Source organism: Adlercreutzia sp. (assembly GCF_056795635.1).
In genome coordinates this window covers 56678-113307 of sequence record NZ_JBQIIT010000007.1, presented here as the reverse complement: position 1 = coordinate 113307, position 56630 = coordinate 56678, and the positions used below count along the sequence as shown (strand labels likewise).

The 56630-nt window shown below is 64.1% G+C and carries 50 protein-coding genes and 3 pseudogenes (2 of these 53 running past the window's edge); 36 read left to right on the top strand and 17 right to left on the bottom strand.

The features are described 5' to 3' along the window. Both ACTOXK_RS06415 and ACTOXK_RS06410 read left to right on the top strand, forming a co-directional pair. Window positions 1-877, top strand: partial view of a molybdopterin-dependent oxidoreductase gene (locus ACTOXK_RS06415; protein ID WP_482276845.1) — the final stretch only. Its footprint begins 2372 nt before the window's first position; the window shows 877 of its 3249 coding nt (coding positions 2373-3249); its start codon lies off the left edge, out of view; its stop codon occupies window positions 875-877. A 10-nt stretch (window positions 878-887) separates the two neighbouring features. Continuing rightward, complete coding sequence (locus ACTOXK_RS06410; protein WP_482276844.1) at window positions 888-2450, top strand: 4Fe-4S dicluster domain-containing protein; 1563 nt, start codon at window positions 888-890, stop codon at window positions 2448-2450. A gap of 4 nt (window positions 2451-2454) precedes the next feature. Here the strand turns inward: ACTOXK_RS06410 and ACTOXK_RS06405 are convergent, their stop codons facing one another. From ACTOXK_RS06405 to ACTOXK_RS06385, 5 genes are all read right to left on the bottom strand, one after another. Continuing rightward, window positions 2455-3228, bottom strand: a complete 774-nt coding sequence (locus ACTOXK_RS06405) for a zeta toxin family protein (RefSeq protein WP_482276843.1) — start codon at window positions 3226-3228, stop codon at window positions 2455-2457. Continuing rightward, window positions 3225-3794, bottom strand: coding sequence for a helix-turn-helix domain-containing protein (locus ACTOXK_RS06400; protein WP_482276842.1), 570 nt, complete (start codon window positions 3792-3794; stop codon window positions 3225-3227). Before ACTOXK_RS06400 ends, ACTOXK_RS06405 begins: the two co-directional genes overlap by 4 nt. Window positions 3795-4059: 265 nt before the next feature. Next, window positions 4060-5739 (bottom strand): energy-dependent translational throttle protein EttA, encoded by a 1680-nt coding sequence (gene ettA / locus ACTOXK_RS06395; RefSeq protein ID WP_482276841.1) that lies wholly within the window; start codon window positions 5737-5739, stop codon window positions 4060-4062. Window positions 5740-5971: 232 nt separating this feature from the next. Then, window positions 5972-6448, bottom strand: a complete 477-nt coding sequence (locus tag ACTOXK_RS06390; RefSeq protein ID WP_482276840.1) for a helix-turn-helix domain-containing protein — start codon at window positions 6446-6448, stop codon at window positions 5972-5974. Window positions 6449-6461: 13 nt separating this feature from the next. Beyond that, a complete protein-coding gene (locus ACTOXK_RS06385) occupies window positions 6462-6713 on the bottom strand; it encodes a DUF4160 domain-containing protein (RefSeq protein ID WP_482276839.1) in 252 nt (83 codons plus the stop codon). Between the two features lie 788 nt (window positions 6714-7501). Here ACTOXK_RS06385 and ACTOXK_RS06380 point away from each other — a divergent pair. The 22 genes and pseudogenes from ACTOXK_RS06380 (at window position 7502) to ACTOXK_RS06275 (ending at window position 26493) form a co-directional block, all read left to right on the top strand. Then, window positions 7502-8164 carry a double zinc ribbon domain-containing protein gene (locus ACTOXK_RS06380; protein WP_482276837.1) on the top strand — a complete coding sequence of 221 codons (663 nt, stop codon included), beginning with the start codon at window positions 7502-7504 and terminating at the stop codon, window positions 8162-8164. 236 nt (window positions 8165-8400) lie between these two features. Next, window positions 8401-8880 carry a hypothetical protein gene (locus ACTOXK_RS06375; RefSeq protein WP_482276836.1) on the top strand — a complete coding sequence of 160 codons (480 nt, stop codon included), beginning with the start codon at window positions 8401-8403 and terminating at the stop codon, window positions 8878-8880. A 34-nt stretch (window positions 8881-8914) separates the two neighbouring features. Continuing rightward, window positions 8915-8995: pseudogene (locus tag ACTOXK_RS06370) on the top strand (zinc-ribbon domain-containing protein); the annotation flags it as partial. A 51-nt stretch (window positions 8996-9046) separates the two neighbouring features. Further along, window positions 9047-11434: a hypothetical protein gene (locus ACTOXK_RS06365; protein ID WP_482279878.1), complete on the top strand. Its 2388-nt coding sequence runs from the start codon at window positions 9047-9049 to the stop codon at window positions 11432-11434. 11 nt (window positions 11435-11445) lie between these two features. After that, window positions 11446-12309, top strand: a complete 864-nt coding sequence (locus ACTOXK_RS06360) for a zinc ribbon domain-containing protein (protein ID WP_482276835.1) — start codon at window positions 11446-11448, stop codon at window positions 12307-12309. Window positions 12310-12358: 49 nt separating this feature from the next. Further along, a complete protein-coding gene (locus tag ACTOXK_RS06355) occupies window positions 12359-13018 on the top strand; it encodes a zinc ribbon domain-containing protein (protein WP_482279252.1) in 660 nt (219 codons plus the stop codon). A gap of 151 nt (window positions 13019-13169) precedes the next feature. Next, complete coding sequence (locus tag ACTOXK_RS06350) at window positions 13170-13889, top strand: N-acetylmuramoyl-L-alanine amidase (RefSeq protein WP_482276834.1); 720 nt, start codon at window positions 13170-13172, stop codon at window positions 13887-13889. Window positions 13890-13896: 7 nt separating this feature from the next. Beyond that, window positions 13897-13959, top strand: a pseudogene (locus ACTOXK_RS06345) (zinc-ribbon domain-containing protein); the annotation flags it as partial. 168 nt (window positions 13960-14127) lie between these two features. Next, window positions 14128-15492, top strand: coding sequence for a YARHG domain-containing protein (locus tag ACTOXK_RS06340; protein WP_482276881.1), 1365 nt, complete (start codon window positions 14128-14130; stop codon window positions 15490-15492). 14 nt (window positions 15493-15506) lie between these two features. After that, window positions 15507-15569: pseudogene (locus tag ACTOXK_RS06335) on the top strand (zinc-ribbon domain-containing protein); the annotation flags it as partial. A 45-nt stretch (window positions 15570-15614) separates the two neighbouring features. Next, window positions 15615-15869 carry a hypothetical protein gene (locus ACTOXK_RS06330; RefSeq protein WP_482276883.1) on the top strand — a complete coding sequence of 85 codons (255 nt, stop codon included), beginning with the start codon at window positions 15615-15617 and terminating at the stop codon, window positions 15867-15869. Between the two features lie 35 nt (window positions 15870-15904). Further along, window positions 15905-17194: a hypothetical protein gene (locus tag ACTOXK_RS06325; RefSeq protein WP_482279253.1), complete on the top strand. Its 1290-nt coding sequence runs from the start codon at window positions 15905-15907 to the stop codon at window positions 17192-17194. A gap of 43 nt (window positions 17195-17237) precedes the next feature. Next, window positions 17238-18068, top strand: coding sequence for a hypothetical protein (locus tag ACTOXK_RS06320; protein WP_482279254.1), 831 nt, complete (start codon window positions 17238-17240; stop codon window positions 18066-18068). A 66-nt stretch (window positions 18069-18134) separates the two neighbouring features. Beyond that, complete coding sequence (locus ACTOXK_RS06315; RefSeq protein ID WP_482276831.1) at window positions 18135-18476, top strand: zinc-ribbon domain-containing protein; 342 nt, start codon at window positions 18135-18137, stop codon at window positions 18474-18476. A 161-nt stretch (window positions 18477-18637) separates the two neighbouring features. After that, window positions 18638-19348 carry a LytR/AlgR family response regulator transcription factor gene (locus ACTOXK_RS06310; RefSeq protein WP_482276830.1) on the top strand — a complete coding sequence of 237 codons (711 nt, stop codon included), beginning with the start codon at window positions 18638-18640 and terminating at the stop codon, window positions 19346-19348. Beyond that, window positions 19348-20331 (top strand): hypothetical protein, encoded by a 984-nt coding sequence (locus ACTOXK_RS06305; protein WP_482279876.1) that lies wholly within the window; start codon window positions 19348-19350, stop codon window positions 20329-20331. Before ACTOXK_RS06310 ends, ACTOXK_RS06305 begins: the two co-directional genes overlap by 1 nt. Continuing rightward, window positions 20331-21257: a hypothetical protein gene (locus ACTOXK_RS06300; RefSeq protein ID WP_482276828.1), complete on the top strand. Its 927-nt coding sequence runs from the start codon at window positions 20331-20333 to the stop codon at window positions 21255-21257. The genes ACTOXK_RS06305 and ACTOXK_RS06300 overlap by 1 nt, the downstream gene beginning before the upstream one ends. A 498-nt stretch (window positions 21258-21755) precedes the next feature. Next, a complete protein-coding gene (locus tag ACTOXK_RS06295; protein ID WP_482276827.1) occupies window positions 21756-22223 on the top strand; it encodes a low molecular weight protein-tyrosine-phosphatase in 468 nt (155 codons plus the stop codon). Window positions 22224-22413: 190 nt separating this feature from the next. After that, window positions 22414-23343 carry a hypothetical protein gene (locus ACTOXK_RS06290; protein WP_482276826.1) on the top strand — a complete coding sequence of 310 codons (930 nt, stop codon included), beginning with the start codon at window positions 22414-22416 and terminating at the stop codon, window positions 23341-23343. 137 nt (window positions 23344-23480) lie between these two features. Further along, entirely contained in the window at window positions 23481-24404 is a 924-nt protein-coding gene (locus ACTOXK_RS06285; RefSeq protein ID WP_482276825.1) for a hypothetical protein, read from the top strand. Window positions 24405-24544: 140 nt separating this feature from the next. After that, window positions 24545-25582, top strand: a complete 1038-nt coding sequence (locus tag ACTOXK_RS06280; protein WP_482276824.1) for an ATP-binding protein — start codon at window positions 24545-24547, stop codon at window positions 25580-25582. Continuing rightward, complete coding sequence (locus tag ACTOXK_RS06275; protein WP_482276823.1) at window positions 25582-26493, top strand: hypothetical protein; 912 nt, start codon at window positions 25582-25584, stop codon at window positions 26491-26493. Before ACTOXK_RS06280 ends, ACTOXK_RS06275 begins: the two co-directional genes overlap by 1 nt. A 130-nt stretch (window positions 26494-26623) precedes the next feature. Here ACTOXK_RS06275 and ACTOXK_RS06270 read toward each other — a convergent pair whose 3' ends face one another. From ACTOXK_RS06270 to ACTOXK_RS06260, 3 genes are all read right to left on the bottom strand, one after another. Further along, window positions 26624-27829, bottom strand: a complete 1206-nt coding sequence (locus ACTOXK_RS06270; protein ID WP_482276822.1) for an RHS repeat domain-containing protein — start codon at window positions 27827-27829, stop codon at window positions 26624-26626. Between the two features lie 124 nt (window positions 27830-27953). After that, a complete protein-coding gene (locus ACTOXK_RS06265) occupies window positions 27954-30026 on the bottom strand; it encodes a hypothetical protein (RefSeq protein ID WP_482276821.1) in 2073 nt (690 codons plus the stop codon). A 589-nt stretch (window positions 30027-30615) separates the two neighbouring features. Further along, window positions 30616-32382, bottom strand: coding sequence for an ICP22 family protein (locus ACTOXK_RS06260; protein ID WP_482276820.1), 1767 nt, complete (start codon window positions 32380-32382; stop codon window positions 30616-30618). Between the two features lie 377 nt (window positions 32383-32759). Between ACTOXK_RS06260 and ACTOXK_RS06255 the strand changes: the two genes are divergently transcribed. Next, window positions 32760-33503 (top strand): LytR/AlgR family response regulator transcription factor, encoded by a 744-nt coding sequence (locus ACTOXK_RS06255; RefSeq protein ID WP_482276819.1) that lies wholly within the window; start codon window positions 32760-32762, stop codon window positions 33501-33503. 28 nt (window positions 33504-33531) lie between these two features. On the opposite strand, the gene ACTOXK_RS06250 is transcribed toward ACTOXK_RS06255, so the two are convergent. The 4 genes from ACTOXK_RS06250 to thrH form a co-directional block, all read right to left on the bottom strand. After that, window positions 33532-33885 carry a nitrous oxide-stimulated promoter family protein gene (locus ACTOXK_RS06250; protein WP_482276818.1) on the bottom strand — a complete coding sequence of 118 codons (354 nt, stop codon included), beginning with the start codon at window positions 33883-33885 and terminating at the stop codon, window positions 33532-33534. Between the two features lie 61 nt (window positions 33886-33946). Beyond that, window positions 33947-34729 (bottom strand): class I SAM-dependent methyltransferase, encoded by a 783-nt coding sequence (locus ACTOXK_RS06245; RefSeq protein WP_482276817.1) that lies wholly within the window; start codon window positions 34727-34729, stop codon window positions 33947-33949. After that, on the bottom strand, window positions 34726-36777 hold the full coding sequence (locus tag ACTOXK_RS06240; RefSeq protein WP_482276816.1) for an elongator complex protein 3: 2052 nt from the start codon (window positions 36775-36777) through the stop codon (window positions 34726-34728). The genes ACTOXK_RS06245 and ACTOXK_RS06240 overlap by 4 nt, the downstream gene beginning before the upstream one ends. Next, entirely contained in the window at window positions 36778-37377 is a 600-nt protein-coding gene (gene thrH / locus ACTOXK_RS06235; protein WP_482276815.1) for a bifunctional phosphoserine phosphatase/homoserine phosphotransferase ThrH, read from the bottom strand. Between the two features lie 223 nt (window positions 37378-37600). Here thrH and ACTOXK_RS06230 point away from each other — a divergent pair, with 223 nt between their 5' ends. Then, a complete protein-coding gene (locus ACTOXK_RS06230) occupies window positions 37601-38269 on the top strand; it encodes a dioxygenase (protein WP_482276814.1) in 669 nt (222 codons plus the stop codon). Here the strand turns inward: ACTOXK_RS06230 and ACTOXK_RS06225 are convergent. Continuing rightward, the gene (locus ACTOXK_RS06225) at window positions 38266-39201 is read right to left on the bottom strand and encodes a Ppx/GppA phosphatase family protein (protein ID WP_482276813.1); all 936 of its coding nucleotides are present in this window, start codon (window positions 39199-39201) and stop codon (window positions 38266-38268) included. The two genes, ACTOXK_RS06230 and ACTOXK_RS06225, sit on opposite strands and share 4 nt — an antisense overlap. Before the next feature lie 117 nt (window positions 39202-39318). Further along, window positions 39319-40134: a sortase domain-containing protein gene (locus tag ACTOXK_RS06220; protein WP_482276812.1), complete on the bottom strand. Its 816-nt coding sequence runs from the start codon at window positions 40132-40134 to the stop codon at window positions 39319-39321. Between the two features lie 503 nt (window positions 40135-40637). On the opposite strand from ACTOXK_RS06220, the gene ACTOXK_RS06215 reads away from it, so the two are divergent. Together ACTOXK_RS06215 and ACTOXK_RS06210 are read left to right on the top strand one after the other, a co-directional pair. Then, the gene (locus ACTOXK_RS06215) at window positions 40638-41531 is read left to right on the top strand and encodes a hypothetical protein (RefSeq protein ID WP_482276811.1); all 894 of its coding nucleotides are present in this window, start codon (window positions 40638-40640) and stop codon (window positions 41529-41531) included. Window positions 41532-41543: 12 nt separating this feature from the next. After that, window positions 41544-42779: a CapA family protein gene (locus ACTOXK_RS06210; RefSeq protein WP_482276810.1), complete on the top strand. Its 1236-nt coding sequence runs from the start codon at window positions 41544-41546 to the stop codon at window positions 42777-42779. Window positions 42780-42936: 157 nt separating this feature from the next. Here the strand turns inward: ACTOXK_RS06210 and ACTOXK_RS06205 are convergent, their stop codons facing one another. After that, on the bottom strand, window positions 42937-43989 hold the full coding sequence (locus ACTOXK_RS06205) for a 3-oxoacyl-ACP synthase III family protein (RefSeq protein WP_482276809.1): 1053 nt from the start codon (window positions 43987-43989) through the stop codon (window positions 42937-42939). A 199-nt stretch (window positions 43990-44188) separates the two neighbouring features. On the opposite strand from ACTOXK_RS06205, the gene ACTOXK_RS06200 reads away from it, so the two are divergent. The 8 genes from ACTOXK_RS06200 (at window position 44189) to ACTOXK_RS06165 (ending at window position 53690) form a co-directional block, all read left to right on the top strand. After that, window positions 44189-45154: a nitronate monooxygenase gene (locus ACTOXK_RS06200; RefSeq protein WP_482276808.1), complete on the top strand. Its 966-nt coding sequence runs from the start codon at window positions 44189-44191 to the stop codon at window positions 45152-45154. Window positions 45155-45163: 9 nt separating this feature from the next. Then, window positions 45164-46132 carry an ACP S-malonyltransferase gene (locus ACTOXK_RS06195; protein ID WP_482276807.1) on the top strand — a complete coding sequence of 323 codons (969 nt, stop codon included), beginning with the start codon at window positions 45164-45166 and terminating at the stop codon, window positions 46130-46132. Between the two features lie 6 nt (window positions 46133-46138). Next, window positions 46139-46897 (top strand): 3-oxoacyl-[acyl-carrier-protein] reductase, encoded by a 759-nt coding sequence (fabG, locus tag ACTOXK_RS06190; protein WP_482276806.1) that lies wholly within the window; start codon window positions 46139-46141, stop codon window positions 46895-46897. Continuing rightward, window positions 46894-48234: a beta-ketoacyl-ACP synthase II gene (gene fabF / locus ACTOXK_RS06185; RefSeq protein ID WP_482276805.1), complete on the top strand. Its 1341-nt coding sequence runs from the start codon at window positions 46894-46896 to the stop codon at window positions 48232-48234. The genes fabG and fabF overlap by 4 nt, the downstream gene beginning before the upstream one ends. 15 nt (window positions 48235-48249) lie before the next feature. Then, window positions 48250-48702, top strand: a complete 453-nt coding sequence (gene fabZ / locus ACTOXK_RS06180; protein WP_482276804.1) for a 3-hydroxyacyl-ACP dehydratase FabZ — start codon at window positions 48250-48252, stop codon at window positions 48700-48702. Window positions 48703-48736: 34 nt separating this feature from the next. Then, window positions 48737-51334 carry an acetyl-CoA carboxylase carboxyltransferase subunit alpha gene (locus ACTOXK_RS06175; RefSeq protein WP_482276803.1) on the top strand — a complete coding sequence of 866 codons (2598 nt, stop codon included), beginning with the start codon at window positions 48737-48739 and terminating at the stop codon, window positions 51332-51334. Between the two features lie 103 nt (window positions 51335-51437). Next, entirely contained in the window at window positions 51438-52292 is an 855-nt protein-coding gene (locus ACTOXK_RS06170) for an SDR family oxidoreductase (protein WP_482279875.1), read from the top strand. 12 nt (window positions 52293-52304) lie between these two features. After that, a complete protein-coding gene (locus ACTOXK_RS06165) occupies window positions 52305-53690 on the top strand; it encodes a dicarboxylate/amino acid:cation symporter (RefSeq protein ID WP_482276801.1) in 1386 nt (461 codons plus the stop codon). 318 nt (window positions 53691-54008) lie between these two features. Here the strand turns inward: ACTOXK_RS06165 and ACTOXK_RS06160 are convergent, their stop codons facing one another. Beyond that, window positions 54009-54998 carry a diaminopimelate dehydrogenase gene (locus ACTOXK_RS06160; RefSeq protein WP_482276800.1) on the bottom strand — a complete coding sequence of 330 codons (990 nt, stop codon included), beginning with the start codon at window positions 54996-54998 and terminating at the stop codon, window positions 54009-54011. Next, a protein-coding gene (locus ACTOXK_RS06155) for a sensor histidine kinase (protein WP_482276799.1) crosses the window boundary here: on the bottom strand, window positions 54995-56630 show its 3' portion. 569 nt of this gene lie beyond the right edge of the window; the window shows 1636 of its 2205 coding nt (coding positions 570-2205); the start codon falls outside the window, past its right edge; it ends in the stop codon at window positions 54995-54997. Before ACTOXK_RS06155 ends, ACTOXK_RS06160 begins: the two co-directional genes overlap by 4 nt.

Here is a 56630-nt window from a genome sequence, read left to right as displayed (position 1 = left end):
CTGGCCCGGCAACGTGCGGGTGCGCGGCAATCGGGCCAGTGCCAATCTGGCCGGCCAGCCTTGGAACGCGGCGGCTGACCTGCTCCATTGGGACGGCCAGAGCTGGATTCTCATCGATCAGCCCGACTTCGCCGCTCTGCGCGACGGACGCTGGCTCGCGCCGGATAACCGCGCCTTCCCGGGTCTGTGGGAAGAGACGGGGCTGCTCGCGTCCGACCGCTTGGGCGACGGGCCCCTGCCCGAGCACTACGAGCCGTTGGAATCGTCGCTGAACAACCGCCTGAACGGCTCCTACGCCTCGCCGGTCCTGATGGCTGCGGCCTCTCGGGCAGCCGGGGCGGCATCCGATGCCGGGGAAGGGGCAGAAGCGGACGCGGTCGAGGAGGGCGCCGAGGGCGTTGCGGCCGCCGGGGCGGTGGATGCCGCGGTGCAGGATGCCCTCGCACCGGATTACCGCGCCATCGAGGTAGACCGGACGGCCTACCCCATCGTGGCGGTGGTGAACAACGGCCGGGGTGAGACAGCGGCCCTGCGCGGTCTTTCCGCAGCGGCCCGGGCCTTCGAGCCCGGTTGCTTCGTTGAGGTGTCGCCGGCCCTGGCCCGCATTCGCGATCTGGCCACGGGGGACACCGTGCGGGTGTTCAACGAGCGCGGCTCCCTCGAGGCGCCGGTGCTCGTAACGGGGCGCGTGGCCCCCTTCCCCTGCGAGGACAGCGAGGCCCACGTTATCTGCCTGAACGGCATGGCTCCGCGCACGGCGGCCTCGGCCCCTGCGGAGGTTTCCGCCTGTCATTGGAACCGGCTCGTTCCCGGGGCCGCCGGAGCGGCTGCGGCGCGCGACGGCAAGGGATTCCTCGTGAACATCGAGAAGGCCTAAGGGAGGATCCATGGGAGAGAACGCCATTCTGTTCGACGGAAGCCGCTGCGTGGCCTGCCAGGCCTGCGCCATCGCCTGCAAGGAGCGGCGCTGGCTGCCCCTGGCCGCCGAGGCCGGCAACGAGCCCGTGGCCGACGCCTACGAGCGCCCGGCCGACCTAGACGGATCAACGCCGCTGGCCATCGCCCTGACCGAGCGCGAAGTGCCGGGGCGCGGCCTGGTGTGGGAGACGGCCCGCCGCGGGTGCGTTCGCTGCGCCGAGCCCCCCTGCGGTCAGGTGTGCCCCACCGGCGCCCTTGAGATCGTGGAAGGGACCGGGCTGCTGGGCCCGGTGGCGGATCGCTGCGTGAGTTGCGGCCTGTGTGCCATGGTGTGCCCCGTGGGCGCGCCCCACGGCTCGGGAGAGCATGGCCCGGTGCGTCTGTGCGACGGATGCGCCAACCTGGTGGCCAATGGGGAGTTGCCGGCCTGTGTGGCCGCGTGCCCTGTTGATGCCCTGACTTTCGGTCCGCGCGAGGAGGTGCTGGAGCGGGCCCAGGAGCGCGCCGCCGTGCTGCGGGAGCGCGGGTGGGACCGCGCCAATGTGCTGGGGGCTGTCGAGCAGGGCGGCCATGGGGTCGTGCAAGTGCTCAAGTACGGAACGGAGGGCCATCTGAACGAGGCCTTCGCCACCGCAGGGGAGATTCCCTGGATCGCCGCGGCCCGTATGGCGGGGCCCGTTTCTCTGGCCGTGTTGGCGGCGGGGGCCGCCGGTGCCACGGTGGCCCTGGCTCGCGAGGCGAACCGTCTGCGCCGCGAGCGCTCCGAGGCCGTGCGCACGCCGCTGGCCATGGCCGCCGAGGGAGCCTCCTGGTGGCCGGTGGCCGAGGAAGGGGCCGGCGCTTCCCCGGCGCCCGTGGCCGAGGGCGTTGCTGTCGAGGGGACGGATGGCGCCTCGACGGGAAGCGCCCTGGATGCCGCCCTCCGCAAGCGCGAGGCCCTGCGGGCCCGGGCCACGGCTGCCTCGCCGGCAGCTGCGGCCGCTGCCGCGGCAGCCGCAGCGGGGGAGGAGCCGCATCTTATCCCCGTCGCCTTTGAGAGTTGCCCGGCCGGCACCGAGAGCGGGAGCGCCTGGGGCGTACCGACGGGGGATGATGGTCTTGCTGAAGGCGTCAGTGCATCCGACGGCCTGGGCGAGAGCCCTGTTGCTGACGCGGACGCCGCCGGCGAGCTGCCCCCGATCGACGGCCTCAGCCCCACCGACGAGATACCCGTGGTCGACGAGTGCGGCACCACAGGCGAGATACCGGTGATCGACGAGCTGGGGGACACGGGGGAGATTCCCGTTATCACTCTCGCCGATGATGGGGCGGCCACCGCTGCCGGGTCGTCGACGGTCGAAGGCGTGCCCAGCGACGGAAGTGCTACAGGAGAGATTCCCGTGGTAGACGGCAAGAGCGACACGGGAGAGCTCTACAACGTGGAGGATTTCCGCCGTCTGCTCGCTGCCGACCTCGTTGCCCACCACCTGGCCCGCAAGGCCGCCTCTCCCGCGGAGGATGACGGTGACGAGGACGACGCTCCCCACACGTAGTAGATCAGCGTGTCTGCAGGTGGGCGAGTTTGGCTTGCAGGTGCTGGTAGTGGCGGCGCTCGGCGGTGGTCCAGGGGCCGAATAGTATGTTCCGCAGGGCATCGCTTGCGCTTTGGTCGGTGCCCTCGCGGGGGAACAGACACTCTTGGGCCCGGTTGTAGAGCGAGATACTCTCGAAGGCGCCGCTCTGTTCCAGGACGGCGAGATTGCTGACGATCTGGTCGATGATCTTGTTGTGGTGTGCCGGATCGGTGGCCCGCGGCGTGGTTCCCATGATGCGCATTTCCTCGTAGCGTATCTGGCAGCTTATCAGCGATATGTCCGGCTTGACGGCCATGAGGGCCAGGGATACCCCATAGCCGCGCCCGCGCAGCAGATCGGCTGTCTCGAGGGGCACCTCAGCCGTGCGCAGCGTTCCCTCGATAATGAGGTTGTAACCGATGCGTGAGAGGTGCTCTATGACCGCTTCTGTCATGTGGCCAGCCCAAGGAGCGGTGTAATCGACCGACTTGTCGCCGAAGGCACGCTGGAGCCTCGCAAAGCGCGGATGCGACGATCGGAACTCGTCTCCGTTGATCACGATGACATCGTTGGCCATTTTTTGCCGGAATACCTTGTGCAGCGTTGTTTTCCCGGCACCACTCTGGCCGCCCAAGAGAACGGCCTGCGGTGTCTTGCTCGGCCCCACTTCAACGGGAAAAGTTGCCTTTTGAATTTCTCGTGCGAGGCGCCGTCGAAATTCGGTAGCGGAGTATTCTCCGAGATGCTCGTCGCTCATGCTGCCCTCTTTTGAACGCGATTGCAAAGGGAGCGAATGCAATTCAGCTCTCCATCAATACTGTGAAGGCTGTGCCAGTTGGCCGTTTCCATGGTGGCGATAGTGGGTTTCAGGATCGCAAGTTGCGCAAAGAGGTCCTCGTAGACCATCTTCAGCAATTCATCATTCTCATCTTCGGCTTGCGCCAGTCCATTGATGATGTCGCCGATAATTTCGGCAGCTTTCTCATTCAGTACTTCCTGTTGCAGCGTGAGCTCGTAGATTTCGGTCATATCCATGATCTCTCCCTCCTCATCAAAGGTGATTTCCGCGTAGACGATCTTCTCGACCGACGCGCGTTGCTTGGGGGTGAGCGCGCCACCCTCCCGTTCGAGGCAGCCAGCCATGAACTCGGGGATCATGGCGGCGCGGATGAGATTGGCATTGGCCTTGGTAGGGGTGACCCCGTTCTCGTATCGCGTGATGCTCGCCTCGCCGATGCCGAGGAGACGGGCGAACGCCTGCTGCGAGAGGCCATAGCGCTTGCGAATTTCCTTGATTTGCCGGGACATATCGACTTCGCTCATGATAATCCAATCTATAGATTGATAAGATAAGGCAATTTTAGCACCATTTTGAGGCAAATGAAAGTGTTATTAGCTCAATAGATTATAAAGTAGAAGGCAAAATACCAATCAAAAGATAGAGAAAGAATTCGACATATTGCTTTCTGGTGTGTCTCGCGCCATCTAGGCCGCTTCCGTCTGAAAAGGAGAACGGCTGCATAACGAGAGAGCCCTCTCCGACCGGGGGTCGAAGAGGGCTCCGGGAAACAGTCGGCTTTTCCGACGGTTAGTCGCGGGTCAGCTTGCGGTGCAGGCGGTGGGGCTTGGCGGCCTCCTTGCCCAGGCGCGCCTCGCGGTCGGCCTGGTAGCTTTCGAAGTTGCCCTCGAAGAAATGCCAGCGGCCGGGGTTCTCGTCGTCGCCTTCCCAGGCCAGAATGTGGGTGGCGATGCGGTCGAGGAACATACGGTCGTGGCTGACGACCACCGAGCAGCCAGGGAAGTCGAGCAGCGCCGCCTCCAGGCTGGACAGCGTCTCCACGTCCAGGTCGTTGGTGGGCTCGTCCAGCAGCAGCAGGTTGCCGCCCTCCTTCAGGGTGAGGGCCAGGTTCAGGCGGTTGCGCTCGCCGCCGGACAGCACGCCCGCGGGCTTCTGCTGGTCGGCGCCCTTGAAGCCGAAGGCGGCCACGTAGGCGCGGGAGGGAATCTCGGTCTCGCCGACCATCATGTAGTCGGTGCCGCCCGACACCACTTCCCACAGCTTCGTGTCCGGGTCGATGCCGACGCGATTCTGATCCACATAGGAGATCTTCACGGTCTCGCCGAGCTCCAGCTCGCCGCCATCGAGGGACTCCAGGCCCACGATGGTCTTGAACAGGGTGGTCTTGCCCACGCCGTTGGGGCCGATCACGCCCACGATGCCGTTGCGGGGGAGTTCGAAGGACAAGTCGTCGATGAGCACGCGGCCGTCGAATTCCTTGTGCAGATTCTTCGCCACGAGCACCTTCGAGCCCAGGCGCGGGCCCACGGGAATCTGAATTTCGGCGAAGTCGAGCTTCTTGGCGCGGCCGGCCTCGGCCACCATGGCCTCGTAGTTCGCCAGACGGGCCTTCGACTTGGCCTGGCGCGCCTTGGGGGAGGAGCGCACCCACTCCAGCTCCTTCTCCATGCGCTTGGCCAGCTTCGCCTGGGCCTGGCCCTGGGCGGCGATGCGGGCGGCCTTGGTCTCCAGGTAGGTGGAGTAGTTGCCCTTGTAGGGGAACAGCTGCCCGCGATCCACCTCGCAGATCCACTCGGCCACGTGGTCGAGGAAGTAGCGGTCGTGGGTGACGGCCAGCACGGCGCCCGGGTAGTTCTTGAGGAATTGCTCGAGCCACAGCACCGATTCGGCGTCCAGGTGGTTGGTGGGCTCGTCCAGCAGCAGCAGGTCGGGGGCCTCCAGCAGCAGGCGGCACAGGGCCACGCGACGGCGCTCGCCGCCCGAGAGGATGGTCACGGGCGCGTCGGGGTCGGGGCATTGCAGGGCGTCCATGGCCTGGGAGAGCTGGGAGTCCAGGTCCCATCCGTTGGCGGCGTCAATCTCGTCCTGGAGCTTGCCCATCTCGTCCATGAGCGCGTCGAAGTCGGCATCGGGCGCGGCCATCTCCTCGCCGATCTGGTTGAAGCGGGCCACCTTGGCCAGCACGTCGGCGAAGGCCATCTGGATGTTCTCCAGGACGGTCTTGTCCTCATCCAGCGGCGGTTCCTGCTGCAGGATGCCCACGGTGTAGCCCGGAGAGAGCCGCGCGTCGCCGTTGGACACCTCTTCCAATCCCGCCATCACCTTCAGCAGGGTGGACTTGCCCATGCCGTTGGGGCCCACGACGCCGATCTTCGCGCCAGGGTAGAAGGACAAGGTGACGTCATCGAGGATGACCTTGTCACCCACGGCCTTACGCGCCTTGTACATTTGGTAGATGAATTCCGCCATGAAGTGAAAACCGCCTTTCTGCTGGCTTGGCGAGGGCTTTGCTGGTGCCGCACATCGGGATTGCATCATCTTCCCGCTGGCCACGGCCTGCCGTCCCCACTCTCTTGCATGAGGGGTATTGTCGCAGAACGTCCGCGCCCGCGCCACTGTCCTCACGAAATGCGAGGAAGGGAAAGCGAGCACGTTTGGCGAAAGTTCACAGCGCCGCTATGGCGAGGATCGTCGACTCCGCTTAGAGTGCAATGACCTCCTCATTCACATCGACGACAGCCAGGGTTTTGCCAAGAGGGGCGAGGGCTCTCAGAATTGTGTCTAGTTGTGGGTTGGTGGCCGCCGTTTCCATGCGAGCTATAACAGGCTGGCGAATGCCCGAAGCCTCTTCCACGGCGTTTTGGCTCAAGCCGGCTCCCTGGCGAGCTGCCACAATTTCCCGCAAAAGTGCCGCTTTTTCGACGGCCGCCACGTCGAGGGCGGTGCCGCATTCGTAAATCTCGCTAGAAGACAGATCGATCTCGTCGCTCCACGAAATGCCATATCCGCCTGCATCGACGCGGACATCTCGGAAAAGGTCATCATTGCGCAACGGCGCGAAGGCGGGATGTTCCTCAATGAGTTTCCCCATGTCGTAGAGGCGCGCCTCTTGTCCTGGGAAGAAACCGAGGAGCCGAAAGTCGCTGAGGGGATAGATGGAAATGAGCTTATGGAACATCTTAAATCCTTTCCTAAAGCGGCGGCAATTTCCGAAACTGCTGCGATTCCCATATGTCGAGCAGGTCAGCTTGGTGGAGGCCGATCCACTTGCTTGCCAGTTGGTACTTCTTCGTTGGAAGAAACCCATCGAGAATTTGCAGCGTTTTGATGTCGATGGCGGCCGCAAATTCCCCGTACTCGCAGTGAACATGGGGCGGGTTGTGCTCTGCACCCAGGAAGTAGATTTTCATCACCATTCCCGCGAACGTTGCGATCACTGGCATAATTCCTCCTAAGTATAACTTTCAGATTATAAAATCTCAATAACTCCTTACGGTCTCCTTCAAGACAATTATAGCGCAATACACAAACATTTGTTCCATAAATAAAAAGAGAGCAAGGCCGACTCGAGCTTCTATTGAAGTGCCTTCTGTTGCATTTGCTGCCAAAGCGCAAGACCTCACCTTATTCGTCGGGAACGGGCAACTTCCCGTTAGAACTGGGAGGGCGAATAAGGTGAGGACGCACCTATACTTTTGACTGTTGGGTGAGATTGCTCTCCTCGATCGCGGGCAGTAGGGGCTGCACGGTTGTTTTCGCAGGTAAAGATCATGGGCGCTCCCCTTTGGAAGGATGCAAAAGAGAGAGCGGTGAGATAAGATGCGGTGCCCTCAGTGCGACGCGACCATTCCTGAGCAATCGAAGTTCTGCCCCCAGTGCGGTAGTTGTCACGAAATGCAGCCCTACGAGGTGTCAAGTGCGGACAAATGGGGAAATTCCATAGCTGAGACTGCCCCCACTATGCAGGTCGTGCATGCTCAATTGGGGTACGGGTGTCTTGATTGCCGCCAGTTGACCAAAGAGCAAAGCGACGAAATGGCAGAAGTTTGGGCGACCGGCAACTATGAGATTCTGAATACCAAGTCTGGTCAGCAGGCTTTGGTCGAACACTATCTGGATCTCGTCTTCGGACAACAAAAGGCTTGTCGCAGAAATTGAACGTTTGAACTAGTTGGATTGTCAAAGGCTTGCGCCAAGCACGGTAGGCGAAATAAGTAAAGGGAGAAGACGCATGGGCATTATGGACGATGTGACAGGGGCGTTGAGTCGGGGAACCAATGCAGCTGAACGGGCGGCGCGGTCGACGAAGCTGAAGGCCGATCTGCGTGACGTGAACAAGCGACGCCAAGGGCTTGCCGCCCAGCTGGGCGCAAGTTTATATGAGGTCACGCGCGAGAACGGGGAGTTCCGAAAAGGGCGCGAAGAGCTGTACGAGGGCATCGCGCAATGCGATGGAGAGCGCGACGAGATACAGCGCGCGTTAGACCAGCTGCAGGAAGCGGCTGCTGCCGAGGAGGCCGCCCGCCAGAGTTTTGCCTGCTGCGTGTGCGGTGCGATGCTGCGAGGAGGTGATCTGTTCTGCAGCGGATGTGGAACGCCAGCCGACAAGGCCCGTCAGGCGCAGCCCGCTACGATGTCAGCCACCGCAGGGCTGAAGTGCGCCGCCTGCGGGGCGTCCCTCAAAGCTGATTACGTGTTCTGCATGGAATGCGGTGCGCCGGTGCAGGCGTATTCCGATGCATTGACATCCACCGAGGCCGATGACGGAGCATCTCAAGAAGCAGAGGCCATTGGAGCTCAGCCGTGTTGTCCGACTTGCGAGGCCTCCGTCGAAGACGGCCAGGCATTCTGCATGGAATGTGGAACAGCGCTTGTGAAGCCGGAATCGGCGTAATTTCCAGTCTGGCACCGAAAGGGGATACCATGCCATTTTGCAGCCAATGCGGAAAGGAAATGGAAGCGACCGCATGTTTTTGTCCGTCATGCGGGGCCTCCACGGGATATTCGTCTTCTCGGCCGGGTTCGAGGGTGTCCGGCGTTTCGTCCGCTGCGCCTGTTGGCCATCGCGTCGTTGACGCCGCTTCATCGGCTCTGGCCGCGAGGACGAAGAGCGCAAAGATTGTGGCGGGAGTGCTGAACGCGCTGCTGGTCGTCTGTGCATTCATGCCGTGGGTCAATGTGAACCTCTATATCTGGAGCGACTCCTTCTCCATGCCCGCTTTGCTCGATATGACGAATACTGTTCGCGAATGGGGGTCGTCGCTCGGCGGTATCTCGAGCGATGTTGATGGCGCCTTGGCAGGTTTGACTGCGATCATTGTCGGAATTCTCGCCATCTGGCTCGGTACCGTCGTCGTCTTGATTCGCGATGCCTATCGCTACTTCACCAACGAGGAAGGCTTCAGGTGCGCGGGTGCAGCAGCCATGTGCGCTCTCTCGGTGTTATTCCTCTTGGTGGTCTTTGCCCTCGATCAAATGGTCAGCTCTTCATCGGGCGTTCCCAGCGGTATTGTCTCGGCGACAGGATGGGTGTGGGGCGCTATCGCCCTCTCCGTTGCCGCTCTCATTTATCCGGAAGTAAAGGAAAAGGAATTGGATCCGAGCGCCTAAGGGCTTTCGGTTACGATGTTGGATTGGAAAGGCTATGGCCCCCATGATGAGAAAGTGTCCCCACTGTGGTGTTCCCATGCCGCCCTCTGCTCGCTTCTGTGGCGAATGCGGTTCCGCTCTTCCTGAGGAGACTGTCGGGGTTGACGAGGCATCTGAGGATGCCAAAATGCCCGTGATCTGCGACACTCCAGCAGGGGGGAGTGCGACTGTGCGCGTCGCGACTTCTGGCCTCGATCATACTCGTCGCAAGTTCTCGAAGGGGCGAATTGCTGCCATAGGGGGCATTGCCGGCGCCGTCGTGTTGGCCGCTGGAGTGGCGGTGGCGTTGCTCTCCACTGGCTTCTTCGATCCTCGGGGACTGGTTATTGACGAGACGGCTTTTCCCGACGAATCCATCCGCGCCGCCGTGATGGCCCAGGTGGATCTCGATGGCGACGGGGAGCTTTCCGAGGAGGAACAACAGGCGGTGACGGGCTTCGTAGCGGGGAACGGCCAGGTTGCATTTGCCCTGAACGGCGCGGAAGTCGATCCAGGGGCAATGATCGGTTCTGATGCGGGCGATGCCATCGACGATGGAGCCGTCGAGAGTGACGCAGCGGCGGGGAATGAAGCCGCACCTGAGGAGGATGCGTCCTCTGGGGAAGAAACTGACCCCGGGGAGGGTGCCTCCTCGGAGGCCGACTCCGGTGATGATTCTGGCACGGCGGGTTCGCAGGGTGGAAATCCCATCGATACGGGCAGCCTCGGCGCGTTTCCCAATCTGCGGACCATCGTGGTGCGTGATGCGGGGCTGACCGAACTCGACCTCTCGTCATGCCCTAATGTGGAGTATGTTGACTGCCGCAACAACCCCCTCGTTTCGCTCAACTTAGCCCACAACGCAAACTTGACGACGCTGTTCTGCGATGACAACGTGCCTCTGGAAGGCTTGGAAGAGGCTGGGTTGTATTTCACGGATCTCGTGGTCGGTGCCACTCAGGCCAATCGAGATACAGGAAACATCGAGGGGTCATGGGCAGTTGAGTACGACACGTTCGGCCGCCCGCTGAAAGTGCTGGAGGGGCGTGGTGGAGAGCGTCGCTATGAGTACGACGACCAGGGAAGACTTGTGAGATCCGCTTGGAGCTCGTCGGATTGGGAAACGTATGAGTACGGTGAAAACGGTCTTCTGCAACGTTGTGAGACGTTCTTCACGTTGGATTCCGAAAGCACGAACACCTGGGAGGCGACGTTCGGTTACGGCGAAGACGCTGCCCTTATGCAGACCGAGCTTCGCTACGGTGGGAATATTCAGCAAAGAAGGTCGCTTGCCTATGAGGACGGAAGACCGGTCGCTCTTTTTTCCGAGAACCTTGATGCCAACGGGAGCGAGCGCGGAGCGTTTGAGTTAGATAGCAACGGGCGACTTGCCGCAGCCCGCTTCTATGCAGAGGAAAGCGGGTTTCAGGAGTTGTCCGACGATCTGACCTATGAGTATGACGAGCGTGGCATGCTCGTGTACGGAAACGTGACACGTTTGTGGGATAGCGAGTATGGTGGCACCGATCGTCATGTGGGATACGACGAGCAAGGGCATCTCCTCTACAGCAGGCTAGTTCCAGGGAATCCGCAGGCTTCGTGCGTCGATTTCGACTATTCGTGCAATATCGACGGGTATGTGACGTGGGTGCAGACGTGCAAACCGGACTACGATCGTGATATTCAGCTCGAGGTTTCCTACATCAAGATGGTCGGCTCCCTCGAGGATCGTCCGGCAAGACGCTATGTGCCGCAGTTTTTCGTTGGCTTCGGAAGTGACGATTATCTTATTGCGGGGAATGGCTGTACTCTGGGGCAAGAGTGGGGGCAAGATACCGCTTCCACGCTTGATGTGACCGTGAGGGAAATAGGCCCCGCGCAAGCGGCGTATCAGGCCATGGGCATTATGCCGCGCACTCTTTCCAATCCCAACGAATTGAAACTCGCTGTCTACGATGCCGAACACTGGACCGATGGGCTTTCCCTCAACGGACCCTCTCTCATTTTCGAGGAGCAAACTGAAGATGTGGGATTGGAATCGGAGGAATCGACTGCTTCCTATGATATCGACACGGGAGACTTCAAGCTCAATTTGCCTGAGGACTGGAAGGACAATGTGGATATCATCTACCCCGGGGTAGGTGGTGGCGAGAACTCTTACGTAGAAGTGAAGTTGAAGAATGTGCCTGAAGTCACACTCCTGGCATTTTCTGCCGGGGAATTCGTGGTGGGAGATCCAGGAGAATTTGATATTGTGCTCGCTTATTGGCCGCTCGATGATGGACGTTTCCTTTCGGTAGTTTCACCGGCATGGGGCGCTATTCTCATGGATGCTATAGAGAACGATTATCAAGCCTCAAATGGTCTCAGCACGCAGGGGCACTGGCAGATGTTGCTCCAGCTTTGCCTCGGCGATGGCTCTGCTTATGATGAGATTGCCACTACGCCTTACGATGCTACTTACATTGATTTCCTCATGGAAGCCCAACGGCATCATCTTGAGCGGGAAATTGTCAGCAACATCGTTATTGCTTAAGGAGAAGCCTCATGTCATTTTGCCATCAGTGTGGAAGCCAGTTAGAAGAGAATGCGGCTTTCTGTCCCCACTGCGGGAATGCTCGGGATTGCCTGCAAAATGCTGCTCCCTCTGAGAAGAACGCATCTAATACGCGGTTACATAGGTCGCGAGTTTGGGTCGGTGTTCTCGCCGTCATTATCGTGGCCGTCATAGTCACCATTTACCTCTCCGCCTTCGCCGGCACTCACGTTCGGGGAGATATAGCTGGAACCTATGAGATTTCAACGCCCTATCTGGAATTGCGGTTCGACTTGAAATCCGACGGTACGGTAGGAGTGGATGGCTTGCCTGGTGGGGGTAAGTTTCTCGGAATAGGGGTTAGGGACTGGAACCCCGTTGTTAAGGGTTTGCGATGGGAAAAGATTGAAACCCCTGTCCCTGAGGGAAGCGGGGAGCACTATCGCATTACGTTTGATGGAGATGCACAAGATGCGGTTTCCACCGACGATTGGAAGGCATTGCAGGACGCGGGCATTGATTTCAATCGGTGTCTGAGAGAAACCTCGGTTACCTTTGTGGTTCCGGAAGGTTTTCCTCAAACAGTAGAAGGTGAATGGACCTTCTCCGTTGAGCCGTCTTCGTTCTTTAGCGATGCTGGTCTTCCGGAAAAGGCCGCGGTTGCATTTCGCCTTAAAGCTGATGGCAACGTGGATGCGACTCTCTGGTTCGGTGCCAATGACGACTCTCCCCGGGAGTCAGTTTCCAATATTATCCAGTGGGCGCGGCAAGATGAGGAAGCCGACGGTAAAGCCAAAATTACCGCTCACTTTAGCTCCATGGGAGAAACCTGGACTTCGGATGTGGCGACTATCGTTTTCACTCCGGCATCCTAAAGCCTTTGAACTAAAGCAGGGCTTTCAAGTTAAATGAAGAGAGGACAAAATGTTTTGTGCAAAATGCGGCAAGGAGTTGCCCGAGGAGGTTCGTTTCTGCCCGGTTTGCGGAGTAATAGTCGATAAATCGGTCTCAAGTGCTCGAAAGGTGCTTGTCGCATGTGATGCTGTGGCTGGGCCTTCTGCCGGGGCGACCGAAATGAAGCGGGCTCGCCAGCTTGCCGGGGTCATGGACGTTGCGCTTATCGTCTTGATGTTCCTGCCGTGGGTGAATATCGACTTCGGCCTGTGGGCCGGTTCATTCTCGCTACTTGATTTTGCATCGGCGGGAGATGAAGTTCGCACAATGCTCTCCTATTTAGGGTCGTCTTCGCAAGATGTCACGAGTGCGCAGCAAGGATTGGGCATCTTCAGCGTCGCAATCGTTATTTTATGGCTTGTTGCTGTGGTGCTTTTGGCCCGAAATGCTTATGGGAATTTTGGCGGCAAGAAGCCCTTTGGGATCGGCGGCGCGTGGGGAGCGTGCTCATCAAGTGCCGCGGCACTGGTGATTTGCCTTTTGGTTTATGGGGCTGTAAGCCAGTCGGGCTATGGAATGCTTTCTGGCGTCATGACGGCATCCCCCTGGTTGTGGATAACCCTCGTTCTGTCCATAACGCTCCTTGTCTATGCGGGCTACCAGTGTGCTCGCTTCGAGCTCAAGAGGTAGGAGTGGAAAGGTGCGGAAGGGATTTCCGAAAACCATGTTGAGGACGCTTCTTGCGCTTGCGATGCCGGGCGCAGTCTGTCTCTGTGCGTGCTCTGGTGCTTCGGAGGGTGCTAGAGATCATGGGGAGGCTGTCCGTGATGAGAGAATTCAGGTGGAACGATACGACGATGCCGTGTCGGATGTCATTCAGAGCGGGGAAGAGGCGGCGGAGCTAAACGGAGAGGCTCCACGAGCTGACGGAGCGGAGAAGGGCACTCAAGAGAGGGAGAGGCCGACTTCTGGGGTCGCTTCCAGCGAGGATTCTCTTAAAACGCAGCTTGGAATTGTCGAGGACTTTCGACCATCGCTTTCCCATGGACCGAAAACGGCCGCCCATCAACGGTACATCGTGCTACATGACACCGAGGGCGGCGGAAGCCCTGGTTCGGTAGTAGATTGGTGGGACTCGAACGGCAATCTCGTCGCAGCCCATTTTGTCGTGGGCAAGGACGGCTCCATCGTGCAGTGTGTCCCCCTCGATGAGATCGCACACCATGCCGGTTACGGAGATGCGGGGCATAACGAGCTGTACGGCATCGACGAGGATGGCCGTGATGACATGAAGGGCTCGGTGCCCATCGGATCCTGGGCGCCCGATTATGCGCTGAACGCCTGGTCCGTCGGCATCGAGATGGTGCATAGGGGAGGAGAGGGCGACTATCCGGCCGCACAGCTTGAGGCAGTGGACGGCCTTATCGCCTACATCGACGCCTACTACGGGTTCGAGAGCGACATTGTCGATCACAAAGCGTGGCGCTCGGGCAACTCCGATACGTCTGAAGAATTTGCAGGCTATCTGCAAAACTACCAAAGCCACCGAGTGCACGAATAGGGGTTCTATGTTTTGTATCAAATGCGGGGGCCAGATCCCCGATGATGTCAAGTTCTGCTCCCGATGCGGTGCGCCCACGGTGAAGGCTCCCTCTCCCTCACGGGCGGCTGCTCCTGGCGGTTTCCGTTCCGACCCGTCTACTGCTCCCGCGTCTTCCGCTACGCGTGGCATCTCAGCTTCTTCTAGCCCACAGGTATCGCCGGCCCCTAAACCATCAAAAAGAGTTCCTTCTCGGAATGTGGCAATCGGGTTGATCGCAGCGGTTTTGGTTGCCATGGCAGGCACCCTGGTGTTCTTCGTCGGCCCTCGCGTCGGTGTGATGCCAGAGGGGGCGCAGGACGCATCGACGTCAGCAGAAGAAGCATCAGGCGCTCATGATGCTTTGGCGGACACTGCTCCCGAGGAAGCGTTGGAGCAATTCGACTTCGTTATCTCGCAGATAGATAATTCTTCGTTTCCTGAGGTGACGCTGTACGCCCAGTTGTTGGCTGAGGACGGCTCGCCCGCCGCGGGTCTTACTGGCGAGAATATGCGCATTGTGGAAGTGGGGGCCGACGGCACCGAACGAGCTGCAACGGTGACGCAGCTTGCTGCGTTCGCCAAGGGTGACCCCATGAGCATCAATTTGGTGGTGGACCAGAGCGGCTCCATGGATGCGATGGGGAAGATGGACGGTGCCAAGGACGCGGCTCTGGGATTCGTCGACGAGCTTCTCGCAATAGGAGGAGCCCAAGCGGAAGTTACGGCTTTCGACGATACTGTCAGCAATCGCCAACCTTTCACGGAAAGTAAAGAACTGTTGGCGAGTGCTATCAATGCTCTGGAGCCCGGCGGGGAAACTGCGCTCAACGATGCTCTGTACTGGGCTCTTCAGAGAACAAACTTAAAGAGTGGCGCGCGCATGGTTATCGCCTTCACCGATGGTGCCGAGAATGCGAGCTACTACAGCGCGGAAGACGTGGCCGAGTTGTCGCGCATGACGGGCATTCCCGTGTACATCATCGGCATTGGTGATGATGTGGAGTATGGACTTTTGGACGATCTGGCCCAGCTGTGCCATGGCGGCTACTACGAGGTGAACGAGCGCGACGTGGCTGTCTCCTTGCGTGCGATATACGATGCCATCTACCAGGATCAGCTCTCCATGCTGCGTGTGGTGTTTACCTCCCAGTGCCAAGACGCCACCGATGTCTATCGCAGCGTTCGGGCGACTTATGGAACGGAAGACACGATCCAGGCGGAGACGACTTTCGAATATGTGCCGGTCGATACGGTTGACTCTTTCTCAACCCAGGCTCACACCGACGATTATATCTTGGCCGATAGCGCCTCGAGGGTGTACTCCGAGAGCGAGCTGGAGCAAATGTCTCTGTGGGAGTTGTATTTGGCACGCAACGAGATATTCGCCCGCCATGGCCGTGGCTTCAAGAACCAGGACCTCGTGGAGCATTTCGCCACGCGCACGTGGTACTCCGAGCAGTACACGCCCGAGGAGTTCGATGCGCTACCCAACCAGTTCAACAAGATAGAGCTTGAGAATATCGAGACGATGCACGCCATAGAGATGGCGCATAACTCGCCGTATCTGGTAACGGCGAAATAGAGAAGGAGGAACGTATGTTTTGCAAAACTTGCGGTACCGAACTGCCCGATGGAGCGGCCTTTTGCGCGGCCTGCGGAGAGGATTTAGGGGGAATGAGCGCACAGCCAGCTGGGGTTGCCGCAATGTCTGTCGGCTCTACGGCCGGTGCGACGATGGGGGCACCAGAGAAGAAGGGATCAGCGGCCAAAACCATAGCCATCGTTGCAGCTATCCTCATGGCCATCGCCCTGGTGTTCACTCAGTTCCACGTTTGCGACTACTGCGGTGCACCGTTCTTCGGGAAATCCTACCGCGCCTACGGTTACGACTTCCTCTGCACTGACTGCGGTTCCCGCAATGCCCCCTTCGTCGTCGAGAACGACTTCCTAACGATATAGCGATGTAGCTACTGAGTATTCTTGGAAGGAGAGAGATGATGGCTAAGAAAGTGGCGGCAGTCGTCCCGTGTGTTTTGCTCGCCTTGTCCCTAGGGGCTATGGTTTCTTGTCAGAAGACACAGCCCCAAATGCCTATGACGGGTCCGTCGGGTGTAAGCGAGACCATAAAGGAGTCGTCTTCGTCGGAGATCGAGGAAGGGGCTGGTGAAGACGCTGAATTTTCAACGCCTCAGAAAGAGATGATCGATGCTTCGGCTATAGAAGAGGTGAGTGATTTCTCTGACGGCTGTGCATGGGTGGAAACTGCCGACGACAGAATACTTGTGAACTCCGAGGGGGAGATTCTTCTTCAGCAAGGAGACACCGAATACGGGAGCATTTCTGAGTACAGCAATGGCGCCGCCTTGGCTTACGATAATCACGGGGACTTCGTTGCAATGATTGATAAAGAGGGCAATCCTCTCTGGACCTTGGAAACTGATGGGTGGAACAAGGCATATGAACTTTACGGGTCGGAGGATGTGACGAATGTAACGGTAGGCGGTTTTGATTACGGGAAATGGTCCGGTTATCTCCGCGTGAATTTTATCATTGACACCTTCGATTTCACGGGCGGCCTCACGGGGGCGATCGATGTTGCGGGCAACTGGGTTGTAGAGCCGTTGTCTATCGATGAAGCGAAGAATTGGGATATGGATAGCGATCCAGCTGGAAGCAGGTATTGGCTGCCTCTGAGCGAGAGGGGGATCTTCCTGTATCGAACCGGCGAATTGTTGGGGCGTACTCCCGAAGCAGACACGTTTATGAGCGGTCACACCTACGGGGGGTTCAGCACCACAAAGCTCCAGGATCGGGAGGAGTACTTTGCCTGCGGCAATATGTTGTATACAGGGCATGGCCAATTTGAGAATGTCGAGGGAGAGGTGGTTCTGGATATCAGTTCTATGCCTCTTGCGAAATACTTAACCGATCCGGATGGCATGATATCTTGGGATGCTTTTGCCTACGGAGATTACTGCCTTGTGATGCTGAGCAACGAGCAGGCTGCTACGTATCTTACCGTTATCGATAAAAGCGGAACGCAAATGTTCGATCCCATTCGATCTGGTGAACATAGCGAACTTACTTCAGTTGCATTTTTCTACAAGCCCGATCCCGCGGGAAAGAATCCCGTCGAGGAAGAGGGCTACTACATTGACGTGAACGGGAACACGCTTGGCGATGTTCGCGGGGAGGAAGGAACGCCCTTTTACGAGAATCGCGCATGGCTGAAGGTGGATGGCGACTGGCGGTGCATAGACGAGACGGGTACGATTGTAATTTGAGACAGCTGCTTCTTCTCTGGATTTGATCCGATAGGAGTGTTCTATGAAGTGTGTTCGCTGTGGGGGCGCGATTTCTGACGGTGCGAAATTCTGCCCTCGATGCGGTTGCCAATGCGACAGCAATGCATCTATGGCAAGCTCGTCTCGCAAGCCCCATAAGTCAAGGCTTGTAGCGGGACTGGCCGGAGTATGCGCTGCGGGTCTGGTGGTTATCGCTGTGTTGTTTTTCGAGATGGCGGAGTCAGGGACCGCCACTGTTGCGGAAAACTCCGATGGTGCATATCAAGCGGTTCCCACAGAAGATGTCTTATCGGATGAGGATGGCGAATCCCCTAACGTAGACAGTGGGGCAACCGATGATTCTCCAGTTGCTGCCACCGTAAATGGGGTTGAAATCCGGGAATCCGTCATCACCGACTATGTGACGCAGTTCCGTTTGGACAGCGATCTGATCGAGGACGCAGCTTGGGTGAGTTGGATGCAGTATAACGAATGGGATCCAGAAATAGTAAGGAGCGAGGTTGTCAATTACTACATCGATTTGGAACTGAAGAAACAGCTCTGCGCTGAATATGAGGTCAAAATCACGCCTGAAGAAATCGAGGAGGCACTAGACGAAGTAAAGGCTGAATTTGAATCTGAGGAGGCCTATCTGGAGGCGCTAGACGCTTCCGGAGTGACGGAGGAGGAATATCGAGAAGGCGCGCTACGCGAACAGGTTGAAGACGAAAAATTGAGAGAAGTCTTGCTGGGCTCCGAAAGTGATTCTGAAGCTTGGGAAGAGTATTTTGATGGTTTGCGGAGTGGGGCGGAAATTGTTCGAGCCGATATGCCCAAAGGTCTTCCCTATGACATAGAAATGCCCGATATGTGAAGTGATGCGCGGGGGAGCCCGAACGCCAGGGCTAACGTATTTGGACTTTTTGGAAAGGAATCAATTATGTTCTGCAAGCAATGCGGTACGCAGTTACCCGATGGCTCGCGCTTTTGCGCGGCTTGTGGGGAGGATCTGGGAGGAAGCGCGGGGTCGGTTGGGGCCGCTGCGGTGCTGGGCAACTCGGAGGCGGCGGCGAAAGAAGCCGAAAGAGCGGAAACCAAATCAACTATGAAGGTGGCGATTGTCGGCGTCGTGATTATCGGACTGATAATTCTCGTGCTCACCCAGTTCCACGTCTGTGAGTTCTGCGGCGAGAGCTTTTTCGGGCCCGGCTACAACAACGCGGAATACGATGTGCATATCTGCAACGATTGCGCCGAGAGCTACCATTGGTTGGGCATCTAGGGAGCGCATGGGGCTGCGTGGCGGCGTCCATTGACGGGTGTTTGTCACGAACGGGCCACTTCGTGTTAGAAGCGGGCATCCCCTCTGCCAATGCCTTGCTGGGGGGGGGTCTCTTTGTGGTAGATTATGACGTATGGGTGTAAGGAGGATGAGAGGGCATCATGTACTCGCTGGTCATCATGGACGATATGGAGGAGGCGGCCCAAGAAGCACAGAGGGCCGTTGAGGCGAGCCCGCTGGGTTCGCTGTTTTCCATTACCCGGGTGGCCAACAGCGCCGAGCTGAAAATCCTTCGGGGGGGGGGCGCTCCCTGCGATGTGCTGATCGCCGACATTCGGTTGGGCGATAACGATCAAGCGAATGGTATTCGGGCGGTGCGCGAGCTGTTCGGGCGCGGATGTGCCACCCAGGTCATCTACCTTACGGGCTATATCGAGTACTGTACCGAGGTGTACGAGACCGATCACGTCTACTTCCTGACCAAGCCCATCTGCCAGGTCGATTTCGATCGGGCCCTCGCGCGGGCGGTGGAGGGCCTTAAGCATACGGCTTCGGAAAACCTGATGGTGAAGCATGGCCATACGGTCATTGCCGTTCCCTGTGGGGAGGTCACCTTCATCGAAAGTCGGTTGAGGAAATTGGAGATTCACACGGTCGATGGCGTGCACGACACCTATGGTACTATCCCCGACATTATGGGTGCCCTGCCCCGGGGCTTTGTGCGCACGCACAAGAGCTTTGTGGTGAATCTGGCCCATGTGGCGCGGCTTGATCCCGATGAATTCGTGCTGCGCTCCGGCGAGGTGGTTCCTGTGAGTAAACGGCGGAAGCGTGAAGTGCGCGAAGCCTTCTTCGGGAATTTGGGGCGGTGATGGCTCCCGTGCCCTTTTTGCAGCGTATTGCCCTCGTGTTGTTTCCCGCAAGCCTTCTGATCGTTGCCGTCGTCGGCATTGGCTGGACGTTTTTCTATCGCCTGTCGCCGTGGCTGACCGTTGTCTTCGTGGTGTTGATGGTGTTATGCGTGCCCCTGAGCCTGCGGCTGCGGGGCGAGGTGCGTCGCACCTGCGAAGTGGAGAGCGTGCGCGAGCGCGTGCGGGCTCTCGAGGAGCAGGAGCGCATTTCGGCAGCCTATCAGGAGAAGCTGCTCGCTGATGAGGAGGGCATTCGGATGGCGCGGCGTCGCGTGGCTGAGGAGGTAGCCGAGGCGCGGGCCATGATTGCCGCCCGTGACGGGGGCGGCGCCTCGCGCCGTCTCTCGCGGGCCTTGGAGTTGATGGGCGATGGTGCCTACCGCCAATGCGATCATCCCTCCGCCGATGCCATGGCCTCTATGAAGGCGCAGGCCTGTCGCGATGCGGGCATCGATCCGCAGTTTGCCCTGGAAATTTCCCGAGACGTTCCCGTTTCTGCGGTTGATTTGTGCGCCGTGCTGGGAAATCTTGTCGACAACGCGCTGGCTGCGGCGGTGCGGGCACGGGAGGGGCGCTCGGGAGCTGAGGGGATTGGGGCGGGATCGGAAAACGACCCCGTGACGACTGCCGCCGCCGATTCTCATTCTGGGGATGAGCCGGCTCCCTACGTGCGCCTGACGGCGGAGCAGCGCGATGGGTATCTCGTGATTACCGCGCAGAATCCGGTGTGTCCTGCCGATGCTACCGCTTTTGGGAAGTCCGCCGGGTTGCGCCGACGGCGCCCCCGCTCGGTGGCATCCCATGGGTGGGGACTTTTCATCGTGTCGTCTGTGGCGGCCCGCTACGGTGGCGCCCTGGTCACTGATGTGCGCGACGGTGTTTTCCGGGCCACGGTGGCCCTGGGGTTGGAGCCGACCGTGGGGGAGTGGGAAGGCGCGCGCTGATGAACGGTATCAACGACGCCCTGTTCGACCCAGGCAACCTCATCGTCAACATGATCGGGGGCATGCTCATTCAGACCGTGTACCTCGCGCTTCTGACGTGGATTATTCCTCCGCGATCGAAGGAAGTGTTCTGGTTCGTTGAGCTTGTCTGCACGGCATTCTTCATGTTCCTGAAACCGGTCATGCCCGCATTGCCGCGGCTCGCGGCCAGTGTGACCGTCGGGGTCTTTTTGCCCATTCCCCTGCTGCGCGGTTCGCTCTTCACCCGTGTTTTCGTGTGCGCCCTGGCCGGTGTCGCCCAGACGGTGGCCGAGCTGGTGTGCATGGTGGGGTGGGTGTCCATCACAGGGTTGGGCGTGGTGGATAACAATGTGCTCGTGAGCTATTTACCGGTTTACCTGATTACGCTGATTGTCGGGCACGGGGGAACGATGTTCCTCCTGGCGGCGGGTATCCGATGGCTAGTTCATCGGTTTTTGCCGACTGAGACCTCTCGTGCAACTGGATCGCGCGGCATTCCCTCCGCCTGGGTGCTCAAGTACCTGTGGTTTCCCGTGCTTCAGTTCACGCTGTTCTTCGTCGTGGTGGAGATCGGCTTCGATGTGCTCCACTGGAAGGAGGGGTCGGTTGGCATCGTTTCGCTGCTCGGCATTTTGTGCCTAGCCGTGGACGTGCTGCTGTTCGTCCAGATCGGCCGCTCGGTGGCCCAGGCCCAGGAGGAGGTGCGGGCCGCCGTGCTGGAGGAGCGGGTGGGCGACTACCTCGGGCGCTCGGAGCGGGTGCAGGCCCTGCTCGGCGAGACGGCCCACCTGCGCCACGACCTGCGCAACCACCGCATGGTGGTGGAGGCCCTCTGCGAGCGGGGCGAGTACGAGCGGGCCGAGGCCTACCTGGACGAGTTCGCCGACCGCCTTACCGGGGAATAGGCGGAAGATAGGCGGAAGCACTGCAGCTACGCTTTCTGGGTTTCGACGAGGTTGCTTGGATTTTGTGGGCCAAGACCTGTTTTTCCGAGGCGCGGATCGCCTAAAAAATCTGGAGGACGTGGTCGGGGCGGTTCCCAAGTGCTTCGCAAAGAGCTATAATAGGACCGTACCAGCAAAGCCCGTTCCTCAGCGGCAAAACTCAGGGTTCACGGGCGGCGCAGGTATAGTCGAAATGAAGGGTCAGTTAGCGCTGGCCCTTTCTCTTTCTCCCTTCGTCATCCGTTCGCGTGGGTTTCAACTCCCGCCAGACCTCCAAAAGAAAGCCTACTATTGTGGCGACCGCCGCAGCGGCAAAAAGAATACTCTCCATGGCAGCACTCCAATCTCTCGAAGCACCGCCCGCGCGGACTCTGCCGGCACGTGGCCGAGATTCTAGCACGGAAATTGGAAAACTCATCGAAAATGGGGAGGTCATCTTCGTTCACAAAGGATTTCGCCATGGCCCAGACTCCTCATCGCGTTCTGTTCGTCTGTCACGGGAACATTTGTCGATCCACCATGGCTGAGTTCGTGCTGAAGGATATGGTGGCCGCCCGCGGGGTGGCCGATGAGTTCCATATTGAGTCGGCGGCGACGAGTACGGAGGAGATCGGCAATCCCGTGCACCCCGGTACCCAGCGGATGCTGCGGGCCCATGGCGTCGGCGGCTTTCAGGCCAAGCGGGCCCGGCAGCTCACGCGGGGCGACTACGACGGCTACGACCTGATCATCGGCATGGACGAGGCGAACATTCGCAACACGAACCGGATGCTCGGGGGCGATCCCGAGGGCAAGATTCACAAGCTGTTGGAGTTCGCCGGCTCTACGCGCGATGTGGCCGACCCCTGGTACACAGGCGATTTCGAGACCACTTACGACGACGTGCTCGCCGGCTGCGAGGGGCTGCTGGCGCATCTGGGACGCTAGGCGGCCTGGCGGGGCAACGTGCCGACGGCAACTCAGGCGGCTGCGGGGGTATGGGTGCATGGGGATCCATGGGATGGCGTTGCCGTATTCCCGTGCGGCCCGCGCGGTGCCTCATTGTAACTCTCGGTTACGTGTTGACGATTTGTCAGGGATATACTGAGTAGGATCGTCATCCTAATCGGGAGGGGCCATGCACGACATCCTGTCTACGATCTTCTCGCCGGCGTGCCTCTTCACGGGGTATGCCATGGCTATGCCCATCCAGATGCTTTACGACGGTCTGCTCGCCTACATCATTCCGCCGAAATCGAAACGGGTCTACTGGGTCACGGTGATCGCAGTGTCCCTCGGGCTCATATTGTTCCGCCCGCTCTATCCGCCCGACATTCGCGCGTTGCTGGGCATCTTCCAGTCGGTGGTGCTTCCGGTCTGTCTTCTGAGCGGCTCGTTGCCGCGGCGCATCATTGTGTGCTCGCTGGCCATGGTGCTCATGGCGGTGGCCGAGCTGGTGGGCGCTGGCATTTGGATTTCCTCCACCGGCCTCGACATGATGAACGAGCAGATGGCCCTCGCCAATGCCCGGCTCTTCATCTTCATGGGCGTGGTGGGCTACGGGCTCGTGATGACGCCCGCCATGATCGGAATGGGGCGCATCGTGCACCGCTTCTTTCCCGATGATGCGGCGCTCCGGAACGGCCGGGCGGTGCAGGCCCTGTCGCTTCTTTGGATGCGCCGGCTCGCGCTCTTCCCTCTGTTGCAGGTGCCGCTCATATTCGTCGTTCTGGGCATCTGCTTCAACATCACGCGGGGCGACCCTTCCTTCGTTATCGCGTCCGTGGCCCTCATGGGACTGTGCGCGGGCGTGGACGCACTGCTCTTCCTGCAGATTCGGCGTTCATCCGAAAGCCAGCGGGCGGCCATCGAGGCCGCGCTTCTGGAAGAGCGGCTGTCGGGTTACCTGAGCGAATCGGCGGCTGTGCAGGCGTTGCTGGACGATACGGCGCGGCTGCGCCACGATGTGCGCAATCATCAGTCCGTGGTGCGGGCCCTCTGCGATCAGGGGGAGTACCGGGAGGCCCAAGAGTATTTGGAAGGGGCCCGCGGGCTGTTGGGTCCCTAGGGCTCGCTCGGGCCAAGGGACTTGAGGGAGTCGGGGCGCGTGCTCTGGGAAGGCGAGCCGGTTGAGGGCGCCGGCGCGGGGGAGGGGCGCGGCGTCTCGCAGGATGAAGGTGCGGAAAATGTTCGAGGAGGGGTTTCATGGACGGCTTTCTGGCGACGATCGCCATGCCGGAGAATCTGTTTCGGGCGCTGTGCTGCGCATGGCCCATTCAGCTGCTGTACTCGTGGCTGATTCAGCGCGCCATGCCCCCGAAATCGAAGGTGCGCTACTGGGCCGCCATCGCCGCTGTCTCCCTGCCCCTGGCATTGCTGAGAATCGTGCTGCCGCCGCTGGTCACGGGGGTCATCGGCATCGCGCTGTCGGTGCTCTTGCCGGTTCTGCTGCTGTCGGGGCCCGTGGTGCGGCGCGTCGTCGTGTGCGCCATCGGCATGGTGCTCATGGCCGCCAGTGAATTGGTGAGTGCCGTGGTCTGGCTGCAGCTGACCGGCTTGGAGGTCATGGACGCATCGCTGGCCCTGGCCCACAGCGAGGCCTTCCTTCTGTGCGCGGCCATCGGGTACGGTTCGGTGATGGTGCCGGGGCTGCTGGCCGTCGCGGCGCTCTGCCGTCGCTTCTTCCCCGATGACACGGCCCCGGCGACGGTCGGCCGCTCGGGCCCCTCGTGGCTCGGCCGTATCGCCCTGCTGCCGATCCTGCAGGTGCCGTTCGTGTTCATCCTGCTCACCGTCTCCTTCAACCTCACGCGCGGGGAGGCGTCCTATGTGGGGGTTGCCCTGGCCCTGCTGGCCTTTGCCTTCGCGGTGGACGCGTTCCTGTTCGTGCAGATAAGCCGCTCGGCGGAAAGCCGTCGCGCCGAGCTGGAGGCGGCGCTTTTGGAAGAGCGGCTGTCGGGCTACCTGGGCGAATCGACGGCCGTGCAGGCGTTGCTGGACGATACGGCGCGGCTGCGCCACGACGTGCGCAACCACCAGTCGGTCGTGGGAACGCTCTGCGAGCGCGGGGAATACGCTGCGGCCCGCGATTACCTCGAGGAGGTGGTCGAGCCGCTGCGCTCTTCGTGAGGCGTTGCCGCTGCACCGCTTGTCGCGATCTGCGCTTTCGCGAGAATCGCCGCAACCGTGTGCTCTTCGCCATGCAACCGTTCCCCATTCCCCGTGTCGTCCCGTTACCGTTTCCGCCCATTCCGAGAAAGGTCTCGCTTATGAACCGTTCGATTCTCCGTCGCGTCGCATTTTTCCTGTATCCGGCCAGTCAGCTTGTCATGGTGGTGGTGTCGGCCATCTGGATTGTGCGGCTGCAGCTTCCCGAGGGATACCTATGGGCGGTGGGGCTGCTCGCGCTGGCCAGCATCCCCGTAGACTTTCAGCTGTTCCGCGAAGTGCGCAAGACCCAGGAAGCCGACATTCTGCGCGAGCGGGTGCGCATGCTGGAGGAGCAGGAGCGCGTGCAGGTGGCCTATCGCGAGCAGATCACCGCCGACATGGAGGACATCATGGCGTTGCGGCGCGAAGTGGCGGCGGAAGTTGAGGAGGCGGTGCGACAGCTGCGGGAGAAGGAGGAGGTTGCGGCCCAGGAGCGGCTCTCCCGGGCGGTGAATCTCATGGGCTCGACGGCCTATCGCCTGTGCGAGCACCGCTCGGCCGATGCCGTGGCCACCATGAAGGCGAAGGCCTGCGAGGACGCCGGCGTGCGGTCTCAGTTTTCCCTGGAGATTCCCTACGATGTGGGCGTGCCGGCGGTGGAACTGTGCGCCGTGATCGCGAATCTGGCGGACAACGGGCTGGCCGCCGCCCTGCGATCGCGGGAAAGCGAGGCGACTGCGGTGGGAGCGGGCGGCGAAGATGCCGCTACAGCGGGCGCGACTGAGGAGCGGATCGAGCCCTTCGTGTCGCTACGCTCCCATGTGCGTCAGGGCCATTTGGTCATAGAGGCTCGCAACAGCATTGCCGAGGCCGACCGCATTGCCTGGGAGGAATCTGAGCGGCAGTCCCATCGCCGTCGGCGCACCTGGAGCGACGCCCACGGATGGGGGCTGTCCATCATCTCCGGTATTGCCCAGCGCCATGGCGGCACGCTGGAATGCGAGATAGAGGGCGATGATGTGTTTTGCGCCACGGTTCTCATGCGTGTGGGCAACGCGACTGCTCCCGCAGCGATGAGAGCCAACGCTGGCGCGGTCACCGCCTCGGCGCCATCGCGCCTTGCGGATGACTTGGAGCCGGTCGGGGACGTGCTGTAATGGAGGCGGTCGCCCTGCTGCTCTCCCCGGAGAACCTCTTCGTCAACGCCTTCTGCGGCCTGTCGGCGCAGTTCGTCTACCTGGCGCTGATGACAAGGGTCTTGCCGCCCCGCTCGGCGCGCACGTTCTGGACCGTGGAGATCGTTTACCAGGCGGTGACGCTGTTCCTCAAGCCCCTTTATCCTGTCCCGTTGCGTATTGTCATCGGCACTGTTGGCTCTCTTGTGATTCCTCTTCTGCTGCTCCGGGGGCGCTTGCTTCGTCGCATCGTGATCTGCGTGCTATGCATGTCCATGCAGACGGCGGCCGAGTTGGTGGCGGCCGTGGTGTGGATGGGCCTTACGGGCCTTCAGATCATGGACAACCATTTGGCATTCATCCATGCTCATCAGTTCATGGCCAGCGTGGTCGCGGAAATGGTGGCGCTTGCGTTTATCATGAACGGGCTTCGCTGGCTCTGTCTCCGCTTCTTTCCCCTTGAGGAAGATTCTGCGGGGGCAAAGCATGGGACGGCGTGGCTTCGGTGGGCTGCTTTGTTCCCCTTGATTCAGATGATGCTCATTTACACCATGGTGTGGATCGCCTTCGATGTGACAGAGGGGGAAGGGGCCTATATGGTCACGCTGGCGGCATTGCTCGGACTTTGCGTGGCGGCCGATGTGCTGCTGTTCGTGCAAATGGACCGCTCGTTCAGGCAGCGTCGCGCAGAGATGGAAGCGGCGCTGCTGGAGGCGCAAGTGGGGTCCTACCTCGGCGAGCTGGCGGCCATGCAGCGGCTCCTGGACGACACGGCACGGCTGCGCCACGACCTGCGCAACCATCAGTCGGTGGTGCGCGCCCTCTGTGACGGCGGCGACTACGCCGAGGCCCACCGCTACCTGGAGGGAGCGCGGGATCTGGTGGGACGGTAGGCCGACGGGTCTCTGGAAAACGAACGCCGCTCCTTCCCCGTGCGAACATGGGGAAGGGGCGGCTTGGGGGTTAAGGTGCGATGCCGTTCGATGGAACGGTGCGCTCAGTGGGCTGGGTTGCGAGCCTTTTCTAGGCGGCCTGCGCCCGAACCTCATCCATGAGCTGCTGCGGCGTTGCGGAAAGCTCCTCGTTGTCGACGAGGTAATCGTATACGGTGCAGTTCACCATGGCCTCTTCGACGGTAGGATTGCCGTTCTCGTCATACCCCATCATGGGCACCAGGGACACCGTGGCCTTCAGGCGGCCCTTGCTATCGTAGGTGAAGAATTCCATTTGCGGATCGGGATTCTCGCTGTAGGTTGTTTTCGAGGAAATCGGCCGCCCTGCTTTATCGTAAGTCCAGGTAGTTTCGCTGCTCATATTGATGCCGTCTTCGCTATAGGTGGAGGAAGTCTGGTTCCCTTCCTCATCGTAAGTAGAAGTGAGCTCGTAGGTCGCGCCGTTACTGACGTCCTTGGTGGATGTCCTGTTTCCGTTGGCATCGTAGGTGATGCTACTTTCACCGATCTTGTTGCCTTCGGCATCGAAGGATTCCGTGCGAATGGGGTGCGCTGAGGGGGTTATTTGGCCCAGGAACCGGGGGTCGGTGGAGAATGTGTCGTAGGCGGTGCGGGCATCCTCGTCGTAATAATAGATGGCGCTTTCGACGGGGGCTCCATCGAGGGTGAAGGTCTCGCCCTTCTTCTCTTTGCCATCCTCTGAGAATGTCCACTGGGTACGAGAGCTTTCCCCTGCCTCCTGCATCAGTTCTCCCAAGGCGGGGTCGGTTCCCATTTCGCCCGTTTCTGCATTGATGTACACAGCGGGCGCATGATCTTCCACGAGGGTCTCGGCGAGAGCACCGTCGGCACCGTAAGTGTAGGTGGTCAGGCGATCCTGCGGGGCCATTTCGGATTCTGCGATGACGCGCTCCGTTAGGATGCGACCCTCATTGTCGTAGGTCCACGCCCGCTCTTCGGTGCCGTTGCCGTAGGTCAGGATGCGGCCGTCGTCGCCATAGGTGGCCTTCGAGACAACGGGCTCATCCATGCCGTCGAAGTACTCGGTCACCGTTGTCACCAGTTGCGTTTTGTCGATGGCGGGGGCTTCCGGCTCCGGCTCCTCGGCCTCTTCTTCAACGGGGGCTTCGGGAGTTGCCGGCTCTTCGGCGGGGGCGGGAGCGGCGGTCTTGTCGGCAGGCTCCGATGCGGAGCAGCCGGCGAGCGCCACGGCTAGGATGAGGGCCAGCGCGATGGTGGGAAGCGCGCGCAGGCGGCTCAGGGCGGCTAGGGTCATGATGTCCTCCTTCTCAATAGGTGCAAGATGCTCAGAGGGCTGCTCTCGGAAAGGGCAGCCCTCATGTAGCTGAATGGGGATGGCGCTGCGGCCGGCGGGGCCGCTGCAGCGACGATGATGGGAATTACCGGCGGTTCAGGCGGCGCCGGGCGAGCGCGATCGCCGCGACCGCCCCAGAGGCGCCAAGGGCGAGAATCGCCGCGAGAGGAGCCAGAGCGTCTCCGGTTTGGGCGAGGGGCGTGCGCGAAGTCGCCGTAGCGGCAGAGCCCTTCGAGCCCGCGTCGGCCGTGGGGCTTGAAGCCCCCTTATCGGAGACATTCGTCATGTTGTCCCCCTGGGAACCGTTAGATCCCGAGCCGTTTCCGCCCTGAGACCCATTGCCGCCAGCGCTCTTCGCCTGGCCCACGATGGCGTAGGGCGAGAAATGGTTCGTGGAAATATAGAGGTAGCCCTCGTGCACCCAGCAGGTGATGGGTTCCATGCCGCCATTCTCGTGAATGCGGTAGGTGCGCAGGGTGCTCGGATCGAGAGAGGCCAGCTCCCCCTCGAGCTTCAGGCGGACGGTGAAGGTGAAAGAGCCATCCAGATCATCGTATTCGTCGAAGGCCGTGCCATCGGGGCGAACCAGGCTGATATCCACGGCAATGGCCTTCTCGCCCTTGGCGGCGTTCACGACTTCGAGCAGGCCTGCGCGCTGATCGGCCGTGAGTGTGTCAAGCGGCTTCAAGTCCGTGGAAAGGGAGAGCTTCTCTTGCTTTACGATATCGTCCGCATTCCCTGATGAGATGATGTTTCCCGAGAATGCGGAATCGGGAGTCGATCCGGCCGTTGTATCGGGGGCCTTCACGGTTACCGTCATGGTGTCGGTTAGGATGCTCTCCTCGGTGACGGGGTTGTAGAAGTACAGGTAGAGCTTTGCTGTTCCAGGCTTGCAGGCTGTCAGCCGAACTCCGCCGCCGTCGCCCGTGATGGGCTCGTCCTTGGGGAAGGGGTAGTGGAGAACGCTATCGTCGGAAGTTGCGATGTAGAAGGAGTGCCCCGCGGCCTCTTGGCCAGTAATGCCGTAGCTGAACAAGTGGGTGTTCCCAAATGATTCGCCTGATTGGAGGACAAGCTCTTTCTCTGTGAATTTCAGCTGGCTATAATCAAGGTCGCTCCACTGCTTGACCGTGACGGTGTTGGTGTAAATTTCTCCCGTTGCGAGGGTCATGGTGACGGTGGCGGTGCCCTGTTTGAGCCCGCGCACGCCCCAGCCGTTTAGGGAAGCCGGACACATAATTGTCGGGTCGCTGACGGAGAAATCGGCTATGAGCTCGCCTGCGTTATTCTCATGATGGGATGCGAAGAGGAGTGCTCTGGCAGAGGGGTTTCCCTCGAAGATATCGTAAATGTCCAGGTATCTATCTTTGTCGAGCACCGTGAAAGGGTTGGCTACGGGTGTGAAGGTTGGTTTTTCGGGGGAGACGACGCCATTGATCGTGATGGGAGCAGTGGCGAGGACGCTTCCGGTTTCTGCCTCCATTAAGGCTATCGTCGCTTCGCTTTCGCCCGGAGTGGAGACGGATAGATTCAGCGCTCCCTCATGTCCATGGCCCTCGTACCCCAGGTAGTCCGTGATACCGGCGATCTGGCATGTGAATTCGTATTCTCCCAAGCGGGAGCCATCAGAGCTGGTAATTCGATAACGAACGTCTCCGGAAGATGCGCTGGGGTGGTATCTATCGGCGTTGGCTGCCGAGCTGCAAACCGGGCATCGGTAGAGGATGACATCGACGGTGGAGGCGTCCAGGGTAAGCTCATAGGTGGGGGCGGTTGCCTCTGCGCTCGGCGCGGCCCCTGCCGTCTCTTCCGTCGACGGGGCAGCGGGGTTTTGCGGGGTTACCGTTGCTTCTTTGTCGGTTGATTCGCCGGTGGCGCGGGCTTCCCTTTCGCTCGCGTTCTTCGCATGGGCGTCGGTCGCGTTGGTGATGGTGCTGCTGCCGTCATCGGCATCAGGGGACGTCGCCTCGTTTTCGGCCGCGTTCGGTTCGGGGACGGACTCTGCGGCATTTCCCTCCTTCACCTCTTCGGTGAACTCGAGGGGGTCGGCGGTGGGGTTGGGGTCGCCGGCCCAGGCGGCTGCGGGCACGATGCCAGCGGCGAGGGCGGCGGCGCAGGCGATACGCAGGGCCCGGCCCCTCAGGGTTGGTCGTCTCATTCGCTCTCCTTCGGTTGTCGGCGCGGTTTCCCCAGGGGCCGCGCGGCGGTCTTCCTCTCTTGCGCGGAGCGGCCGGAAGGGCGCCGCCCCGCGCAATCACATCAAGGTACGGAAGCGCCTGGCAGGATTCAATGACCTTGGAACTTCTGGTATCTCTCCGGTAAAAACTCGCTGCGGGACCACCTTTAGCGGCCTGGTCTCGGCGCTCCATAGCTCACAGGGTTTCCGTCGCTGCTCTTCTCTCGTTTTCGCCACTCGATTTCTTGTGAGCATCTATGAGGGAGGTGCCACTTGGAGCACCCGACTCCAAAGTCGAACATGAGCTGCGCAAGCAGGCTGCCATTATTAGGCAGATACGCAGGCTTCTTTTTGTGAACAAGAAGCGGGAAGTGATTGACATAAAATAGTCAAGCATATACCCTATCAAGCAGCAAAGCACTGGCATGGTGTCCACCTACACCATCGTCGGTGCTTTACTTGTTTAGGGCTTGGGCCCCTCCCGATCGATGGCAAAACCGTCTCTCGTAAGAAAAAGAGCCGGCCCATGGGAGGTTGGGCCGGCTCTGGCGGAAGGATGTCTGCCGAAGGGCTACTGTTCCGCGGTCATGCGGCGGCGGGTGAGGTAGAGGGCGGCGCCGGCCGCAGCGGCGCTCAGGGCCACGGCGGGGATGATCCCGATGGCATCGTCGCCGGCCTGGGGCAGCACGCTGGTGGCCCGGGCGGTCACGGTCTGCTTCGCAGAGCCGCTGGCGTCCTTGTTGCCGACCTGCTGGGTCGGCGCGGTGGTGGCACCCGTGCCGGCCTTGAGATCACCGGTCACCACATACTGGGAGAAGTGATCGGCGACGATGTACAGGTAGCCCCCTTCAACCCAACTGGTGATGTTCTCGGGACGACCCTCGTCGCTCAGATAGAACACCTGGATGGTGGCCGGATCCAGCTCGGCAAGCGTACCTTCCAGCTTCAGGCGCACGGCGTAGGGGAAGACGTAGCCCTCTTCGCCGCCGTGGATGAGGTTGCCCTCTTGATCGATCAGGCTCAGGTCGATGGGAATGGCGCGATCGGCCTCCGTGACGTCCTTCACCAGGATGAGCCCCCGCTGCTGCGCCGCTGTCAGCTCGCTATCCTTCTTGACCTTCACGTCGAGGCGCACGCCCTCGTCCTGCACCAGGACGTCGAGATCTCCGTTGGAGGAAATGATGTTGCCCGCAATATCGGAGGAGGGCGTCGTGCCGGCGATGGCCGAGGGGGAGGTGACGGTCACCTTCATGGTGTCGGTGAACGTCCATTCCTCCTTCTCCGGATTGTAGAAGTACAGGCTCAGGGTGGCGATGCCGGGGCGCAGAGCCGCGACCGTCGTTCGATCGTTGGCCTGGACACTCAGGATATTCTCGTCGGAGGAGGTTATGCCGGCAGACCAGTTCACGGAAGCCAGGGCAGATTCAGATACGAGCTCCTGCAGAAACTCGCCGATCCAGTTGCTCGTGCCGACGGTCAGGGTGAGGGTCTTCTTCGAGAATTTGAGGTTCTGGTACGGGGCCTCGTCGTAGGATTTCACCGTGACCGTGCAGCTGACCGGGGCCTTGTCCTTCAGGGTGAAGGTCACGGTCGCGGTTCCGGGCTTGAGTGCCTCGGCGTAATACAAGGCAAAGGGGTCGGAGGGGTTGTTCTCCTGGGTAATGGCGAGAACGGCGGGGTTGCTCGAGGTGACGCTGACCACGTAGTCCGCGAAGGGTTCGTCATTGAAGAAGTCCCAGCCGGCATCGTTGAGATCGAAGAGGCTGTCTCCCACCACTCCTCGGCCTTCGCCCGTCCAGAAGGTGTAGGTTCCAGCGCTGATCACTTCCACGTCGTCGTAGGTGATCCCATCGGTCTCGTCCTCGGTATCGATGGCTTCGTCGGAATCCTCCCCGCCCTCATCGGCATCGTTCTCGGTGTCGGGGGTGGTGTTCTTATCGGCGATGTTGGCGGGGTCCATGGGGTCGGCCTGGTCGTCTGCGCCATCCTCGGCGCCATCGCCATCGGGCCCCTCGGTGCCGGCGCCGTCGGCCTTTCCAGTACCCTCGTTCGGGGTCTCGTCTCCATCGGCTCCGTCGGGATCCGTCGGAGCGCCGTTGCCCGCATCGTCGCCTTCGGCTATGACGGGGTTGCCCTCAGCCGTCGCGTCGTCGGTCGGGGTCGCGTCGACGCTGCCGGTCGCCGTGATCTCTTCGACCTTGTCGTTCGTCGCGGTTTGCAGGGCCGCCACCTCGCTCGGGCCGTCGCCCTCCTCGGCCGTGGCCCAAGCGGCCACGGGCACGAGACCCACGACCAAGGCCACGGCGCAGCCGGCGCACATGAGTTTTCCTCGCAACATGGAACCTTCCTTTCTCCATTTGATCGTTGACGCACCGCCAGGGTGCGATGCGCCGGCCTCCGGTTCTCTCTCGCGCGGCCGGGAGGCGGTCCGCGCATACGGCCTTAAGGTACGGCTGCGGCGCGGTCGGCTCAACCGCCTTGAAACTTTTGGCGTCGCTGTCGCCATAACTTGCAGCGGCGACGAGGCGAAAGGCGCGAAACGGGCTCGGGGGGGGGGGCGTTCCCAGCCCGTTTGCGGAGGGGTCCCTGCATTTTGTTACCCCGATGCGACTGATTGTGACATGGGCCCGAGCGCCCCGCGCGCTTTTGCGATAATGTGGAACATGGCGTCGTCGCGCTGGATGCACGCGGTCGCCGTTGAATTGGAACGAAGCTATGAGTGAGGAAGATCGACCTGTGTACACCTTGGCCGTTGTGGACGACGATCCGCGTCAGTGCGATATTTTACTGGACCTCATCGCGCAATGCCCGGTAGCCGACGGCTTCGAGGTGCAGAGTTTCACCAGCATCGAGGACCTCATCGCCTACCAGGCCACGCATGGGCCGGTGGATATCTGCCTCATGGACGTGCGCGTCGGCGAGGCGCCCGGCCGTTTCGCCGATGGCATTCAGGCGGTGGCTTCTCTCTTTCCCGAGGGTTGCGCCACCCAGGTGATCTACGTTACGGGCTATCCGGAGTACTGCACGCCGGTCTACGAGACCTCCCACGTGTATTTCCTTCTGAAGCCGGTGAAATCCGAGCAGCTCCATGCGGCGCTCGGGAAGGCCCTGGAACGGCTGGCCTCGCGCACGAGCAGCTATCTGCCCGTCACCTCGGGCGGCGTGGTGCGCCGGCTGCCGGTGGGGAAGATCATCTACCTGGAGAGCAACCGTCGGAAGGTGTCGGTGCACATGGTAGACGGCACGGTGGAGACCTACGCCAAGCTCTCGGAATTCGAGGAGCGCCTGCCCGGCTGCTTCGTGCGCAGCCACATGAGCTTTCTCGTGAATATGAACTACATCGATTGGGTGGACGGCAAGACCATCGCCCTCTCCACGGGCGAGCGCCTGCCAGTCAGCCGTCAGCGGAGCACGGCCACGCGTGAGGCCTTCCATCGGCATCTGCGGGGGCTGGCTTAGGGCCTGCGGCCCGGGCGGTGCTCGGCGGCTATTTCCCCAGGAGATGACGGATGGCAGCCACGGGGTGGTGGAGCATCATCCGGGGGCCGGCGTAGCGCATGACGGCGCGGATGCGCTCGCGCTCGGCGGGGGCGTAGCAGTGGTTGCCGCATGCCTCGCAGCTGGTCTTGTGGGCCATGGAACGGCACCGTTCGGTGCGGCGCACGCAGTACTCGTCGATGGTTTTGCAATCGGGGCAGATGGGCTCGCCGCTGTGGCTCGTCTCGGTGCGGTTCGCGCGATCGTGGTTTCCGGCGCAGTAGACCGCCACCATCTGGGAGATGGTGCGCTGCTCGCGCTCGCGACGGCGGGCGACGGCTGGGGTGTCGGGGGTGCGTGTCATGGGCGCTACCTTAGCAGATGACGCGGGCCGCGATCGCGGCGAGGCGCCGTTTGCGGAAAGTTCACAGGAGGCGCCGCAGCACAACGTAGCAGTTGAGGTCGCCGCTCTTGCCGTCGGCCGAGAAGCGGGCGATCTCGCGGCAGGGCAGCGAGAGATTGGCGATCAGGCCGTCGATTTCCTCGTCGGTCGCGTGGTGGCAGAAACGGTAGACGTCCTCGGCATGCTGCCAGCCGAGCAGGTAGTCGCCCGGGGCGAAGGCGGGCAGGCCGAGGGCCGCTCTTCCATGGTCGGTGGCGGCTGCGGCCTTGGCGGCGATGCGCTCGTCGCGCAGGAACTGCCAGAACGACACCAGGACGAAGCCACCGGGGCGCACGGCTCCCGCGAGGCCGTCCAACAGGGCGCGGCGCTGGGCCGGCGCGGCCAGGTGGTGCATGAACCCGAAGGCCACGGCCATGGCGCAGGAATTCTGGGGAAGGTGGCGCTCCAGATCGCCGTCGATGAGGGCGGTTGCAATGTCGAGGGAGCGGAAGTCGATCTCGGCGGTTGCAGGGGCCGGGGAAGCTGTTGAGACGAGGGGGTCGCAGTTGTCCAGGGCGATGACGGACAGCGGGCCTGTTGAGCGCTCGGCGAGGAACCGCTCGAAGCGCAGGTTGCCGCACCCCACATCGAGCAGGCGCAAGGGCCCCGCGAGCAGGGCGGGGTCGGCCTCGGCCACGGCGGCCAGCGCCCGGTCCCAACCGTCCCAGGGAGCCTGGCGCGTAGCCGAGAACGAGGCGGCCTTACGGGCATAGAAGTCGGTCGTGAGGGCGCTCAGGCGCCGGAGGGTATCGCTGTCGTAGCTCATGGGAGATCGCGCCTTTGGTAGAGGCCGGCGTCGGTGAAGCCGAGGCGGCGGTAGTAGGCGCGGGTGCCCACGGCGCTGATGACGTTCACGGCCGTGAAGCCCGCAGCCGCTGCCTGGCGGCAGGCCTCTTCCACGAGGGTCCGCCCGAGGCCCAGATGCTGGGTCCCCTCGCCGGTGCGGTGCAGGGCGGCCACCTTCCCGTACACGTGCACCTCGCGAATCATGGCCTCGCCCCGGACGGGGAAGCTGCCCGCCTGCCCGGGGCGGTTCGTGGTCGCTGGTAGTGGGGCCTCGTCCGGGGCGGGGAAGCTGTTCGGGCGATCGCGGTCATCCGCGGCCACGGCGCCCACGGACTCGCCCGGGGCGGGGAAGGCAGCTGATCGCCCATGGCCGTCGGCGGCTATCAGCCCCAAGGCCTCTTCCCGGGGCAGCGATAGGCGCAGGAAGCCGGCGATCTTGCCCGTGGGGGTGGTCCACTGGAGGAAGCGCTCCTCGCTCACGGTGGTGGCGTAGGTAATGGTCTCCAGGGAAAGCGTCTCGGTATCGGCCCCCTCCACGGAGATCTCCCGGCTGCGAATCTCCCGCGCCGGCTCGCCCGCCTCCGCCACGGCCGCTTCCACCACCTGGCGCAGGTTCGTCTTCTTGTTGCCCACGAGGATGTCGGTGGCCGATATGTCGCGGATCATGCGGGAGATGCGCGTGAAGGGGGGCGTGGCCAGCACGTCGGCCGCGAGCACCCCCACGAGTTCCTCTTCCGTATAGGGGTGCCAGGCACCGTCGCGGAAGCGGTCGGTGAGCGCGGCGCTGGCCACGAGGCAGCAGGGGTACAGCTTCACCTCGTCGGGAAGGAAGGCCGGGTCGGTGACGAGACGGCGGTAGTCGGCGACGTCGGCCGCGGGCGTGGCGCCGAGCAGGTTCACCATGAAGTGCACGTGGCTCTTGAAGCCGAACAGGCGCAGCAGGGCCATGGCGCAAGCGATACGCTTGGCGGTGAGGGCGCGGCCGTTGACCGCGAGCACCTCGTCGCTCAGGCTCTGGATGCCGATCTGCACCTTGGTGCAGCCCAGGGCCCGCAGGGTGCGGCAGCTGGCGGCCGTGACCAGGTCGGGCCGCGTCTCCACCACGAGCCCCACGACGCGCTTGGCCGCCTCCTCGTTGGCGCGGTGCAGGGTCGCGAGATCCTCCCAGGAGAGGTCCTGCGGCTCCGGCGCGGGGGCGTTCCCCGCGGTGGGCCCGTCGTCCCCGCACGGGCGCGGGGCTGCGGCTGGCGGAGGGGGCATGGCCCCGCCCCTGCGGGCGTCGACAGAGCCGCAGGCCGGGTCGGTGCCCCACAGCAGCTTCCAGGCCTCGTTGTAGGTGAGCTCGCCGTTGTCGATGCGCGCCTGTAGCGGGGCGGTCAGGGCCGCCAGCTCGTCGCGCTCGCGTGGGCGGCCCTGGGCCTCGTAGCGGGCCCGGCGCGCCGCGGCCTCGGCTGCCCGTTCGTTATCGGGCAGGTTCAGGGCGCGGAACAGCTCGCCGATGAACCAGCGCTGGTAGGCCTCGGGGTAGTCGCTCCAGGTGCCCCCGAGCACGATGAGCTCCACCTTGTCGGTGACGTGCCCCATGGCCGTGAGCGCCCGCAGCCGCGCCTCTACCTGGAGGAAGGGGTCGAACCAGCAGCGCTCGGCCCGCTGGCAGGCGGGCTCGTCGGCCAGGTAGCTCTTGGGCATGCGGATGTCGCTGGGGCAGAAGACGCACGCCCCCGAGCAGGGCCAGGGCTTCGTGAGCACGGTAATCGTTGCCACGCCCGAGGCGGTGCGCCGCGGCTTGGCCTGGAGCAGCCGCACCAAGGCCGCATCCTCCGCGGCGCTCACGTTCCACATCGCCCAGCGCTCCGGCTCCTCGGCCTTCACGCGCAGGTAGAACGGCAGCAGGCGCCGCTTCGCCACCTGGCGCGTGCTGTCGTGGGCCGCGCGGTTGTGCCGGCGCACGAGCTTGTCCAACCAGGCGCCGTCAACGTCCTCGCCCGCCTTCAGCGCAGCGATTATTTCCAGCAGGGCCTCTTCCACCTACAGGGCGGCCTTGATGGCGGCCAGCAGCTCGTCGTAGGTTTCCAGGGCCGGCAGCTCGGGGTGCTCCGTCTTGATGGCATCGGTGGAGCGGAACAGGAAGCCGGCCTTGGAATGCAAGATCATGCCCAGGTCGTTGTGGGAGTCGCCGGCGGCGATGGTCTCGATGCCGCAGGAGTGGAGCGCCCGCACCGTGGTGAGCTTGCTCTCGGGGCAGCGCATGGCGAAGTCGGTGATGGTGCCGTCCTCGGCCACGATCAGCTCGTTGCAGAACAGGGTGGGCCATCCCAGCTTCTCCATGAGGGGCCGGGCGAACTGCTCGAAGGTGTCGGAGATGATGATGACCTGGGTGAGGGAGCGCAGCTCGTCGAGGAAGGCCCGGGCGCCCTCCATGGGCTCGATCTTCGCGATGGTGGCCTGCACGTCGGCCAGACCCAGGCCGTGCTCGGCCAGGATGCCGAGGCGCCAGGCCATGAGCTTGTCGTAATCCGGCTCGTCGCGGGTGGTGCGGCGCAGCTCGGGGATGCCCGCCTCCTCGGCGAAGGCGATCCAAATCTCCGGCACCAGCACGCCTTCCAGGTCCAGGCATACAACGTTCATGGCGCAGCTCCTAACGGTTGAGGGGAACGGACTCTAGGGGAAGGGTATCCGATAAGCGCTCCGGTCACCGTTGGGAGCGGGGAATTCTCCGCAGAAGGTTGCGGGCGCGACGGCTCGGCAACGGATCGGGCCACCGGGCCGAGCCGCGGGGCACCAGGCCGACTTCCCCTGTTACACTTAACAAGTTTGCTTGACGGCCCTGAAGAGACGACGGGAGAGACCCATGCACGAGCCGACCCCCATATTCGCCGCCGATTTGGCCGTGCCCGCGGTTATCCGCGAGGCCCCGGGCATCTTCCTCCAGGGGCGCCGCATCCGCTCGCTCGTCTTCTCCACCGATCTGGCCGTCATCTGCCACTGCAACGCCGATGCGGTGCTGGCCGTGTACCCCTTCACCTGCCAGCCGGCCATCACCCAGGCCCTCGTGGCCGCCTCCCAGCGCCCGGTGCTCAACGGCGTGGGCGGCTCCATCACCCATGGCGAGCGCTGCGTGGAGGTGGCGCTGCACTCCGAGATGCAGGGCGTGGCCGCCGTGGTGGTGAACACCTCCATTCCCGTGGAAACCGTGAGCGCCCTCACCGAGCGGCTGAACGTGCCGGTGGTGGTGACCGTCTGCGCCGACGACGCCGTGGCCGCCCGCCAGATCGCGGCGGGGGCGAACATGGTGAACGTGGCCGCCGGCGCCGCCACGACCGATGTGGTGAGGGCCCTGCGCGGCCGCTACCCCGAGCTGCCCATCATCGCCACGGGCGGTCCCACCGAGGCCTCGGTGACGGCCACCATCGCCGCCGGCGCCGACGCCATCAGCTGGACGCCGCCGGATATCCGCGCGCTCGAGCGGGCTGTCATGGAGAAGGCCCGTCGCCTCGTGGCCGAGCAGGGCGCCTCCTAGTCCTTCAGCATGCGCTTCACGAGGTAGCCCTCGCGGATGCCGTACTTGCACACGGCCACCTCGCCGGCCCCGAGGGCCTCCATGAGGGTGCGCAGGATGACCATGCCCGGCACGAGGGTGTGCACGCGGTCGGGGCAGGCCTTCACGGCCCCGTGGGCGAAGGCGGCGCGATCGCTTTCCATCAGGTCGAACAGGGCTTCCAGCGCGGCCCGCTTAATGAGCGGTGGTTTCGCGGGTAACCCTAAGGCCTGGGCCTGCATCTTCACGACGGCCCGCACCGAGCCGCCGATGCCGTAGAAGCGCTCGCCGCGCAGCTGCTGGCGGCTCTGCTCGCTCAGGCGATCCAGATGGGAGAGCAACCCCTCGGCGATGGCCCGGCATTCCGCGGCCTCGGGCAGGATAACGGCCACGAACTGCGCATAGGAGGACACGCTGCCCTGGGGCAGGCTCGTACTGGCCCCGTGGTGGGGGCGCCGCCCGTGCTCGTTCAAGGCCGTCAGCTCGGTGGAGCCGCCGCCGATGTCCACGAGGGTGCCCCGGCCCAGATCCTGGCCGATGCGGGCCCCGGCCAGGCCGAGGTCGGCCTCCTCTTCCCCCGACAGGAGGAAGATGGGGTGCTCGATGGCCTCCTCAATGGCGGCCACGGCGAAGGCGGAGTTCGCGCAGTTGCGCAGCACGGCGGTGGCGAAGATGTCCACCCGGTCGCAGGAGAGGTTGCGGGCGATCTTCAGGTGGTCGCTGAGAATGGCCGCGGCCCGCTCGATGCCGGCGGCGCTGAACTGCCCGTCGACGACGTAGGCCGACAGCCCTGCCATCTTCTTCTCGTCGGCGAGGATGCGGAAGGGCTTGGGGGCGGCCGCGTCCTTGCGGGCCTCGTAGATGACCAGTCGCACGGAATTCGATCCGAGGTCGATGACGCCAAGTCGGGCCATGGGGCTCCTTTCGCGAGGGGGTGCGTTCGCCCCCATTGTACCGTGGGAGGGCGCAAACAAGGGCCGTCCGCGCTGTGGGGGTGAGTCGGACGGCCCTTGGGGGAAGGGGAGGTCGCGTCAGTTGGCGATGACCACCCGGTAGTGCGCGTTGTCGCCGCAGCAGGTTTGCAGGATGATGGACTCCCCGTAGTCGGTCACGTGGGACTGGATGTCCTCCCAGTAGGTGTCGTCGGGCACGATGAACTCGTCCACGACATAGTAGGTGCGGGCGTTGCCGTCGCTGTCGCAGACGGTCACGGGGTCGCCGTTCTTCAGGGTCATGACGCAGGTGAAGGAGCCGGGGTTATGACCGATGAAGTAGCCCCAGCTGCCGTCGGTGGTGCTGTCGGAGCCCATCCACAGCCCGGCGCCCGAGGAGGGGGCCGAGGCGGTCTCGTAGGAGGGAATGTAGCCCATGACGTCGCCGTTCACATTGATGGTAGCGGCCGCCATGGCATCGGGCTCGGCCACGTCCTCCGGCGAGATGGTCTCGAGGGGATGCTCGACGTCCACGGGTTCCACATCGACGGCCTCCTCCTCGGTCACTTCCGGGGCGGTCTCGGCCGCTGCGGCGTCCTCGGCGGCCGAATCGTCGGCGGTGGCCGTTTCATCGGTGCGGTTGTGGTCGCGGGCCAGCTGGGCCCGTTCGGCCACGGCCTGGAGGGCCAGCTGGTCGTGGATGGCTTCGAATTCCGTAGCAATGGCCACGGCCTCTTCCTGGTCTTCGTAGATGATGATGGAGGCTACCTGCTTGGTGATGGAGGTGTCCTGGGCCTTCTCGGGCATGGGGCGCGTCGCGGGATCGACGGGCTCCAGGGCGAAGGCGAGGCCGCCGGCCAGGCACAGGGCCGCCACGGATGTGAGCGATGCCGCCAGAACCTTCGGTGCCTTCATAACCTGCTTCCTTTCACGAGGGGCCCCGACTGAGCGACGGCTCCGCGGGGTCGGTCGGGCGGGAGTACGGAGGCGCTGCGGCGAGGGGAGCGCCGGGGCCGTCTGTCGGGGACTATCATAGGGTGGGAAGGTAAGAAATAGGCTCTGATCGGGCATTTGTTGGAAGCCTGTTCGGCTCGGTTCATATTCGCGGCACATTGCCATCGTTCCGTGGCGGCTCCGTTGTCCGACCGTTGCCGTTGTTGACACGGTGCAAACAGAAGCGGCCCGGATTGCGGAGGAATGAAGGAGGAGGGCCTGAGGTGCCCACGGCGGCCGAGAGCGGCCATCCGGCCGTAGAAAATTAGCGAAGAGCGGGCGTTTTCCCGCAGATCGCCGGCGAGTTCCCCTATACTGTATCGGCTTGAGAATTCCAACGGAAGCAACCGCGCCCGCCGCGAGGCGGTCGGCGCAGCCACAAACGAGCTTGAAACGCACGACAGACGAACAAGAGGTTGATCTCCATGGGAACCTACGAAGACGATCGCGCCGCTCAGTCGGGCACCCCTGATTATCCCCCCGCGGATCCCGCTCCGCGCCCCGCCACGGGCTCCCGCGGCAAGATAACCACCCGTCCCTCCCGCGAGAGCATTCTGCAATCCTACGCCTCCCAAGACGAGATGCGCGCCCGCAACGCGCGGCTGCGCTCCCAGCAGGCGGCCCAGTCCACGGCGGCCAGCGCCGCTCAGCGCAACGCCGACCGCCTGGCGCGCCAGGAGGCCCTGGCAGCCCAGCAGCGCGAGCAGGAGGCCTATCGCGCCCAGCGCGAGGCCGATCGTGCCGCCCGCCGGGCCCAGCGCGGCGGCGCGGCCCCGGCGGCCCCGGCCGCGGCTCCGGCGCCCCGCCGCACCCGGGTGGTGCCCCCGCTGTCCTCCCAGGAGAGCTACGACATGACCCGCTCTTCCATGGAGAGCTACGAGCGGGCCCGCGCCTCCCGCGACGCCCTGTCCGAGACCCGCCGGGGCCGCGCCCTCAACCGCGAGGTCATCGACGGGCGCGGCAGCATCGATTCCCGCACCTTCAACGAGAGCCACCAGATCTCCGCCTACTCCCGCGACGAGCGCGACCGCCACGATCCCATGGTGGACACCGTGGAGGCCCGCACCACCTGGCGCAGCCGGGCGGGCCAGGGCTTCGACGGCGCCGTGGACCCGGCCGGGGCCCACGCCATGCCGGCGCCCCTGCGCCCCCGGGGCTCCCGAGCCAGCGACGTGGGATTTTCCGGGGTCATGAGCGGCCGGGCGAACTACAGCGCCCCCGCCTCGGGGCCGTTGGCCGCCCTTCCCACCTTCCTGAAAGTGACCATTCCCGTCATTGTTATACTACTGGCCGTTATCATCTATCTGGTGGTGTTCTAGAAAAGGCAGCCCATGTACGCGAAGCCCACGTGCCCGACCCCGCTCAAGATCGTCATCCTGGCCATCATCGCCATCGAGCTGGCCTTCATCGGCTTTACCCTGGTGACCGAGGCCCGTGCGGGCGAGGGGGCCGCCCCCGCCCCCGAGGAAACTGTCCAGCCGGCCCCTGCGCCGGCCGACAGCGCCGCGCCCGAAGCTACTGCTCCCGAGGCCGGTGGCGACGAAGCCGCCCCCGAGCCGGTGACGCTGACCGTCACCTTCGCCGGCGACTGCACCCTCGGCTCCGACGTGAACTTCGACGGCTCCCGCAGCTTCAATTCCAAGTACGCCGAGGTACAGGACCCCGCCTACTTCCTGCAGAACGTGGCCGAGCTGTTCGGCGCCGACGACCTGACCGTGGTGAACATGGAGGGCGTGCTGACCGAGGGCGGCGAGCGGGCCGACAAGGAGTTCGCCTTCCGCGGCAAGCCGGAGTACTCCAAGATCTTAAGCTCTTCCAGCGTGGAGGCGGCCACTATGGCCAACAACCACTCCAAGGACTACGGCGAGGACAGCTACAACGACACCATCGAGGCCCTCGAGGGCGACAACGTGAAGACCTTCGGCTACGACCGCATCGCCTATATGGATGTGAAGGGCGTGAAGGTGGCCCTGATCGGGGCGTACTTCCCCGAGGACAGCGATGAGAACCAGAAGGCCATGACCGACAACATCGCCAAGGCCCGCTCCGAGGGGGCCCAGCTCGTGCTCGTGTACGTCCACTGGGGCATCGAGCGCGACTACGACCCCTCCACCGACCAGATGAACATGGGCCGGGCGGCCATCGACGCCGGCGCCGACCTCGTGGTGGGCTCGCACCCCCACGTCATCCAGGGCTGGGAAGTGTACCAGGGCCGCTACATCGTCTATAGTCTCGGCAACTTCTGCTTCGGCGGCAACAGCAATCCCGAGGACAAGGACTGCATGCTCTTCCAGCAGACCTTCACCGTGACCGGCAACGAGGTGGCGAAGAACGACGACGTGGACTTCATCGCCTGCTCGGTGTCTTCCGAGAGCGACCGCAACACCTACCAGCCCACTATCGCCGAGGGCGACGAGAAGGCCCGCATCGACGGGAAGATCCAGGAATCCACCGACAAGATAGCCGCAGCCGCCGCCGAACTGGACGGCACCGGCGGCGATACCGCCGGCGGAGATGCTGCCGGTGACGGCGAAGGTGGCAGCGAGGGCGACGGCGAGAACGCCTAGGGGATCGTCCGGTTCCGCGAATCGCCGGCACTACATCGAGGGGGGGTCGGGCTGCTGGTGGCAGACCGACCACGAAAAACGGGCCCGCTCTCAGAGCGGGCCCGTGCGTTGCAGCGGTGGGGAGGGGCTTGCGATGGCTGCGTTGCCGGGGGCTCCCCTAGATCCGGAAGACGCAGGCGCCGGCGGTGAGGCCGCCGCCGAAGCCGGCCATGCAGGCCAGGTCACCGCGCTGCAGCTTCCCTTCCGTGAGGGCCTCGTTCAGGGCGATGAGTGCGCTGGCGCCCGACACGTTGCCCGTGTGCCCGATGGACATCTGGAAGCGCTCCACGGGCTGGCCCATCTTCTTCGCGGCATAGCGGATAATGCGCTCGTTGGCCTGGTGCGGTGCGAACAGGGCGATGTCGGCGGCGGTGACGCCGGCTCGCTCGAGAGCCGTCTCGATGGAGCGCACCATGGCGGAGGTGGCGAACTTGAACACTGCCTGGCCGGCCATGCGCATGTAGGGGTCGCAGTCCTCGCGGGCCGGGGAGAAGGGGGTCGCGCGGGCGCAGAAGGCGCTGTCGCACCAGAGCACGTGGTCGGTGTCGTCGGTGTTCTCCATGTAGCTGGCCAGCATGCCCTCCTCGTCCTCACGCCATTCCATGACCACAGCGCCGGCGCCGTCGCCGAACAGGATGCAGGTGGAGCGGTCGGTCCAGTCCACCAGGCGGCTCAGACGCTCGGTGGCCACGACGAGGATGCGGCGCAGCACGTTGCGGCGAGGGGTGCGGCCAGCGGCTTCGGCGCTGGCGCGGTCGGCGGCGGAGGCGGCCAGCAGCATGTCGGCGGTGGAGGTGCCGTACACGCAGCCGGAGCAGGCGCAGGACATGTCGAAGCACACGGCGTTCACGGCACCGATGCGCTCGCGGATGAGGGCGGCCTCGGAGGGGAAGTGGGCCTCGGGGGTGAGGGTGGGGCAGATGACCATGTCGATGGTGGCGGGGTCGATGGCCCCCTCGCGCAGCCAGCCGCCCTCCTGAACGCCCAGGGCGCGCAGGGCAGCCGCGGCGCCCAGGTCGGTGGCCGTCTCGTGCTCGGCGATGTGACGGGTGTGGATGCCCGTGCGGGGCACGATCCACTCGTCGGTGGTGTCGACGATCTGACCGAGCTCGTCGTTGGTGACCACCTGCGCCGGCAATGCCATTCCCGAACCGATAATTACGCTGCCCAAGGCCATTCCTTTCCCTGAAGGCGCAGTGACCTGCGCTATGATAGACGGTGCGTCTCTCAGTGTTTCACTCATCGATAAGATGTTTGATGAAGATTTTAGACGCGCAGTCAGTTTTTTGGCCAAATTCCTTAAGATTTCTCAGATAGTTTATCAGAGACGAGCGTGAGCACCGGAGCGAGAGAAAGGATGAGCGCGTCCCATGAAGACCCGAATCACTGAGTTGTTGGGGATCGAGTACCCCGTCGTGCAGGGGGCCATGGCCCGCATCGCCGACGGCGGTTTGGCCGGCGCCGTGAGCGCCGCCGGGGGATTGGGCATCATCGCCTGCGGCGGAGCGCGGCTGGAGTGGATCGAGGAGCAGGTGGCCCGCGCCCGGGCCATCACCGACAAGCCCATCGGCATCAACGTCATGCTGATGGATCCCCGCGCCGCCGAGGTGGCCGAGCTCGTGTGCAAGCTGGGGGTGGAAGTGGTCACCACCGGCGCCGGCAGTCCCGCCAACTATATGAGTATGTGGAAGGAAGCCGGCGTGAAGGTGGTGCCCGTCGTGGCATCGGCCGCCCTGGCCGCCCGCATGGAGCGCCTGGGCGCCGACGCCATCGTGGCCGAGGGCACCGAGGCCGGCGGCCACATCGGCGAGCTGACCACCATGGCCCTCATCCCCGCCGTGTGCCAGGCGGTGTCCATCCCCGTCATCGGCGCCGGCGGCATCGCCGACGGCCGCGGCATGCTGGCCGCCTTCGCCCTGGGCGCCGAGGGCGTGCAGTGCGGCACCCGCTTCCTCACCGTGGAGGAGTGCAGCGTGCACGAGGCCTGGAAGGAGAAGGTGCTGAAGGCCAAGGACTCCGACACCATCGTCACCGGGCGCGGCACGGGGCATCCCGTGCGCGGCCTGAAGAACAAGTTCGCCCGCGAGTGCCGCAAGCTGGAGCTGGCGGCCCAGTCCGGCGAGGAGCTGGAGGGCATGTACGCCGGCTCGCTCGCCCGGGCGGTGGCCGGCGATGTGGAGAACGGCTCGGTGATGGCCGGCCAGGTGGCGGCGCTTGTGACCGAGCGCGGTACCGCGGCCGAGGTCATTCAGGAGATGGTGCGCGAGGCCGAGGCCCTGGCCGGCCGCACCATGGACGAGCTGGCGGCCATGAACGGCCGTCGCGAGCGGGCCTAAGGGGGCGCCATGACTTCACTGCTCGACGAGACGCCTTTGGCACCGCTCGGCCCCACGGGACTTGTGTTCATGGCCTCGGGCCAGGGCTCCCAGAAGCCCGGCATGGGTGCCGACCTGCTGGATATTCCCGAGGTGGCGGCCACCTTCGCCTGCGCCTCCGATGTGCTCGGCCGCGATGTGGCGGCCCTCGTGCGCGATGCCGCGCCCGAGGAGCTGAACGACACCCGCAACGCGCAGATCGCCATCAGCGCCCTGTCCATCGGCACGGGCTGGGCCCTCATGGCCCGTGGCGTGGTGCCCGACGCGCTGCTCGGCTTCTCCCTCGGCCAGATTTCCGCCCTCGTGCTGGGTGACATGCTGGACGAGGAGGCGGCCTTCGCCCTCATCGCCGAGCGCAGCCGTCTGATGGGCGAAGCGGCCGACGAGAACCCCGGCGTCATGAGCGCCTTTTTGAAGATCACCCTGGCCGAGGCCCAGGAGCTGTGCGCGGCCTGCGCCGAGGGCGAGGTACTGGTGCCCGCCAACCTGAACGGCGGCGGCCAGATCGTCATGGCCGGCACGCCGGCGGCCGTGAACCGCGCCGAGGAGGCCTGGGCCGCTTCCAAGGGCCGCTTCTCGCGCCTGGCCACGTCCGGCGGCTTCCACAGCCCGCTCATGGCCCCGGCCGCCGAGGCCTTCGCTGACTACCTGGCCGGCGTGGACTTCCGCGCGTCGGCCGTGCCCGTCATCGGCAACGTGCACGGCGCGCCCCTTCAGGCCGCTACCGTGCGCGAGGAGCTGGTGGCCCATCTCGTGAGCCCCGTGCAGTTCGAGGCCAGCGTGCAGAAGCTCGCGGCCGCCGGTGCTGCCTCGTTCGCCGAGGTGGGCTATGGCGGGGTGCTCGCGAATCTCGTGAAGCGCATCGACCGCACCATGCCGCGCGCGGCCATCCAGGACCGCGCGAGTTTCGACGCCTTCGTGGCGGAAAACGGAAAGTAGGAGACTATGACTGATACGCAGGATCGCCGCGTCGCGGTGGTCACCGGGTCTACCCGGGGCATCGGGCGCGAGATCGCCCGCGAGCTGGCTCGCGCCGGCATGAACGTGGTGGTGAACAGCTCTTCGGAGAAGAGCCTGCCCGCCGCCCAGGAGCTGGCCGCCGAGATTGCCGCCGACTTCGCCGTGGAAGCGGTGGCCGTGGCCGCCAACGTGGCCGTGGAAGAGGAGGCCAACGCCCTCATCGCTGCCGCCACTGATGCCTTCGGCCGCGTGGACGTGCTCGTGAACAACGCTGGCATCACCCGGGACGGCCTGGCCGCCCGCATGAGCGACGAGGACTTCGACGCCGTCATCGACATCAATTTGAAGGGCAGCTTCCATTGCTGCCGCGCCGCCGCCAAGGTGATGATGAAGCAGCGCTGGGGCCGCATCATCAACATGTCCAGCGTGGTGGGCGTCTACGGCAACGCCGGCCAGGTGAACTACGCCGCCTCCAAGGCCGGTGTCATCGGCATGACGAAGTCGCTGGCAAAGGAGCTGGCCCGCCGCAACATCACGGCCAACGCCGTGGCCCCCGGCTTCATCGCCACCGACATGACCGACGCGCTCTCCGAGGCCCAGAAGGCTGCCATCGTGGATCGCATCGGCAGCGGACGTCTGGGCGAGCCCGCCGACATCGCGCACCTGGTGCGCTTCCTCGCCTCGGACGAGGCGTCCTACATCACCGGTCAGGTTATCTGCGTGGACGGAGGTATGTCCCTATGAGCGAGAATATGAGCGAGAGCGTGCAGACCCGCCGTCCCGACGGCAGCCATCGCGTCGTCATCACCGGTGTGGGCGCCGTCACTCCGGCCGGCGTGGGCGTGGACGCGCTGTGGAACACGCTGATGGAGCGCGGCTGCTGCATCGGGCCCATCGAGCGCTTCGACACGACCGACTACGAGGTGCACATCGGCGCCGAGGTGCGCGACTTCGACGGCACCGAGCACGGCCTCACGAAGAAGGAGGCCCGCCGCTTCGAGCGCTTCGTGCAGTATGCCATCGTGGCCGCCGACGAGGCCCTGGCCCAATCCGGCCTTGAGGTGACCGAGGCGAACCGCGACCGCATCGCCGTGGTGTTCGGCACCGGCATCGGCGGCATCGACGAGCTGGAGAAGAGCTTCGCCACCCTGCAGGAGAAGGGCCCCAAGCGGGTGAACCCCCTGTTCATTCCCACGATGATCGGGAATATCGCCGCCGGCAACCTGGCCATTCGCTACGGCATGCGCGGCGAGTGCCTGAACGTGGTGACCGCGTGTGCCACCGGTGCCCACTGCATCGGCACGGCCCTGCGCGACATCCGCCATGGCTATGTGGACGCGGCCCTGGTGGGGGGCACCGAGGAGTCCGTGAGCCCCATCTGCATCGCCGGGTTCACGAACCTGTCGGCCCTCACTCGCGCCGAAGACCCCCAGCAGGCCTCTCTGCCCTTTGACGCCCGCCGCGGCGGATTTGTGGCCGGCGAGGGGGCCGGCGCCCTGGTCATCGAATCGCTGGAGCACGCCCTGGCCCGCGGCGCTGAGCCTATCGCCGAGATCACCGGCTTCGGCTCCACCGGCGACGCCTACCACATGACCGCCCCCGACCCGGAGGCCGCGGCCATCACGGCCGCCATGGCCGCAGCCCTCGCCGAGGGGGGCTTCACCCCGGCCGACCTGGGCCATCTGAACGCCCACGGCACCGGCACCCCGGCCAACGACGCCGGCGAGTCCAAGGCGCTCGCCAACCTCATGGGCAGCGTCGAGGCTGCCTCTTCGGTGCCCGTCACCTCCATCAAGGGCACCACGGGCCACATGCTCGGCGCCGCCGGCGCCGTGGAGGCCATCGTGTGCGCCCTGTCCGTGGCCCGCGATGCCGTGCCCCCCACGGCCGGTTTCGCCGAGCCCGCCGAGGACTGCCCCGTGGCCGTGGTGACCGAGGCTGTGACCGACTACCCGCAGAAGGTTGCCCTGTCCACCTCCCTGGGCTTCGGCGGCCACAACGCCGCCCTGGCCTTCTCGCCCTATAAGGGCGTCCCCCTTGTGAGGAACATGGGACATTACCCGGTAAGGGTGTCCCGCTGAGAGAAAGAAGCGATCATGGCCGACGAGACGACGCTGGCGCCGCTGCCCTGGGGGCGCGACGTCATCGAGAGCATCCTGCCCCACCGCGACCCGTTCGTGTGGGTGAGCCGCGTGGTGGCCATCGAGCCCGGCGCGTCCATCACCGCCGAGCTGGACGTGCCGGTCGACCTGGACATCTTCCGCGGGCACTTCCCCGATCACCCGGTGCTACCGGGGGTCATCATCATGGAGGCCCTGGCCCAAGCTGCCTCCATCGCCATGCTGCAGGCGCCCGAGCTGCGCGGCCACATCGGCTTTCTCGCCGGCATCGACGGCGCAAAGTTCCGCCGCCAGGTGGCCCCGGGCGAGACCGTCACCCTGACGGGGCGCATCGTGAAGTCCTCGCGCCGCTTGGTGGTGGCCGAGGTGGAGGCCTCCGTGGCCGGCGAGGTGTGCGCCACGGCAACCCAGAAGTACGTGCTCGCCTAGGGCGCGTCGAACCGAGAGCTAGAGGGATCGAATCATGGCTAAAACGGCATCCAAGTACATCAGCTTCGACAGCGACGGGCGCCTGTTCGCCGATGAGACCGTCGGCATCGAGGAGCCGGCCGGAGCCGAAGCGCCCGAGAACCCGTCCCTGAAGGCGGCCGTGGCCTACGCCTTGGACGCCATCGTGGATGCGGCGAGCGCCCTGCCCGAGAACGCCGCCGCCCTCATCGCGCCGGCGCCCAAGGCCGAGCGGATGGATCCCGAGGAGGCCACGCTCACCGTGGGCTGCGACGTGCGCTCCACCATCGGCGACGACTTCGCCGTGACCGCGACCGAGGGGGCCGACGGGCACCCGCGGGCCCTCGTGGTGGCCTCGGCCAAGAACGCCCGGGCCTTCGTGGGCCCCATGGAGCAGGCCGGCCTGGACGTGGTGTTCGCCACGGTGGACAACCGCTCCCTGGACGGCTTCGCTCGCCGCCAGCTGCCCACCTACAACCTGGGCAGCACCTCGGCCGCCGTGAGCGCCGAGCAGTTGTCCGGCAACATCTACACCGTGCTGTCGGCGGCCAAGGAGTGCGGCGCGTCCCTCATCTTCATCGACAGCCCCACGGCTCCCCTGGCCGTTGACGAGTACTTCCTGCGCCATGCCCGCAAGCGCGGCCTGCGCGTGTTCGCCCCGGCTGCCGAGGGCACCCAGCTCATGGGCTGGGTGGAGCTGCTGCCCGCCGCTGACGGCCTGGCCGCGCCCACGGCCGCTCCCTGGGAGAGCGCCGCGCCCGCGGCCGCCGACGATGACGAAGGCCCCACCCACTGGCGTCGCTGCCACGCCTGCAAGCTCTTCTTCGACAAGGAGGAGATCATCTCCGAGGGTTTCACCTGCCCCGCCTGCGGCACCCTGCAGCGCATCCGCTCCGACGAGCGCCTGGCCCTGACCGTGGATGCGGGCTCCTTCGAGGAGTGGAACGCCCAGATGGCCGATTCCAACCCGCTCGACTTCCCCGGCTACCCCGAGAAGATCGCCGACCAGCGCGAGAAGAGCGGTCTGGAAGAGGCCGTGCGCACGGGCCGGGCGACCATCGCCGGCCTGCCCGTGGCCATCGGCGTCATGGAGTCCGGTTTCTTCATGGGCTCCATGGGGCATGTGGTGGGCGAGAAGGTGGCGGCCCTCATCGACCGCTCCATCGAGGAGAAACTGCCCGTGGTGGTGTTCTGCGCCTCCGGCGGCGCGCGCATGCAGGAGGGGCTCACCTCTCTCATGCAGATGGCGAAGGTGTCCTGCGCCGTGGAGCGCCTGGGCCGGGCCGCGCTGCCCTTCATCACCGTGCTCACCGATCCCACCACCGGCGGCGTGACCGCGTCCTTCGCCATGCAGGGCGACATCATTCTGGCCGAGCCACGGGCCCTCATCGGGTTCGCCGGCCAGCGGGTCATCCGCGACACCATCAAGCAGGAGCTGCCCGAGGGCTTCCAGACCGCCGAGTTCGCCCTTGAGCACGGCCTCATCGACGCCATCGTGGAGCGCGGCCGGATGCGCAGCGTCCTGGCCCAGATCCTGGCCCTGCACGCGCCGACCGATCCGTCGCGCATCGTCACCTACCACAGCGTGATGGACGCCCTGGAGGTGGGCGCTGGCGCCTACGGTACCGTGTCGGTGGCTCCCGAGGCCCGCATCGTGGGCGAGCGCATCCGCGCCGAGGAGGCCGCGGCCGGCTTTCTGCGGAAGGTACCCGTGGTGGGCAGCCTCATCGGCCGGGGCGAGGAGGAGAGCGCCGCGGAGGCCGACCGCCGCGAGCTGGACCGCTACGCCCGCCGCGAGGCCCGGCGCGCCAACGTGAGCGCCGATGCTGCCGCCGGCAGCGCCTGGGAGAGCGTGCAGATCGCCCGCAACGTGCACCGGCCCACGGCCAAGCGCTACATCGACGGCATCGTGGAGGGCTTCATCGAGCTGCACGGCGACCGCGCCTTCGCCGACGACGGGGCCATCATGGCCGGCATCGGCTGGATCTCCGGGCATCCGGTCACGGTGATCGCCCAGGAGAAGGGCGCGACCCTGGCCGACCGCGTGGCCCGCAACTTCGGCTGCCCCCAGCCCGAGGGCTACCGCAAGTCGCTGCGCCTCATGGCCCAGGCCCAGAAGTTCGGCCGGCCCATCCTGTGCCTGGTGGACACCCAGGGCGCCTTCTGCGGCACCGAGGCCGAGGAGCGCGGCCAGGGCAACGCCATCGCCGACAACCTCGTCTTCATGGCCGGCCTCACCGTGCCCGTGGTCAGCGTGCTGCTTGGCGAGGGCGGCTCCGGCGGGGCGCTCGCCCTGGCCGTGGGCAACCGCGTGGCCATGCAGGAGCACGCCGTGTACTCGGTGCTCTCGCCGGAGGGCTTCGCCTCCATCCTGTGGAAGGACCGCACCCGAGCGCCCGAGGCCGCCCAGGTTATGCAGATGAACGCCGAGGCGGTGCTCGCCGGCGGCATCATCGACGCGGTGATCTCGGAGGGGGAGGGCCCGGCCCACGAGAACCCCGAGGCCGCCGTGGAGGCCGTGCGGGAGTACGTGAAGGAGGCCTACAAGGAGCTGACCGGCCTCTCGCCCGAGGAGCTCGTCGCCCAGCGCCAGGAGCGCTTCGCCCGGTTCTAGGGCCGTTGAGATAACCTTCGCGAAACGCTTGGACGGGCCGCCCGGCAGGGGCGGTCCGTTCGTTTATGCTGGCCTTCGTGGAACCTCGTCGATGGGAGCAGCTATGCATATGGGACCGCGGAAGGTCATCTGGATCGCCGGCGCCACCGGGCGCATCGGTCAGGCCGTGGAGCGCCTGCTCGACCACGGCGACTACGTCATCATCACCACCGATACCGAACTGGACGTGACCGACCACGAGGCGGTGCTCCAGTACGTGTCCATCAACCGGCCCAACATCGTCATCAACTGCGCCGCCATGGCCGACGAGGCCACCTGCGAGGCCCATCCGGTGGAGGCCTACCGCGTGAACGCCATGGGCGCCCGCAACCTGGCCGCCGCGGCCTGGTCGGTGGGGGCCTCCATCGTGCAGCTGTCCACCGACGATGTGTTCTCGGGCACCGACCGCGGCAGCTACAACGAGTTCGACGCGGTGCTGCCCCGGGACAACGCCTACGCGAAGTCGAAGATCGCCGGCGAGAACTTCGTGCGCGAGCTGAACCCCAAGCACGTCATCGTGCGCTCGAACTGGGTGTACGGGGCCGAGCCCGGCTACTGGCTGGCCGACCTGCTCATGGCCGCCCGCACGGACACCCCCTTCCCCGTGGCCGAGAACCAGCTCTCGTCGCCCACCTCGGTCACCACCCTGGCCGCCTGCATCGTGGCCCTCATCGAGAGCGAGGAGTACGGCTTGTTCCATGCCGCCGACGAGGGGGTGGTAAGCCGCCTGGACTTCGCCCGGGAGGTGCTGCGCCTGGCCGGCCTGCCCGATGGGTGCCTGCGGCCCGTGAACGATCCCGCCGAGGCCCGCACCATCAACCTCGTGAACCTCATGCTCACCATGACTGGCATCTACACGATGCCTCCCTGGCAGGACGACCTGCGCGATTACCTGGCCGCCCACGACCTTTTGGCCTAGAGGCGCCCGGCCATGGAGTTCCGCAACCATCTGCAGCCGACCGAAGGGCCCGAGGGTTCCGGCGGCCGCCCGTGTCTCCGCCTGAGCCGCCTGAGCTTGACGGGCCGCATCCTCGTCGCGCTGGGACTGGGACTTTTGGTCGGTGTGGTCTTCCACTACCTGGTGCCGGCCGGCCCTGTGCGCGACGACGTGCTTGTGGGCGGCGTCTTCTATCTGGTGGGCCAGGGGTTCATCCGGCTCATGCAGATGCTCGTGGTGCCGCTCGTGTTCTGTTCCATCGTCTGCGGGGCGGCGGCCATCGACACGAAGACCTTGGGATCGGTGGGCCTGAAGACACTGCTCCTGTACCTGCTCACCACGGCCATTGCCATCTCGCTGGCCCTCGGCGTGGGCAACCTCATCAACCCCGGCGAGGGGGTGGATATGTCGTCGCTGGCTGCGGTGCCCGGCGACGGGGATGCCGCGCCCCTCGACGAGGCGGCCGCGACGAACACCATGGACACCCTGCTCAACATCATCCCGAAGAACCCCGTGGCGGCGCTGGCCAACGGCGACATGCTGCCGCTCATCTTCTTCGCCCTGTTCGTGGGTATTGTGCTGGCCCGGCTCGGGCGGCGGGTGGAAACGGTGCATAGCTTCTTCGTGCAGTTCAACGACATTATGATGGAGATGACCTCGCTCGTCATGAAAGCGGCGCCCCTGGGGGTGTTCTGCCTGCTCGCCCGCACCTTCGCCAACGTGGGCTTCGAGGCTTTCCTGCCCATGGTGAAGTACATGGGCGGCGTGCTCGCGGCCCTGGCATTGCAGCTCGGCGTGACCTACATGGTGCTCTTGTGGGTGTTCGCCCGCATGAGCCCGCTCATGTTCCTGCGGAAGTTCTTCTCCGTGGCCGCCTTCGGCTTCTCCACGGCCACGTCGAACGCCACCATCCCGCTGAATATCGAGACCCTGGAGAAGAAGATGGGGGTGGACCGGCGCATCTCGTCGTTCACCATCCCGCTCGGCGCCACCATCAACATGGACGGCACCGCCATCATGCAGGGGGTGGCCGTGGTGTTCACGGCCCAGCTGTTCGGCGTGCCCCTGGGGCCGGCGGAGTACGCCACGGTCATCGCCACGGCCACCTTGGCCTCCATCGGCACGGCCGGGGTGCCCTCGGTGGGACTCATCACGCTGTCCATGGTGTTCAACGCCGTGGGGCTGCCCTTGGAGGGCATCGCGCTCATCATGGGCATCGACCGCATTCTGGACATGTGCCGCACGGCCGTGAACATCACGGGGGACGCGGTGGTCACCTCCATTGTAGCCAAGCAGGCCGGGCGCGTGGACATGGCGGTGTTTCGCGACCCCGATGCCGGCCGCGAGGTGGACGAGGTGCGCGTGGTGGTGCACCAATAACGCGGGGCAGTGTCGCAGGGCATGGGTGTTCGGAATGGCCTGGGATGGTCTGATCGGGCTTCTCAAAAACCTGTTTTTGCGCAACAAACTCCGCGAAGAAGACATCGACCGTTTCCGGGCATGGCATCTCGAGCTATGGGATCGAAGCTACCAGGGAAAACATCGAGCTTGGGGAGGGCTTTGCCCGATCTGGCGCTCGCAAACGGGGTGTGAAGTCTATTTCGCGGAGTTTGTTGCGCAAAAGAGCCGTTTTCGGATACCAAAACGAAGGGGCACCCGCCCGGGTGCCCCTTCGTTTGCGTTCTATGATGCGCGGGCCTACAGCATGGTGGCACGCAGCTCGTCGGCGCTCAGGGGCGACAGCAGTGCCGGAGCGATATCGAAGATGGTGCGGCAGCCCACTTCGCCGGCCTCGGCCATGCGGGCGCAGGCGCGGGCGCACGCCGCCAGCACGCTCCCGGTGAACTCGGGGTTGGAATCCAGCTTCAGGGAGTACTCGATCACGTGGGTGTTCTCGCCTGAGGCCCCGGTGGTGCCGGTGCGGATGACCGAGCCGCCGTGGGGGATGCCGGCGTGGTCGCGATCCAGTTCCTCCTGGCTCACGAAGGTGACCGTGGTGTCGTAGTCGGCGAAGTAGTTCGGCATGGTGACGATGGCCTCTTCGATGGCGGCGGTGTCGGCGCCCTCCTCGGCCACCACGAAGCACTCGCGGGTGTGCTTGTCGCGGGTAGTCAGCTCGGGGTTCGCGCCGGAGCGCACGGCCTCCAGGGCGGCGGGCACGGGCACGGTGTACTGGCGGGCATCCACCACGCCGGGGATGCGGCGGATGGCATCGGAGTGGCCCTGGGACACGCCGCGGCCCCAGAAGGTGTAGTCGGCGCCGTTGGGCATGATGGCGTTGGCATAGACGCGGCTCACCGAGAACATGCCCGGATCCCAGCCCACGGAGATGACGGCCACATGCCCTGCCTCGCGGGCGGCGGCATCCACGGCGGCGAAGTGCTCGGGGATGTTGGCGTGGGTGTCGAAGGAGTCCACCACGTTGTAGAGCGCAGCAGCCGCGGGGGTCTGCTCGGGCAGGTCGGTGGCTGAGCCGCCGGCCAGCACGAGCACGTCGATGTCATCGGTATGGGCGGCCAGCTCGTCGGCGGGCCACACGGCTACGTCCGCGCCGTAGGGGTGCACGGTGGCGGGGTCGCGGCGGGTGAACACGCCCACGAGTTCCATGTCGTCGTTGGCGGCCACGGCCAGCTCAACGCCGCGCCCGAGGTTGCCGTATCCGAGGATGCCGATGCGAATGGGGTTCAAGGTTGCCTCCTAGAATGTCTGCTTCTCGATCGCGGTCTATTATCACCCAAGTTGCCGCGGCCCGGTTCAGACGATGCGTGAGTGTAACGTGGTTTTAACGGAGCCCCCGGCCTCCGCGATGCCTCCCGCTCGCCGCGGGCGGCTCCGCCGGCCCGTTGGGGGATGTGCGACACGGGCCGGGTGCCTCCGGCCGTGGAGGCGCGGGACGCGGGTGGCGAGGGGCGGGAGCTGCGCCGGGGAGCGGCGGGGGTTGCCAAGCCGGGCCGGGTTCCGTCGGCCGCAAAGCCGGGCCGGGCGACGGCTCCTGGGGCGGCGCCCGCGAGCGGCGGGCTGTCCTCACCCTCGGTGGGAATGCGCAGGGTGAACACCGTGACGCCCCGTTCGCTGGCCGCCTCGATGACGCCGTGGTGGGCCACGACGATCTCCCGGGCGATGGCCAGTCCGAGCCCCGCGCCGCCGGAGCGGGTGGTGCGGGCCCCGTCCTCGCGGTAGAACTTCTCGAAGATGGTCTCCAGGTGGGCATCGGATATCTCGCGGCCTCGATTGGCCACCGTGATGGTGGTGAAGCGTCCCTCGGGGCGGGCGGCTAGGGCGATGGTGGAGTTCGGGTCGGCGTAGGCCACGGCGTTGCGCAGCACATTGCCGAGGGCCCGGGCCAGCTTGTCGGGATCCACGAAGAAGCGGTCGGCGGCCCCCACGTCGATGGAGATGCGGATGCCCCGAGCCGAGGCCTCGGGGAAGAACGCCTCGGCCACCTGCTGGCAGAACAGGCGCACGCCGATGGTCTCGCGCTCGATGGGGATGGCCGACAGGTTGTAGCGGGTGATCTCGAAGAACTCGTTGATGAGGCTTTCCAAGCGCTCGGCCTTGGTGTAGGCGATGTCGGCGTACTTGCGCAGGGTGTCCCGCGGCAGATCGGTGGTTTCCCGCAGCAGGTCCAGGTAGCCGAGCACCGAGGTGAGCGGCGTGCGGATATCGTGGGCCAAGTAGGCCACCAGCTCGTTTTTGCGCTGCTCGGCCGCCTTGGCCGCCCGCTCGTCGGCGATGGACTGGGTGCGGATGACCGCCAGCTCGTTGCGGGCGATGGACAAATCGGGCGGCAGCTCGATGGGGGCGTCCTTGTCGGCCAGCAGCTTGCCCACGGCCTCGGCCAAGTCGTCGAAGTAGCGCAGGGACTTGTTCAGGGTGCGCAGGATGATGAAGAGCCAGCCCGCGACGAAGGCGAGCGCGGCCAGGGGCAGCTTGAAGGACTTGATGAAGGTGTAGGTGGCCACATCGCGCACCGAGGTCACGCCGTTCTCGTTGGTGATGGTCTGCCAGACGGGGTGCTCGTCGGAAAGTCCCACGGCCTGGGCCCGCTGGTCAGCGGGCAGGCTCGTCCAGGTGTTGAAGGCCTCGTCTTGGGCTTGGCGGTAGGCATTGCCGAGAACCTCGTCGAGGGCTTGCTGATCGTAGCCCATAACGGCCGCGGAAGTGAGTATCTGGACGACTTCCTGCTCGGGGGTGTTCTCGGGTACGAAAGGCGAGGGCAAGGTGAGGGAGAGGCGCAGCTCTTGGATGGACATGGACACGTGCAGGGCCGCGAGGGCCTGGGCCGCGCTCGCCTCGGCGGGAACGACGTTCTGGGCCTCG

Excerpts from the sequence above, each read along its gene's own strand:
- ACTOXK_RS06165 (WP_482276801.1), top strand. The coding sequence starts at position 52,305 with ATGGAGTTCCGCAACCATCTGCAGCCGACCGAAGGGCCCGAGGGTTCC.
- ACTOXK_RS06330 (WP_482276883.1), top strand. The coding sequence starts at position 15,615 with ATGTCTGTCGGCTCTACGGCCGGTGCGACGATGGGGGCACCAGAGAAG.
- ACTOXK_RS06360 (WP_482276835.1), top strand. The coding sequence starts at position 11,446 with ATGTCATTTTGCCATCAGTGTGGAAGCCAGTTAGAAGAGAATGCGGCT.
- ACTOXK_RS06290 (WP_482276826.1), top strand. The coding sequence starts at position 22,414 with ATGCACGACATCCTGTCTACGATCTTCTCGCCGGCGTGCCTCTTCACG.
- thrH (WP_482276815.1), bottom strand. The coding sequence starts at position 37,377 with ATGAACGTTGTATGCCTGGACCTGGAAGGCGTGCTGGTGCCGGAGATT.
- ACTOXK_RS06200 (WP_482276808.1), top strand. The coding sequence starts at position 44,189 with ATGAAGACCCGAATCACTGAGTTGTTGGGGATCGAGTACCCCGTCGTG.
- ACTOXK_RS06410 (WP_482276844.1), top strand. The coding sequence starts at position 888 with ATGGGAGAGAACGCCATTCTGTTCGACGGAAGCCGCTGCGTGGCCTGC.
- ACTOXK_RS06260 (WP_482276820.1), bottom strand. The coding sequence starts at position 32,382 with ATGTTGCGAGGAAAACTCATGTGCGCCGGCTGCGCCGTGGCCTTGGTC.
- ACTOXK_RS06275 (WP_482276823.1), top strand. The coding sequence starts at position 25,582 with ATGGAGGCGGTCGCCCTGCTGCTCTCCCCGGAGAACCTCTTCGTCAAC.
- ACTOXK_RS06400 (WP_482276842.1), bottom strand. The coding sequence starts at position 3,794 with ATGAGCGAAGTCGATATGTCCCGGCAAATCAAGGAAATTCGCAAGCGC.
- ACTOXK_RS06320 (WP_482279254.1), top strand. The coding sequence starts at position 17,238 with ATGAAGTGTGTTCGCTGTGGGGGCGCGATTTCTGACGGTGCGAAATTC.
- ACTOXK_RS06195 (WP_482276807.1), top strand. The coding sequence starts at position 45,164 with ATGACTTCACTGCTCGACGAGACGCCTTTGGCACCGCTCGGCCCCACG.
- ACTOXK_RS06225 (WP_482276813.1), bottom strand. The coding sequence starts at position 39,201 with ATGGCCCGACTTGGCGTCATCGACCTCGGATCGAATTCCGTGCGACTG.
- ACTOXK_RS06270 (WP_482276822.1), bottom strand. The coding sequence starts at position 27,829 with ATGACCCTAGCCGCCCTGAGCCGCCTGCGCGCGCTTCCCACCATCGCG.
- ACTOXK_RS06245 (WP_482276817.1), bottom strand. The coding sequence starts at position 34,729 with ATGAGCTACGACAGCGATACCCTCCGGCGCCTGAGCGCCCTCACGACC.
- ACTOXK_RS06380 (WP_482276837.1), top strand. The coding sequence starts at position 7,502 with ATGGGCATTATGGACGATGTGACAGGGGCGTTGAGTCGGGGAACCAAT.
- ACTOXK_RS06305 (WP_482279876.1), top strand. The coding sequence starts at position 19,348 with ATGGCTCCCGTGCCCTTTTTGCAGCGTATTGCCCTCGTGTTGTTTCCC.
- ACTOXK_RS06385 (WP_482276839.1), bottom strand. The coding sequence starts at position 6,713 with ATGCCAGTGATCGCAACGTTCGCGGGAATGGTGATGAAAATCTACTTC.
- ACTOXK_RS06230 (WP_482276814.1), top strand. The coding sequence starts at position 37,601 with ATGCACGAGCCGACCCCCATATTCGCCGCCGATTTGGCCGTGCCCGCG.
- ACTOXK_RS06250 (WP_482276818.1), bottom strand. The coding sequence starts at position 33,885 with ATGACACGCACCCCCGACACCCCAGCCGTCGCCCGCCGTCGCGAGCGC.
- ACTOXK_RS06390 (WP_482276840.1), bottom strand. The coding sequence starts at position 6,448 with ATGTTCCATAAGCTCATTTCCATCTATCCCCTCAGCGACTTTCGGCTC.
- ACTOXK_RS06175 (WP_482276803.1), top strand. The coding sequence starts at position 48,737 with ATGGCTAAAACGGCATCCAAGTACATCAGCTTCGACAGCGACGGGCGC.
- ACTOXK_RS06215 (WP_482276811.1), top strand. The coding sequence starts at position 40,638 with ATGGGAACCTACGAAGACGATCGCGCCGCTCAGTCGGGCACCCCTGAT.
- fabF (WP_482276805.1), top strand. The coding sequence starts at position 46,894 with ATGAGCGAGAATATGAGCGAGAGCGTGCAGACCCGCCGTCCCGACGGC.
- ACTOXK_RS06300 (WP_482276828.1), top strand. The coding sequence starts at position 20,331 with ATGAACGGTATCAACGACGCCCTGTTCGACCCAGGCAACCTCATCGTC.
- ACTOXK_RS06255 (WP_482276819.1), top strand. The coding sequence starts at position 32,760 with ATGAGTGAGGAAGATCGACCTGTGTACACCTTGGCCGTTGTGGACGAC.
- ACTOXK_RS06295 (WP_482276827.1), top strand. The coding sequence starts at position 21,756 with ATGGCCCAGACTCCTCATCGCGTTCTGTTCGTCTGTCACGGGAACATT.
- ACTOXK_RS06405 (WP_482276843.1), bottom strand. The coding sequence starts at position 3,228 with ATGAGCGACGAGCATCTCGGAGAATACTCCGCTACCGAATTTCGACGG.
- fabZ (WP_482276804.1), top strand. The coding sequence starts at position 48,250 with ATGGCCGACGAGACGACGCTGGCGCCGCTGCCCTGGGGGCGCGACGTC.
- ACTOXK_RS06220 (WP_482276812.1), bottom strand. The coding sequence starts at position 40,134 with ATGAAGGCACCGAAGGTTCTGGCGGCATCGCTCACATCCGTGGCGGCC.
- ACTOXK_RS06285 (WP_482276825.1), top strand. The coding sequence starts at position 23,481 with ATGGACGGCTTTCTGGCGACGATCGCCATGCCGGAGAATCTGTTTCGG.
- fabG (WP_482276806.1), top strand. The coding sequence starts at position 46,139 with ATGACTGATACGCAGGATCGCCGCGTCGCGGTGGTCACCGGGTCTACC.
- ACTOXK_RS06280 (WP_482276824.1), top strand. The coding sequence starts at position 24,545 with ATGAACCGTTCGATTCTCCGTCGCGTCGCATTTTTCCTGTATCCGGCC.
- ACTOXK_RS06265 (WP_482276821.1), bottom strand. The coding sequence starts at position 30,026 with ATGAGACGACCAACCCTGAGGGGCCGGGCCCTGCGTATCGCCTGCGCC.
- ACTOXK_RS06325 (WP_482279253.1), top strand. The coding sequence starts at position 15,905 with ATGATGGCTAAGAAAGTGGCGGCAGTCGTCCCGTGTGTTTTGCTCGCC.
- ACTOXK_RS06315 (WP_482276831.1), top strand. The coding sequence starts at position 18,135 with ATGTTCTGCAAGCAATGCGGTACGCAGTTACCCGATGGCTCGCGCTTT.
- ACTOXK_RS06365 (WP_482279878.1), top strand. The coding sequence starts at position 9,047 with ATGCCCGTGATCTGCGACACTCCAGCAGGGGGGAGTGCGACTGTGCGC.
- ACTOXK_RS06310 (WP_482276830.1), top strand. The coding sequence starts at position 18,638 with ATGTACTCGCTGGTCATCATGGACGATATGGAGGAGGCGGCCCAAGAA.
- ettA (WP_482276841.1), bottom strand. The coding sequence starts at position 5,739 with ATGGCGGAATTCATCTACCAAATGTACAAGGCGCGTAAGGCCGTGGGT.
- ACTOXK_RS06170 (WP_482279875.1), top strand. The coding sequence starts at position 51,438 with ATGCATATGGGACCGCGGAAGGTCATCTGGATCGCCGGCGCCACCGGG.
- ACTOXK_RS06210 (WP_482276810.1), top strand. The coding sequence starts at position 41,544 with ATGTACGCGAAGCCCACGTGCCCGACCCCGCTCAAGATCGTCATCCTG.
- ACTOXK_RS06355 (WP_482279252.1), top strand. The coding sequence starts at position 12,359 with ATGTTTTGTGCAAAATGCGGCAAGGAGTTGCCCGAGGAGGTTCGTTTC.